Source organism: Pseudomonas sp. EA_65y_Pfl2_P78, from assembly GCF_963970495.1.
GTDB classification, from domain to species: Bacteria; Pseudomonadota; Gammaproteobacteria; order Pseudomonadales; family Pseudomonadaceae; genus Aquipseudomonas; species Aquipseudomonas baetica_A.
The window spans coordinates 56,566-113,571 of sequence record NZ_CAXAON010000004.1; the positions used below are offsets into that span (position 1 = coordinate 56,566).

The window sequence follows — 57,006 nt, forward strand, 5'->3', positions numbered from 1 at the left end:
AGTACGGCGATGACGATTTCACCAAGGAAATCCGCGATCTGGGCGGCAAGCGCCTTTTTCTGCACGCTTACATGCTGACCGTGCCGCTGCCTGACGGTGGCAAGCTGACCTTGCAGGCCCCGGTCGATGAAATGTGGGCCAAGACTGTGGAGCGCCTGAGTGCCGCACCCTGATTACAAACTGCTGATTTTCGATTGGGACGGTACGCTGGCCGATTCCATTGGCCGGATTGTCGAGGCGATGCATTCCGCGTCCGGGCGGTCCGGTTTCGAGTTGCGCGATGACTTTGCCGTCAAGGGCATCATTGGCCTGGGTTTGCCCGAGGCGATTCGCACGTTGTACCCCGAGATCAGCGATACCGAAATGGTTGCGTTCCGCGAGTATTACGCAGATCACTACATCGCTGCAGAAGCCGTGCCTTCGCCGTTGTTCGAGGGTGTCGTCGAGTCGATGGCATCCTTTCGCGAGCAGGGTTATCACCTGGCAATCGCGACCGGCAAGAATCGTCGCGGACTGGATCGGGTGCTCAAGGCTAATGGCTGGGAAGAGTATTTCGACATTACCCGTGCTGCCGATGAAACTGCGAGTAAACCGCACCCTCTGATGCTGGAGCAGATTCTTGCTCATTGCGGTGTGCGTGCGGAGCAGGCGCTGATGGTGGGGGACTCGTCCTTCGATCTATTAATGGCGCGTAACGCGGGGATGGAGTCGGTGGCGGTCAGTTATGGCGCGCAATCGATTGAATCACTGCAGCAGTTCGAGCCGCGTCTGTCGATCGATCGTTTTTCCGAATTGCATGCCTGGCTGGGGCAGCGGGCCTAATACGTTTTTGCTGGGGTGAATGGCATGACCGACGAATGGAAGGCACCGGCCAAGGCAAGTGCCGACGGCGGTGACGAGAAAAGCTGGAAGCTGTTGGAAAAGACCCTGCTCGCCGGTGTGCAGGAGCAACGTCGCTCGCGGCGTTGGGGGATTTTCTTCAAGCTTCTGACGTTTGTTTATCTGTTTGTTGCGTTGATCCTGTTCACGCCGCTGATGGATATGGAAAAGAGCGCCGCTCGCGGCACGAACTACACCGCGCTGATCGATGTTGCCGGCGTGATCGCCGATAAGGAATCGGCCAGTGCTGACAACATTGTCGGCGCCTTGCGCGCAGCGTTCGAAGACAAGAAAGTCAAGGGTGTCATCCTGCGTATCAACAGTCCTGGCGGTAGTCCGGTGCAGTCGGGGTATGTCTATGACGAGATCAAGCGTTTGCGCGGTCTGCACCCGGACACCAAGCTGTATGCGGTGATTTCCGATCTCGGTGCGTCCGGTGCCTATTACATTGCCAGTGCGGCGGATCAGATCTATGCCGATAAGGCGAGTCTGGTGGGTTCCATTGGTGTGACCGCTGCTGGATACGGTTTTGTTGGCACCATGGAGAAACTGGGTGTTGAGCGTCGCACCTACACCTCGGGCGAGCACAAGTCGTTCCTTGATCCGTTCCAGCCGCAGAAACCTGAAGAAACCGCGTTCTGGCAAAGTGTGCTGGATACCACGCACAAGCAGTTCATCAATAGCGTCAAGCAAGGGCGCGGCGATCGCCTGAAGGATAAAGAGCATCCGGAGCTGTTCTCCGGGCTGGTCTGGTCGGGTGAGCAGGCGCTGCCATTGGGCTTGATCGATGGCTTGGGTAGCGCCAGTTCGGTGGCGCGTGACGTGATCGGTGAGAAAGAACTGGTTGACTTCACTGTTCAGGAATCGCCGTTCGATCGCTTCTCGAAGAAGCTTGGTGCAAGCGTTGCTGAGCAGTTGGCGATGTGGATGGGGTTCCACGGTCCTTCGTTGCGCTGAGTTGTTTTAAAGATCAAAAGATCGCAGTCTGCGGCAGTTCCTGGGAGCTATCGAAGGCTGCGATCTTTTGCTTTAAGGGATCTGCATTCCCTCAGCCAGCAGCATGTCGATCAGGCGAATCAGTGGCAAGCCGATCAGGCTGGTGGCGTCCGGGCCTTCGGTGGACTGGAACAGGCTCACGCCCAGGCCTTCGGCCTTGAAGCTGCCAGCGCAGTCGTAGGGTTGCTCGATGCGCAGGTAACGCTCGATGCGCGCCAGATCGAGTTGCCGCATATGTACGGTGAACGGCACGCAGTCGACCTGGCATTGGCCGGTCTGGCTGTTGAGCAGGGCGAGGCCGGTGAGGAAGGTCACGCTGGCACCACTGGCAGCCATCAGTTGCTCGCAGGCTTTCTCGAAGGTGTGCGGCTTGCCGATGATCTGCTCGCCGAACACGGCGACTTGATCGGAGCCGATAATCAGATGAGCGGGGTGGTTGTGGGCCAATGCTCGGGCTTTTTGTTCGGCGAGGCGTTTGACCAGTTCGATCGCCGGCTCGCCGGGGCGGTGGCTTTCGTCGATATCCGGCGAAGTGCAGGTGAACGGCAAGTGCAGGCGGGCAAGTAATTCGCGGCGATAAGTCGAGCTTGAAGCGAGTAATAAAGGCAGCATTCGCGTCTCCTGAGGGAGGTGTGGATTCTAGCGCAGGCGTGCAAGTGACGGACAGGGCACAATTTCCTTTGACATGGGTGGGTGCATCCCTATAATGCTGCGCCTATGTTGAATGACCCGATTCCACCTCACGTTGACCCGCGCAAATTGGCTGACCGTGGCACCACCCTTCAAGGTGAACTGCTGCTGGCCGATTTGAAGAGACTCTGCGACCCGCTTTCCGACAATGTCGGTACGGTGCAGGCGAAATTCGTTTTTGAACGAGATGAACGTAAATCTGTGGTGATCCACAGCTTTATCGACACCGAAGTCAAAATGGTTTGCCAGCGTTGTCTTGAGCTGGTCACCCTGCCGATCCACAGCGAATGCAGTTACGCCGTGGTGAAGGAGGGTGCGAATACCCAGTCGTTACCGAAAGGTTATGACGTGCTGGAACTGGGCGAAGATCCATTGGATCTGCAGTCACTGATCGAGGAGGAGCTTCTGCTCGCCTTGCCCATTGTGCCTGCTCATCATCCGGAAGAATGCCAGCAGCCGGCGGGAGCAGATGAGCCCGAACCGAGCGAGGACGAGGTAACGCGGTCCAACCCGTTCAGTGTATTGGCGCAGTTAAAGCGTGACCCAAACGTTTAGGAGTTAATCAATTATGGCTGTTCAGCAGAACAAAAAATCCCGCTCTGCCCGTGACATGCGCCGTTCGCACGACGCTCTCGAGGCTAGCACCCTGTCTGTAGAAAAAACCACCGGTGAAGTTCACCTGCGTCACCACGTATCGCCAGAAGGCGTATACCGTGGCCGTAAAGTGATCGACAAGGGCGCTGACGAGTAATCACTTGTCCGCTCAAGTCATCGCGATTGACGCAATGGGCGGGGACTTCGGTCCCCGCAGCATTGTTCAGGCCAGCCTTGCTTGCCTTTCTGCTACGCCCTCGCTGTACCTGACCCTCGTCGGTCAACCCTCCCTTCTTGAAGAATTGATCAACGGCCAATCGGCTGCCGATCGCGCGCGCCTGACAATTGTTGCGGCGTCTGAAGTCATCACAATGGACGAGAAACCGACCCAAGCCTTGCGTGGCAAGCCGGATTCGTCGATGCGTGTCGCCTTGGAGTTGGTGCGTGATGGCAAGGCTCAGGCCTGTGTCAGTGCTGGCAATACAGGGGCGTTGATGGCGCTGTCGCGATTTGTCCTCAAAACGTTGCCTGGCATTGATCGGCCAGCCATGGTTGCGGCGATCCCGACACAGAAGGGGTATTGCCAGTTGCTTGATCTGGGCGCCAATGTCGATTGCAGTGCCGAGCATCTTTTGCAGTTCGCTGTGATGGGCTCGGTGGCGGCGCAGACGCTGGGCATCGCCCATCCGCGCGTGGCTCTGTTGAACATCGGCACCGAAGACATCAAGGGTAATCAGCAAGTCAAGCTGGCGGCCACCTTGTTGCAAGCGGCGCGAGGGATTAACTACATCGGGTTTGTCGAGGGCGACGGGTTGTATCGCGGTGAGGCGGACGTGGTGGTATGCGATGGCTTTGTCGGCAATATCCTGCTCAAGTCCAGCGAAGGGCTGGCGACGATGATCGCGGCGCGTATCGAGGCGCTGTTCAGGCGTAACCTCGCCACGCGCGCTGTCGGTGCCTTGGCGTTGCCATTGATGAAGCGCTTGCAGGCTGATCTGGCGCCGGCGCGACATAACGGCGCAAGCTTTCTGGGTTTGCAGGGCATTGTGGTGAAAAGTCACGGGTCGGCCGGGGTTCAAGGCTTTCAGAGTGCTATCGAGCGCGCGTTGATCGAGATTCAGGAGAACCTGCCGGAGCGTCTCCACGGTCGTCTGGAGGATTTGTTGTCTTAGGCGTTTTCGTCGGACAATGCTTAAATGTGACCGCCCGGTTCAAAGGGCCATCCAACTGTCAGTTTCTTGCGTCCCCAAGTGGGGCGTCATTATTCGACGACAAGATCATTAGGGGCTTGTTACATGTCTGCTTCCCTCGCATTCGTCTTTCCAGGACAGGGTTCGCAGTCCCTCGGCATGCTGGCCGAGTTGGGCGCGCAACATCCATTGATCCTCGAAACTTTCAAAGAAGCATCCGATGCTCTGGGCTATGACCTTTGGGCGCTGACCCAGCAAGGGCCGGAAGAGCTGCTCAATCAAACCGATAAAACCCAGCCGGCCATTCTGACTGCATCGATTGCCCTTTGGCGTCTGTGGCTGGCTGAAGGTGGCGTGCGTCCAGCTTTCGTTGCCGGTCATAGCCTGGGTGAATACAGTGCGCTGGTTGCTGCAGGTAGCCTGAAGCTGGCTGACGCGGTGAAGCTCGTTGAGCGCCGTGGTCAGTTGATGCAGGAGGCCGTACCGGCCGGGCAGGGTGGCATGGCTGCCATCCTTGGCCTGGAAGACGCCGACGTGCTCGCAGCCTGTGCTGAAGCGGCGCAAGGCGAAGTGGTCAGCGCCGTCAACTTCAACTCGCCGGGCCAGGTGGTTATTGCGGGTGCCAGGGCGGCTGTCGAGCGTGCCATTGAAGGCTGCAAGGCGCGTGGCGCCAAGCGTGCCATGCCCTTGCCGGTAAGCGTGCCGTCGCACTGCGAGCTGATGCGTCCGGCTGCCGAACGCTTTGCCGCCGCCATCGCCGTCATCGACTGGCAGGCGCCGCAGATCCCTGTGGTACAGAACGTCAGCGCGCAAGTGCCGGTCGATCTGGAAACCCTCAAGCGTGATCTGCTCGAACAACTCTACAAGCCAGTTCGCTGGGTCGAGTCGGTACAGACTCTGGCTGCGAAAGGCGCGACCAATCTGGTCGAATGCGGGCCGGGCAAGGTGCTTGCCGGTCTGAACAAACGTTGCGCCGAAGGCGTTGCGACTTCCAACCTCAATACCCCAGACGCTTTCGCTGCCGCTCGCGCAGCGCAAGCCTGAATCAGGAGAAGCTTGCATGAGTCTGCAAGGTAAAGTTGCACTGGTCACCGGTGCAAGCCGCGGTATCGGCCAGGCCATCGCACTGGAACTGGGTCGTCAGGGCGCTACCGTCATTGGTACCGCGACTTCTTCCAAGGGTGCCGAGGCTATCTCCGCTACTCTGAAAGAACATGGCATTCAGGGTACCGGTCTGGAACTCAACGTCACCAGTGACGAATCGGTCAGCAGTGTACTGGCGAGCATTCAGGAGCAGTTCGGTGCGCCGGCAATCCTGGTCAATAATGCCGGTATCACCCGCGATAACCTGATGATGCGCATGAAAGACGATGAATGGTACGACGTGATCGATACCAATCTGAACAGTCTGTATCGCCTGTCCAAGGGCGTTCTGCGTGGCATGACCAAGGCGCGTTGGGGACGAATTATCAGTATTGGCTCGGTGGTGGGTGCCATGGGCAACGCAGGCCAAGTAAACTATGCAGCCGCCAAGGCCGGTCTGGAAGGTTTCAGCCGTGCAATGGCGCGTGAAGTCGGTTCGCGTTCGATTACGGTCAACTCGGTAACCCCAGGGTTTATCGACACCGATATGACCCGCGAACTGCCTGAAGCACAGCGTGAAGCCTTGCAGACGCAGATTCCGCTGGGTCGTCTGGGGCAAGCTCAAGAGATCGCGTCTGTGGTCGCTTTTCTTGCATCCGACGGTGCGGCATACGTTACTGGGGCTACAATCCCGGTGAACGGTGGGATGTACATGTGAGTAAAATGTGACGGATTGCTTCAAAAGAATGTCATACGAGCTGTCTAAAATCCGTTATAAAGCTGCAATCTATTTATAGACAGAGGGCTGCAGGGTTTGAGGAGTGAAGCTTTCAGTTGAAAAGCTGAAAAGTCTTTCTATACACTTACCCACCGGCCAGCTGCCTGAATTTGTCCATTAGGAGTGAAAACAAGGTATGAGCACCATCGAAGAGCGCGTCAAGAAAATCGTCGCCGAGCAACTGGGCGTTAAAGAAGAAGAAGTGGTTAACACTGCTTCCTTCGTTGAAGACCTGGGTGCCGACTCCCTTGACACCGTTGAGCTGGTGATGGCTCTGGAAGAGGAATTCGAGACCGAAATCCCTGACGAAGAAGCTGAGAAGATCACTACAGTACAAGCTGCAATCGATTACGTTACCAGCCACCAGGCGTAATAGTTTGTAATCGTTGCTTGCTGTCATGGAAAAACCGCACTGCCATCATGGCGTGCGGTTTTTTCTTTAGGCCTGATGCAAAATCGTCATTTGAAAAAGGAGAGTGCTGTGTCGCGTAGACGCGTCGTAGTCACCGGTATGGGTATGTTGTCGCCACTGGGCACGGATGTGCCGAGCAGTTGGCAGGGCATTCTGGCTGGCCGTAGTGGCATTGGTCTGATCGAACACACCGACCTTTCTGCCTATTCCACCCGCTTTGGCGGCTCGGTAAAGGGCTTCAATGTCGAGGAATACCTGTCGGTCAAGGAAGCGCGCAAGCTTGACCTGTTCATTCAGTACGGCCTCGCCGCAGGCTTTCAAGCCGTGCGCAATGCCGGTCTGGAAGTCACTGACGCCAACCGTGAACGCATTGGCGTCGCCATGGGTTCGGGTATCGGCGGCCTGACCAACATTGAAGAAACCAGCCGTACCCTGCATGAGACGGGGCCGCGCCGAATTTCACCGTTCTTTGTGCCAGGCTCGATCATCAATATGATTTCCGGTTTCCTGTCGATCCATCTGGGGGCACAGGGACCTAACTACGCCATCGCCACCGCGTGTACCACCGGTACGCACTGCATTGGTATGGCGGCGCGCAACATCATGTATGACGAAGCCGACGTGATGATCGCCGGCGGTGCCGAAATGGCGGCGTGCGGTCTGGGCATGGGTGGCTTCGGCGCGTCCCGTGCGCTGTCGACCCGCAATGACGAGCCGGCCCGTGCCAGCCGTCCTTGGGACAAGGGCCGTGATGGTTTCGTGCTGTCCGACGGTGCCGGTGCGTTGGTCCTCGAAGAGCTCGAACACGCCAAGGCTCGTGGCGCGACCATCTATGCCGAGCTGATTGGTTTCGGTACCAGCGGCGACGCGTTCCATATGACTTCGCCGCCCGCCGACGGCGCCGGTGCAGCCCGCTGCATCACCAATGCACTGCGTGACGCGAAGATCAATGCCGATCAAGTGCAGTACATCAACGCCCACGGCACTTCGACGCCGGCTGGCGATCTTGCCGAAGCCAACGCAATCAAGACCGTGTTCGGTGATCACGCCTACAAAATGGCGGTCAGTTCTACCAAGTCCATGACCGGTCACCTGTTGGGTGCGGCGGGCGCGGTCGAAGCGATCTTTAGCGTGCTGGCAATCAACGGCCAGGTGGCACCACCGACGATTAACCTTGAAGAGCCCGACGAAGGCTGCGATCTCGATTTTGTGCCGCACACTGCGCGCAACATGGATATCGACGTCGTGCTGTCCAACTCCTTCGGTTTTGGCGGTACCAACGGTACCTTGGCGTTCCGCCGGTTCGCAGGTTGATGGACTGCTGGGTCGACGGTCAACCGGCTGACACGCTGTCGCTGAAAGATCGCGGCCTGGCTTACGGCGATGGTCTGTTCGAGACCGTTGCCGTGCGTGGCGGCCAGCCGGTGCTGTTGGATCGGCATCTGGCGCGACTGGCCGATGGCTGTTCGCGTCTGGCCATTGCGACCGACATCGAACTGATTCGCCAAGAGCTGCTGAGCTATGCGGCGGCGATGGGCGAGGGCGTGCTCAAGCTTATCCTCACGCGGGGCGATGGTTTGCGCGGTTATGCGCCAGATCCTGCGGCGCAGGGTCGACGCATTCTGCAAGGCAACCCTCCTGCCGCTTACCCCGCTGTCCACGCGCAACTTGGCATTCGCCTCTTTCCTTGCAGCACGCGATTGGCCAGCCAGCCCTTGTTGGCGGGTCTGAAACACCTCAATCGCCTGGAACAAGTCATCGCCCGCGCCGAATGGCAGGACAGCGAACACGCTGAAGGCTTGATGCTCGATCAGGCCGGTCGAGTCATCGAAGGGGTGTTCAGCAACCTGTTTCTGGTGCGTGATGGGGTGTTGATCACACCTGATTTGAAGCGTTGCGGCGTGGCTGGTGTGATGCGCGCCGAAATATTGTTTCAGGCCGAGTCTTTGACCATCCCCACACAAATCGCCGATATCAGCCTTGAACAGCTGCAATGGGCCGATGAAGTCTTTCTCTGCAATAGCGTTTATGGCGTTTGGCCGGTACGTGCCTACGCTGCGCTGAGCTGGCCGGTTGGCCCGCTCACCCGTAAACTGCAAACCATTGCCCGCGCCCTACTGGATGCCTGATTCGTGAGACGTAAACTTTTGCTGCTGCTGGAAACCGGATTGGTTCTGGCAGGGTTGCTGTTGGGCGCCAGCGCCTGGAAGATTCACTCCGCACTGGAGCAGCCTCTGAACATCACGCAGGAAGAGCTGCTGGATGTGCCGAAAGGTTCCACACCGACCCGGACTTTCCTCGAGCTCGAAACCGATGGCGTCATCAAGGACGCATTCTGGCTACGGGTTTATTGGCGGTTCAATCTTGCCGGTACGCCAATCCACAGCGGTGAATACCGCATGCAGCCGGGCATGACTGTCGATGGTCTGATCGACTTGTGGAAGCGTGGGGAGGTGGTTCAGTACAGCCTGACGTTGGTTGAAGGATGGAATTTCCATCAAGTGCGCGCGGCGTTGGCCAAAGACGAAAAAATCGAGCACACCCTCAATGGTCTTAGCGACAGCGACGTCATGGCGAAGATCGGCCACAAGGGGTTGTTCCCGGAAGGTCGTTTCTTCCCTGATACCTATCGCTTCGAGCGCGGCATGTCCGATACCGAACTGCTGAAAAAGGCCTTTGATCGTCTCGACGAAGTATTGGCCAAGGAGTGGGAAAATCGCTCCGCCGACGCGCCTTACAGTGAGCCTTATCAAGCGCTGATCATGGCCTCGCTGGTTGAGAAGGAAACCGGCGTGCCGCAGGAACGCGGTCAGATTGCCGGCGTCTTTGTGCGTCGGATGGCGGTGGGCATGCAATTGCAGACCGATCCAACAGTGATTTATGGCTTGGGCGATCGTTACACCGGCAAGCTGACCCGTGCTCATTTGCGAGAGCCGACGCCTTATAACACCTACGTGATTCCTGGCCTGCCGCCGACGCCGATTGCAATGGTTGGGCGTGAAGCGATTCACGCTGCGTTGAACCCGGTGGAGGGCACCAGTCTCTACTTCGTCGCACGTGGCGACGGCAGCCATGTCTTCTCTGACGACCTCGATGCACATAATCGTGCGGTGCGCGAGTTCCAGCTCAAGCGACGCGCCGATTACCGCTCCAGTCCGGCGCCAGCGGTCACGCCTGAGGCGGCTCCGGCATCCGATGAAGCGAAACCTGCAGCATCACCGCAAACTGCGCCTGAGTCGCCGCCGCAGGTTTCGCCTCAGGAGGCTGCACCGGACGCTGCGGCACCACAAGACACGCAATGACTTTGATTAAGGACTGCCTGTGACTGGCTTGTTTATTACCTTGGAAGGCCCGGAAGGCGCCGGCAAGAGCACCAACCGCGAATACCTGGCAGAGCGCCTGCGCGCCGCCGGTATCGAGGTGCTGTTGACCCGTGAGCCCGGCGGTACTGCGCTGGCCGAACGGATTCGCGACGTGCTGCTGGCGCCGGCCGACGAAGTCATGAATCCGGACGCCGAGCTGTTGCTGGTTTTCGCCGCGCGTGCCCAGCATCTGGCTGAAGTGATCCGTCCGGCTCTGGCCCGTGGTGCAGTGGTGTTGTGTGACCGGTTCACTGATTCGACATATGCCTATCAGGGCGCTGGTCGCGGTTTGTCGCTGGAGCGTATCGCGACGCTGGAAACCTTCGTACAGGGTGATCTGCGCCCGGATCTGACGCTGATTTTCGATCTGCCGGTGGAAATCGGCCTGGCCCGTGCCAGTGCGCGGGGGCGTCTGGATCGTTTCGAGCTTGAAGGACGGGCATTTTTCGAAGCGGTGCGCGGCGCGTTTCTCAAGCGTGCTGAAGCCGATCCTTCGCGTTACGTGCGGATCGATGCCGGTCAGCCGTTGGCACAAGTCCAGCAATCGCTGGATACATTGCTGCCGCGTTTGCTGGAGCTGAGCCGTGGCTGAGGCCTATCCGTGGCAAGACAGCCTCTGGCAGCATCTGGCCGGACGTAGCCAGCACGCCCACGCCTATCTGCTACATGGCCCGGCCGGTATCGGTAAGCGGGCCTTGGCGGAGCGGCTAATGGCCAGCCTGTTGTGCCAGCGTCCGACGCCTGAAGCCTGCGGTGAGTGCAAATCCTGCTTGCTGCTCAAGGCTGGCAGCCACCCGGACAATTACATCCTCGAACCGGAAGAGGCCGACAAGGCAATCAAGGTCGATCAGGTGCGTGATCTGGTCAGCTTCGTGGTGCAGACCGCACAACTGGGCGGGCGCAAGGTGGTGTTGGTCGAGCCGGTGGAGTCGATGAACATCAACGCCGCAAACGCCTTGCTCAAAAGTCTTGAAGAGCCTTCCGGCGACACGGTATTGCTGTTGGTCAGTCACCAGCCGAGCCGTTTGTTGCCAACGATCAAGAGTCGCTGCGTGCAGCAGGCCTGTCCGTTGCCGAGTGAGGCGATGAGCCTGCAATGGCTGGCTCAGGCGCTGCCGGAATGTTCCGCAGAGGAGCGTGTCGAGCTGTTGACGTTGGCGGCGGGCTCGCCATTGGCGGCGGTCAGCCTTCAGTCTCAAGGTGTGCGCGATCAGCGCGCGCAAGTGGTCGAAGGTGTGAAGAAGCTGCTCAAGCAGCAGCAATCGCCGACGCAACTGGCCGAAGAATGGAAAAGCATTCCAATGCTGCGTCTGTTCGATTGGTTTTGCGATTGGTCGAGCCTGATCTTGCGTTATCAACTGACGCAGGACGAAGCCGGTCTTGGCCTGACCGATATGCGTAAGGTTGTGCAGTACCTCGCGCAGAAAAGTGCGCAGGGCAAAGTCCTCGATATTCAGGACTGGATTCTCGCCCAGCGGCAGAAAGTCCTGAGCAAGGCCAACCTCAACCCGACACTGTTGCTGGAGGCGTTGTTGGTGCAATGGGCGGGATTGCCTGGCCAAAGATAAGAATGTGTACCTAGACTCTGAGCATCAGCAGTGGAGGTCAACATGAACGAACCTGTCAGCCCCGGGCCGCGCAACGGCATTTTGTCCCTGACCATCAAGGACAAATCCGTGCTTTATGCCGCTTATATGCCGTTCATCAAGAACGGTGGTCTGTTCATCCCGACCAACAAGAGCTACAAGTTGGGCGATGAGGTGTTCATGCTGCTGAACCTGATGGATGAAGCGGAAAAGATTCCGGTCGCCGGCAAGGTCGCCTGGATCACCCCCAAAGGTGCGCAAGGCAACCGCGCCGCCGGTGTCGGCGTTCAGTTCAACGAGGGCGACAACACGGCCCGTAGTCGCATCGAAACCCATCTGGCCGGAGCGCTGAAATCCGACCGTCCCACTCATACGATGTAAGTAGCTGCCTTTTTATGCTCGTAGATTCCCATTGTCACCTTGATCGCCTTGACCTCGCTGCCCATGACGGCTCGCTGGATGCTGCACTGGATGCCGCTCGCGAGCGCGGGGTCGGGCACTTTCTGTGCATCGGCGTGAGTGCCGATAACGCTGCCGACGTCAAAGCCCTTGCTGAGCGTTATGACGACATTGATTGCTCGGTTGGCGTGCATCCGCTGGACGTACAGCCTGGCGCGGCGCCAGCGCTGGACTGGCTGTTGCACGAACTCAATCATCCGAAAGTGGTGGCGATTGGTGAAACCGGTCTGGATTACCACTACGAACCGGAAGCCGCCGAGCTGCAGCAAGAGTCGTTCCGTCTGCACTTGCAGGCCGCGCAGCAGACCGGCAAACCGGTGATCATCCACACCCGCGGTGCCCGCGCCGATACCCTTGCGCTGCTGCGCGAGGCGGCGCTGCCCCAAGCAGGGGTGCTGCATTGCTTTACCGAAGATTGGGACATGGCGAAAGCTGCGTTGGACATGGGTTATTACATTTCCTTGTCCGGCATCGTCACGTTCCGCAATGCTGACGCGTTGCGCGATGTGGCGAGCAAAGTCCCGGCCGATCGCCTGCTGGTCGAAACCGACTCGCCGTACCTGGCGCCTGTCCCTTATCGCGGCAAACCGAACCTGCCCCAGTACGTGCGCGAAGTGGCAGAGTTTCTGGCGATGCTGCGTGGCGAAAACTACGAGCGTTTTGCCGAGCAGACCACCGAAAACTTCAAGCGTCTGTTCCCGCAGGCCCATGTAAAAGCCTGAATCGCAGGCAAAAAAAACCCGGGTTCTGGGGGGTGAATCCGGGTTAAGACCATTAGGAGTAAAACAAAGGCACGCGGTCCTTTGGTACCTTTATCGGCCCGGCACTTGGGGGAGATGCCGCCCGACAGTTCAAGTATTGATCAGTCTGGCGTGCAGTCCAGTTAGCCGGTCGGGGTTTTTAAACAAATTTGGAATACGTTTGCTTCAGTTGAGTTCTCATTACCCCCCAAACGTTCGCAAAATGAACAAGAAACACAGATATGGTCGGATGATCCGTGCATTTTTGTGCAAGTTAGGCATAATACGCGGCTTCGAATTTTGACCCCAACAGACCTTTTCTTATGCACAAAGAACCTCGTAAGGTCCGTGAGTTTCGTCGCCGCGAGCAAGAAATTCTCGATACCGCGCTCAAGCTGTTCCTCGAACAAGGTGAAGACAGTGTCACCGTCGAGATGATTGCTGATGCCGTGGGTATCGGCAAAGGCACGATCTACAAGCATTTCAAGTCCAAGGCCGAGATTTATCTGCGCCTGATGCTCGATTACGAGCGCGATTTGAATGAGCTGCTGCATTCGGCCGACGTCGACAAGGACAAAGAAGCGCTGTCCCGTGCCTACTTCGAATTCCGCATGCGCGACCCGCAGCGCTATCGTCTGTTCGATCGCCTCGAAGAGAAGGTGGTCAAGGGCAATCAGGTGCCGGAGATGGTCGAGGAGCTGCACAAGATCCGTGCCTCGAACTTCGAGCGCCTGACCTTGCTGATCAAGGGGCGTATCAGCGAAGGCAAGCTCGAAGACGTGCCGCCGTACTTCCACTACTGCGCGTCCTGGGCGCTGGTGCATGGCGCAGTCGCGCTGTATCACTCGCCGTTCTGGAGCAATGTGCTGGAAGATCAGGAAGGTTTCTTCCAGTTCCTGATGGACATCGGCGTGCGCATGGGTAACAAGCGCAAGCGCGATCCGGAAATCCCTCCAGGCAGTTGAGCCATTCAGTTGCCTTATTGCGTCATGTTTTCGCTACATGACGCAGTACCGCAGGAATATACTCAGGCATAGGGCTTGCTAAAACTTGATTTGTGAGTCAAGTTTTAGCGGCTCGATTTTCTATTGCCGGAGTGATCATGATCGTTGACCGTCAAGGCAGGCGTTTTCGCAATTTGCGGATCAGTCTGACTTCAGCCTGCAATTACGCTTGTACCTACTGCGTGCCTGACGGCAAGCGGTTGGTGGCTGCGCAGGATGAACTGTCGGCCGAAGCCATGGCGCGCGGCGTGGCGTATCTGATCGAGGCCGCGGGTATCGAGCGGCTGCGCATCACCGGTGGCGAACCGCTGGTCAGCCCCAAACTTGAATCGTTCATGACGGCTGTCGGCAAGATGGGCCTGGACGACATCAGCCTGACGACCAACGGTCAACTCCTCGCGAAAAAACTCCCTTTGTTGGTAGATGCCGGTCTGCGGCGCATCAACGTGTCCCTTGATACCCTCGACGCCAGTGCGTTCCGTAGCATCGCTCGTGGCGGCGATCTCGCTACCGTGCTTGATGGGATGAATCAGGCTGCAGCGGCGGGAATGAAGATCAAGGTCAACATGGTGCCGTTGCGGGGGCAGAACCTCGATCAGGTGATGCCGTTGCTTGATTACTGCCTGGAACGCGGATTTGAGCTGCGTTTTATCGAGCTGATGCGAATGGGCCACCTGGCCAAAGATTCCAATGCCTTCCTGCAACAGTTCGTCAGCCTGCAGCAACTGCTGAGCCTGATTGGCGAGCGCTACGAATACGCGCAAACCGACGCGCCTGTGGATGCCACGGCCGTGCGTTACGCGATTCCCGGGGTGGGCAACTTCGGTGTGATCGCTAACGAAAGCGTACCGTTCTGCCGTACCTGTTCGCGTCTGCGTTTGTCGTCGACTGGCTGGCTGCATGGCTGCCTGTCGTCGAGCAACCGCCACTATGTCGGTGATTTACTCGACAAACCGCGGCACCAGGCATTGCCGGCGTTGCAGCGCTTACTGGTCAAGGCGTTGGGCGACAAGCAGGAAGTCGCGTTTTCTGGCGGCGCGACTGTCATGAAGATTATCGGCGGCTGACATACCGCATTGGCGAGCAAGCCCGCTCCCGCATTTGGAATGCCTTCCACTTGTGGGAGCGGGCTTGCTCGCCAATGCGTTGTATAACTCGATAAAGTTCGTGATCTGGCGCAAAAGCTGCATCCAACGGCCATTCGCCGGTTTTCCGTCACCGGCTTCTGGAGGATGAGGATGCGTAGCCTGGTTTTGCTGCTGGCCGTTTTGGCGCTTGGCGGCTGTATGACTGTCAGCGATATGGCCGAGGGCACTCGCTATCAGATGAGCGACGCGGGGCTGCTGGATCACAGTGACAGTCGCCGTGTGAACAACTTCCGCATTCAGCCGGACTCGTTCATCTACATCGCTCAGGGTGCGTTTGCGCCGCCGGGCGGTTCCTATCCGCGGCCAAACGTGGTGGCTGAAGAAGCCTTCAAGGGCTTTGTCGAATACTTTCCGATGGTACGCCGCGCGCGTGCGCCGGAAGGCCTCGATCAGGCGATGGGCGAAGCCCGCGATGCCGGCGCTCACTACTTGCTGTACACGCGTTTCGCCAAGTCTGATGACCGTATCGGCAACTCTGATGAGTGGCTCGATCAGGAGGCGGTGGATCGCCTCGGCATCGACGGTGGCGTGATTCAGATCATGTTGATCGAGACCAGCACCCAGTATTTGATTGATACTGCACGGATCAAGAGTCGTGGCGGTTTACTGACGTTCCACGACAACAAACCTGAAGACCTGATCGGCCCGCCACTGGCGCAGTATGCGCGCAGCCTGCTGGGGATCGGCGACCAATAAACCAAGGAGTACGCCATGAGTGGCCCGCAAAAAGCCAATGACCTGTTGGGACAGATTCCCAAAACCAAAGGCCTGCCGCCGGTGCATTTGTGGAACCCGGAGTTTTGCGGCGACATCGACATGCGCATCGCCCGGGACGGCACCTGGTACTACCTGGGCACGCCGATCGGGCGAAAGCCAATGGTCAAACTGTTCTCCACGATCATCCGCCGCGATGGCGATGATTACTTCCTGATTACTCCGGTTGAGAAGGTCGGGATCAAGGTCGACGATGCACCGTTCGTGGCGATTGCCGTGGAGGTTGAAGGTGAGGGCGAGGCGCAGGTGCTTCGCTTTATCACCAATGTCGACGAGACCGCCGAGGCGGGGCCGGAACATGCGATCCGCGTCGAGATCGACCCCCTCACGCAAGAACCTGCGCCGTATGTGCATGTACGAACCAACCTTGAGGCGTTGATCCACCGCAATGTGTTTTATCAATTGGTAGAACTGGCGGTCAGCCGCGAAATTGACGGCCAGCGCTGGCTCGGGGTTTGGAGCGGCGGCGAGTTCTTTCGCATTGGTCTTGAGCCTTAACAAAAATCCAAATGTGGGAGCGAGCAAGCCCGCTCCCACACTGGTTTTCGTGTTAGCTGACAAAATCTGATTTGACACCCAATCGTATGATGATTAGCGTAGGCACCCATCGCGAACCGCTTTGAGGTGTCCATGTCCAGCAGCTTTCATGCGTCCACGGTTGACTGGCTGGGCAGTTGGATCGCCGCCGGCCAGGTAAAGCCGGGGCAGTCCATCAAGGTCGAGGCTGATCTCGGCGAGCAACTCGGCGTCAGTCGTACGGTCATCCGCGAAGCCATCAAAACCCTCGTCGCCAAAGGCATGCTCGAAGTCGGGCCAAAGGTCGGCACGCGGGTATTGCCGGTGCGGCGCTGGAACCTGTTCGATCCGCAAGTCGTCGGTTGGCTGTCACGCAACGGGCTGCCGGAAAACTTCGTCGATGACTTGCTCGACCTGCGCCGCACCATTGAGCCCATGGCCGTGCGCTGGGCTTGCGAGCGGGCGACCCTTGATCAGATCCAGGCCGTGCAACTGGCCTATAACGCTCTCGAGCGTGCGGTCGACAGTGGCACGGATTACAACCGCGCCGACCAGTCCTTCCACGAATGCATTCTTGCCGCCAGCCATAACCAGTTCATCGAACAAATGGTGCCGGCCCTCGGCGCATTGCTGGCGGTATCGTTTGAAGTGTCCGCCGCCGACCCCGATGAACTGCGCCGCACCTTGCCGATCCACAAAGACATGGCCGACGCCATCGCCGCTCGCGATTGCGCACGCGGTGTGTGGGCCTGCATGACCCTGATCGATAACGCGGATCTGGCGATCAAGCGCTTTTACCCGCAAGTCATGGCCGACAAAAAAGCCAGCTGAAACCCACACATTCCTCTGTGGGGGCCAGCCCACTCCCACATTGAAAACAAGAATGACCAAAGGAATTGCCATGACGTGGACTGCCGTTACCCAACACCGCGCCCAACTCGGTGAAGGCCCTTTCTGGGATGCCCCGACCCAGGCGCTGTACTGGGTTGATATTGCCGGCAAGCAAGCCCTGCGCCTGATCGGCCAGAATGTGCAGATCTGGCAGATGCCAGAACACATTTCCGCGTTCATCCCGTGCAACAGCGGCGATGCCCTGGTGACCCTCAGCAGTGGCGTCTATCGACTCGATCTCGACTCCCCCGGCCTTGAACCGCGACTGACCCTGTTCTGCATCGCCGACCCGCAACCCGGCAACCGCCCCAACGAAGCGCGCTGTGATGCTCAGGGCTGCTTGTGGCTCGGCACCATGCAGAACAACATCGGCGAACAGGGCGAAGATCTGCCGATTATCCGCCGCTCCGGTGGCCTGTTCCGTATCGATCCGGATAAACGCGTCACGCCGTTGTTGCGCGGATTGGGCATTCCCAACACGTTGCTGTGGAGCGACGACGGCACAACGCTGCTGTTCGGCGACAGCCTCGACAGCACCCTCTATCGCTATTTCATCCACACCGACGGCAACCTCGACACCGCTTACATCTGGTACGGCCCCGATCAACAGGGCGGCCCGGACGGTTCGGCAATGGACGCAGAAGGTTATGTATGGAATGCGCGTTGGGACGGCAGCTGCCTCTTGCGACTGACGCCTGAAGGCAAGGTTGATCGCAAAATCGATCTGCCGGTCAGCCGCCCGACCAGTTGCGTATTCGGTGGTGAAGACCTGAAAACCCTTTACATCACCAGCGCCAAGAGCCCGCGCAACCACCCGCTGGACGGTGCTGTGCTATCGATGCGGGTTGATGTTGCAGGAAAACGCTGTACGCGATTTGCAGGCTAGATCCCAAAATATGGGATGAGAAATTATATATTGAGATTATTTGGCGGTCGGGTTTATAGTCGGCTCCAGCAGTAACACGCACTCACACTTAAAAAGAACAAAACAGGTGAAGTGATGCAGCGAATGTCTATTGCACTCCCATGTGGAGTCCGCGTCTCGCAACGGCCCGATACCGTTGCCCGCGCCTGCCTGTTTTGTTCCAAACGCCTTCCAGACCGGACATCGTCAGATGCCCGGTTTTTTTGCGCTTGCGAACAGGAGTCCTGATCCATGGCTGAACCACTTACCCTGCCGCCGGTGCCCGCGCCGCCGAAGGGCGAGCGTCTGAAAAACAAAGTTGTGCTGCTCACCGGTGCCGCCCAAGGCATTGGCGAAGCCATCGTCGCGACCTTCGCTGCGCAGCAAGCGAAACTGCTGATCAGCGATATTCAGGGTGAGAAGGTCGAGCAGGTTGCAGCCCATTGGCGCCAACAGGGCTACGACGTTCAGGCGATCAGGGCTGATGTGTCGCGCCAGCAGGACCTGCACACCATGGCCAGACGCGCGGTCGAGTTGCACGGCCGCATCGACGTGCTGGTCAATTGCGCCGGGGTCAACGTGTTCCGGGATCCGCTGGAAATGACTGAAGAGGACTGGCGCCGTTGTTTTGCCATCGACCTCGACGGCGCCTGGTATGGCTGCAAAGCGGTACTGCCGCAGATGATCGAGCAGGGCATCGGCAGCATCATCAACATCGCCTCGACCCATTCGAGCCACATCATTCCCGGCTGTTTCCCGTACCCGGTGGCCAAGCACGGCCTGCTCGGGCTGACGCGTGCGCTGGGCATCGAGTACGCGGCGCAGGGTATTCGCGTCAACGCCATTGCGCCGGGCTACATCGAGACTCAATTGAACGTCGATTACTGGAACGGTTTCGCCGATCCGCACGCCGAGCGTCAACGCGCTTTCGATCTGCGCCCGCCCAAACGCATCGGTCAGCCGATTGAAGTGGCAATGACGGCGGTGTTTCTGGCAAGCGATGAAGCACCCTTTATCAATGCCTCGTGCATCACCGTCGATGGTGGTCGCTCGGTGATGTACCACGACTGACTGATTGGGTTTTCGCGCGGATAAGTCCGTCTGAAATCCAATCATCATACGATATGACTATTTTCTACAGGCTTTGCAGGAACCCGCTTCAACCGCTTTAACGCTTTTCAAATATTGCTCAAAAAAAATAACAAGGAGTCAGCTTATGAAACGTCGTTTCGGGATTCGTACCCTGTGCAGTGCCGCCCTGGCGGTCACCGCGTTCAGTCTGAGCAGTTCGCTGCTCGCTGCCGATACCGTGAAGATCGGCTTTTTGGTCAAACAGGCCGAAGAGCCGTGGTTCCAGACCGAATGGGCCTTCGCCGAGAAAGCCGCCAAGGACAAAGGGTTTGAACTGATCAAGATTGCCGTGCCGGATGGCGAAAAAACCCTGTCGGCCATCGACAGCCTCGCGGCCAACGGTGCCAAGGGCTTCGTGATCTGCCCGCCGGACGTGTCCCTGGGCCCGGCGATCATGGCCAAAGCCAAAAGGAATGACCTCAAAGTAATTGCCGTGGACGACCGCTTCGTCGACGCCAACGGCAAGTTCATGGAAGACGTGCCGTACCTGGGCATGGCCGCGTTCGAAGTCGGCCAGAAGCAAGGCGCCGCCATGGCCGCCGAAGCCAAGAAACGTAACTGGGACTGGAAAGATACGTACGCGGTGGTCAACACCTACAACGAACTCGACACCGGCAAGAAGCGCACCGACGGCTCGGTCAAATCCCTCGAAGAGGCGGGCATGCCCAAAGACCATATTCTGTTCGCAGCCCTGAAGACCCTCGACGTACCGGGCAGCATGGACGCCACCAACTCGGCGCTGGTGAAACTGCCGAGCGCGGCGAAGAACCTGATCATCGGCGGCATGAACGACAACACCGTGCTCGGCGGCGTACGCGCCACCGAAGCCGCCGGTTTTGCTGCGGCTAACGTGATCGGCATCGGCATCAACGGCACCGACGCGATCGGCGAGCTGAAAAAGCCCAACAGTGGCTTCTACGGTTCGATGCTGCCGAGCCCGCACATCGAAGGCTACAAGACCGCCGAGATGATGTACGAGTGGGTCACCACCGGCAAAGAGCCGCCGAAGTACACCGCCATGGACGACGTCACCCTGATCACCCGCGAGAACTTCAAGCAAGAGCTGGAAAAAATCGGTTTGTGGAACTGACGCAGCAACGGCCCGGGTAGCCGGGCCGTTTGATCGGTGTGATGAGGTGGCTTTATGCACGCGCAAGTACAGACACAAGAACACAGCATGGGCGCCAGCCTGCGCTTCAACGGGATCGGCAAAACCTTTCCCGGCGTCAAAGCGCTGGATGGCATCAGTTTCGTCGCGCATCCGGGGCAGGTTCATGCCTTGATGGGCGAGAACGGCGCCGGCAAATCGACCTTGCTGAAAATCCTCGGTGGCGCTTACATCCCGAGCAGCGGTGAGTTGCAGATCGGCGACCGGACGATGGCTTTCAAATCGACTGCCGACAGTATCGGCAACGGTGTCGCGGTGATTCACCAGGAGCTGCATCTGGTGCCGGAAATGACCGTCGCCGAGAACCTGTTTCTCGGGCATCTGCCGGCCAGTTTCGGTTTGATCAATCGCGGTGCGCTGCGCCAGCAAGCCTTGAGTTGCCTCAAAGGTCTGGCTGACGAAATCGATCCGCAGACCAAGGTCGGTCGCTTGTCACTCGGTCAGCGGCAACTGGTGGAAATCGCCAAGGCGTTGTCGCGCGGCGCCCATGTGATCGCGTTCGACGAACCCACCAGCAGCCTCTCGGCCCGTGAGATCGACCGCTTGATGGCGATCATCGGCCGTCTGCGCGACGAAGGCAAAGTCGTGCTTTACGTTTCCCATCGCATGGAGGAGGTGTTCCGCCTCTGCGATGCGGTAACGGTGTTCAAGGACGGCCGCTACGTGCGCACTTTTGACGACATGAGCCAGTTGACCCACGATCAACTGGTGACCTGCATGGTCGGGCGCGACATTCAGGACATCTACGATTACCGCAATCGTCCACGCGGTGCCGTGGCGCTGAAGGTCGACGGTTTGCTCGGCCCGGGCCTGCGTGAACCGATCAGTTTCGAGGCGCACAAGGGCGAGATTCTTGGCTTGTTCGGGCTGGTCGGGGCAGGGCGCACCGAGTTATTTCGTTTGCTCAGTGGACTTGAGCGCCACACCGCCGGACGCCTCGAACTGCGCGGCCATGAACTGAAACTGCGCTCACCGCGCGACGCGATTGCCGCCGGGATCCTGTTGTGTCCAGAGGACCGCAAAAAGGAGGGCATCATCCCGCTGGCCAGCGTTGCCGAGAACATCAACATCAGCGCGCGCGGCGCCCATTCGGGTCTCGGTTGCCTGTTGCGCGGGATGTGGGAGAAGGGCAACGCCGACAAGCAGATCAAGGCGTTGAAAGTCAAAACGCCCCACGCCGGCCAGCAGATCAAATTCCTCTCCGGCGGCAATCAGCAGAAGGCCATTCTCGGCCGCTGGTTGTCGATGCCGATGAAGGTTTTGCTGCTCGATGAACCGACTCGCGGCATCGACATCGGTGCCAAAGCGGAGATCTACCAGATCATCCATAACCTTGCCGCCGACGGTATTTCGGTGATCGTGGTGTCCAGCGACCTGATGGAAGTGATGGGGATTTCCGACCGCATTCTGGTGCTCTGCGAAGGCGCCCTGCGCGGCGAAGTCAGCCGCGAACAGGCCAATGAATCCAACCTGCTGCAACTGGCTTTGCCGCGCCACCGCGCTGACGGCGTGGCGAACTGAGAGGTGACTATGATGACAACCCAAAACGAAACCCTGCCCACCGAGCGCAAACCTTTGGACATGCGGCGCTTCCTCGATGACTGGGTCATGTTGCTGGCAGCGGTGGCCATCTTCGTCGCCTGCGCCTTGCTGATCGACAACTTCCTTTCGCCGCTGAACATGCGAGGGCTGGGCCTGGCAATTTCCACGACCGGCATCGCCGCCTGCACCATGCTCTATTGCCTGGCGTCGGGGCATTTCGACTTGTCGGTGGGGTCGGTGATTGCTTGCGCCGGGGTGGTGGCGGCGGTGGTCATGCGGGACACCGACAGCGTGTTCCTCGGGGTCAGTGCGGCGCTGTTGATGGGCCTGATTGTCGGCCTGATCAACGGGATCGTGATTGCCAAGTTGCGGGTCAACGCGTTGATCACCACGCTGGCGACCATGCAGATCGTGCGGGGGCTGGCGTACATTTTTGCCAACGGCAAAGCGGTGGGCGTGTCGCAGGAATCGTTCTTTGTTTTCGGTAACGGCCAGTTGTTCGGCGTGCCTGTGCCGATCGTGATCACCGTCGTTTGTTTTGTGTTTTTCGGCTGGCTGCTCAATTACACCACCTACGGTCGCAACACCATGGCCATCGGTGGCAACCAGGAAGCGGCGTTGCTGGCCGGGGTGAACGTTGATCGCACCAAGATAATCATCTTTGCCGTGCACGGTTTGATCGGTGCGTTGGCCGGGGTGATTCTGGCGTCGCGCATGACCTCCGGGCAGCCGATGATTGGTCAGGGTTTCGAGCTGACCGTGATCTCGGCGTGTGTGCTGGGCGGGGTATCGCTGAGCGGCGGGATCGGCATGATTCGGCATGTGATTGCCGGGGTGTTGATTCTGGCGATCATCGAGAATGCGATGAACCTGAAGAACATCGATACGTTCTACCAGTACGTGATCCGTGGATCGATTCTGCTCTTGGCTGTCGTAATCGACCGCCTCAAGCAACGCTGACCCCCCTCATCCTTGTGGGCGAGAGCCTGCTCGCGAAAGCGCTGAATCAGTCGCCGGAAATATTGACTGACCCGACGTCTTCGCGAGCAGGCTCGCACACAATGGACCGCAGCTTTCCCGCCTTCTGTCCAATCTCCAAAATTCCCCTTGCTTGGTCATGCCCGTTTCGGGTATCAATTTGTACATGATTAGACAGGTACGATTTGACAAGAAACAACGGGTGGTCGACGAACTCGTCCGGCGCATCGAAAGCGGCCTCATGGAGGACGGCGTTCTGTTGCCCGGCGAACATCAGTTGGCTCAAGAATTCAAAGTCAGCCGTGGCACATTGCGCGAAGCGCTCGCCGAACTGAAGCGGCGCAAGTACATCGCCACGCAAAGCGGTGTCGGCTCCATCGTCACATTTGACGGTGTGGCGCTTGACCAGCGCAGCGGCTGGGCGCAGGCACTGGCCGACAGCGGGGCGCTGATCAACACCCAAGTGTTGCGTCTGGAAGCCGTGACCCGGCCCGACTTGCTGGCGCGTTTCGGTACCGACCAGTTCATCACCCTCGACCGCCGTCGTCGCTCCAACGATGGCACGCTGGTGTCCCTCGAACGCTCATTGATGCCGGCCACCGGCGGCCTGGAAAGCCTGCCGCGCGTCGGTCTGATCGACAACTCCCTGACCATCACTCTGGCCGCCTATGGCTATATCGGCGAGCGCGGTGATCAGTGGATCGGTGCCGAACCGTTGAATGCCGAAGATGCCGAGTTGCTTGGCCGCCCGGTGGGCACGGTATTTCTCAAGGCCCTGCGCACCACCTACGACCGGCAGAACCGTTTCATGGAGCAGGTCGAAAGCCTGCTCGATCCGGTGCATTTCCGTCTTCACCTGCAGTTTGGAGAGTCGAAATGACCACGCTCAACCGTGCCCTCGGTGCTTTTTATGGCCTGGCCCTCGGTGATGCGCTGGGCATGCCGACGCAATCGCTGAACCGCGAAACGATCAAGGCCCGCTTCGGCCAGATCACTGATCTGCAGGATGCCGGCCCGCTGCAACCGATTGCCGCGAACATGCCCAAGGGGTCAATCACCGACGACACCGAACAGGCGATTCTGGTCGGCCAGTTGCTGGTCGAAGGCAACGGTCGCATCGAGCCTGCGCTACTGGCGCAACGACTGATCGAGTGGGAAGCCGAGATGCAGGCCAAAGGCTCTCAGGACCTGCTCGGCCCATCGACCAAGCGCGCCATCGAAATGATCCTCGCCGGCCATTCGCCGGAAGAAGCTGGGCGTTACGGCACGACCAATGGCGCGGCGATGCGCATTACCCCGGTGGGGATCGCGGCGAATGTCGCCGACCCTGAGCGCTTTATCGCGGCGGTGGTGCAGGCCTGTCAGGTTACCCACAACACCACGCTGGGCATCTCCAGTGCGGCGGCGGTGGCCGCGGTGGTGTCAGCCGGGATCAATGGCATGGATCTGGGCGAGGCGTTGAACCTCGGCCAGCAGATCGCTCAGCAAGCGCAATCTCACGGTCACTGGGTGGCCGGTGGGCGCATGGCTTCGCGTATCAGTTGGGCGCGCACCATCAGCGTCGACAGCGACAAGGCGCTGCTGGCCGATCTGCTCTACGACGTGATCGGCACTTCGGTGGCCTCGCAAGAGTCGGTGGTGGTGTCGTTTGCGCTGGCGCAGCAAGTGGCCGTCGGCGAGATGAGCGCGTTTGATGCGCTGTGCATGGCGGCCAGTCTGGGCGGCGACACTGACACCATCGCAGCGATGCTCGGGGCGATGCTCGGGGCCTGCCTGGGTCTTGAGAGTTGGCCTGCGCCGATGATTGCAACGGTCAAAGCCGTCAACGATCTGGAGCTTGAGCCTTTGGTGCAAGGGCTGTTGGCCCTGCGCTGATTGAACTGACGCCATCGCGGGCTTGCTCGCGAATGGATCACCGCATTCTTGAATTTTCAACCCGCAATGGATCGCACGGACAGGCCCAGGACGGCCGGGGATGTCTAGTTGTTTCGCGTCATTGCCACAACCACAAAAAAGGCAAACAGGAGCACTTTCATGAGTTCATCAAACGTCGGGCAAAGCGCCGGGCAACTGGAAACACGCGGCATCGAACCGGTCCCGGAAGCCGAGTGCAACGGCCACCCGCTGCAATTGTTCTGGGTCTGGTTCGCGGCCAACATTTCCATTCTCGGCTTGCCGCTGGGCGCGACGCTGGTGGCATTTCGCGGGTTGGCGATCTGGCAGGCGATCATCGTCGCGATCATCGGTGCCGCCGGTTCGTTTGCGGTGGTCGGGATCATCTCCATTGCCGGTCGTCGTGGCCGCGCGCCGAGCCTGACCTTGTCGCGGGCGATCTTCGGTGTGCGCGGCAACATCGGCCCGACCCTGGTCTCGCTGATGTCGCGTCTGGGTTGGGAAACCGTCAACACCACCACCGCCGCATTCGTGCTGCTGTCGCTGTGTTCGATCCTGTTCGGCTCGCCGGTCGAGGCAAAAAGTGCCCCGCTGCTGACGTTGATCTTCATCGCGATTTTCGTGCTGCTGACTCTGTCGGTTTCCGGTCTTGGCCACGCCACCTTGCTGGTCATCCAGAAGTGGGCGACCTACGTGTTCGGCGCGCTGAATATTCTGGTCGGCGGTTTCCTTTGCGCCACCATCGACTGGAGCGCGGTGTTCAACGCCACGCCAGCGCCGATGAGCGCCATGATGATCGGTATCGGTACCATGGCCGCCGGCACCGGGATCGGCTGGGCCAATGCCGGCGCCGACATGTCGCGCTATCAGCATCGCAGCGTCAACGCCGTGCGTCTTGTGGCGTCGGCGGCGTTCGGTGCGGGGATTCCGCTGGTGTTGCTGATCACCCTCGGCGGGCTGTTGTCGGTGGGCAATAACGACCTGGCATCGGCGACTGACCCGATCGTGGCGATCCGCGACATGCTGCCGACCTGGATGGCGGTGCCGTACCTGATCACCGCATTCGGTGGCCTGCTGCTGTCGAACAACCTGTCGGTGTACTCCGCCGGATTGACCACGCTGACCCTGGGCCTGAAGGTCAAACGCGTCTACGCAGTGGTGGTCGACATCGTCGCAATCTTCGCCGGTTCGATTTACTTCATGCTGATCGCTGACAGTTTCTACGGCCCGTTCATCACCTTCATTTCCCTGCTGGCGGTGCCGATCACCGCGTGGGTCGGGATCTTTGTGGTCGACCTGATCCATCGTCATTACTACAGCCCCCAAGACCTGCTCGACGTCAGCCCGAGCAGCGCCTACTGGTATCAAGGTGGGATCGAGTGGCGCGCATTCGGGGCGTGGGCGATGGCCATCGTGCTGGGTTTCAGTTTCACCACCATTGGCACCACCGCCGAAAACGTCTGGTTCAAGGGCTTCCTGTCCGATTCGTGGCTGGGCCACAACGGTCTCGGCTGGATCGTGACGTTCGTGGTGGCCGGTGGCATTTACTTCCTGCTCGGCGGGGCGAAAGATCGCCGCGCCGCGCTAGTCGAGAATGCTCATGCCTAAGATGTTGCACACCGGCCAGGTCATCATCGACCTGGTCATGGCCGTGGAAAAACTGCCGCAAGTCGGCGGTGACGTGCTGGCCCAGTCTGCCGGTTTCGAGGCCGGCGGCGGCTTCAATGTGATGGCGGCGGCTGTGCGTAATGGTCTGCCGGTTGTCTATCTCGGTCGTCACGGCACCGGGCGTTTCGGCGATCTGGCGCGTGATGCGATGAACGCTGAAGGCATTCACATCGGCATCAGCGCACCGGCGCAACGCGACACCGGTTTGTGTGTGGCGCTGACTGATGCTTCGGCCGAGCGCAGTTTCATTTCCTACATCGGTGCTGAGGGTGAGGTGACCGAGGCCGATTTGAACAGCGTGGCGGCCGAGGCGGGCGATTACGTCTATCTCAGCGGCTACAGCCTGCTGCACGAAGGCAAGGCCCAAGCCTTGCTCGACTGGACGCTGGCATTGCCGGCGTCGATCAGTGTGGTGTTCGATCCGGGGCCGCTCGTCGAATCGCCGGACTCGCCGCTGATGCAGGCGTTGTTGCCGCGCATCGACGTGTGGACCAGCAACAGCCTCGAAGCGCGGCGCTTTACCGGGGCTGAAGAGATTTCTGTTGCGCTTGATCGCCTCGCAGAATTCCTGCCCAGCGAGGTGCTGATGGTGGTGCGCGACGGGCCGCAAGGGTGCTGGTTTCAGCAGGCTGGCGAGCGTCGTCATGTCCCTGGGTTTGCCGTGAATGCGGTGGACAGCAATGGTGCCGGGGATGCCCATGCCGGGGTCTTTGTGGCCGGGTTGGCGCAGGGGCTTTCGGCATTTGACGCCGCACGGCGGGCGAATGCGGCCGCCGCATTGGCGGTGACTCGTTGGGGGCCGGCAACCGCGCCGCAGAGTGCTGAGGTGGATGCGTTGATCAGCGCAGGCTGATTCGGCCGTCCGCCGCACGTGCGGCGAACGGCCCGGCGACTACTGCAGATCCAGCTTGCGCGCCGCTTCAACCCCGGCGGCACTGAGCTTGATCGGCAGGTGCAGCGAATGTTCGCCAGCCTCGTTGCACGTCACATGACCATGGTGAATCAGCCCGCGATCCTGCAAAGCGGCGAGGGCACTGGCCACGACTTTCTCCCCGCGATAATTGTCCAGCACCTCTTTGCCCAAGCCACTTGGGTGGGCGTGCAGCAGGCGAGTGAGGACTTCTTTTTCCAGGTTTTTATCGACGTTCATGGTTACCTCTTCATGGATGTGAATAGGACGCTCGCGTCGGCGAACTACTGGCTGGAACCCTCGGAGCCCGAACCACCGGTGGTGGTTTTCGAACTCGCGCCGGCACCTGAGTTCACAGGTGGCACCGGGTTGCCGGACGTTCCGCCCTGACGTCCAGGATCGTTACCCTGGGTGCGCGGGTCGGTGCCGGTGGCTGGCGGAGCAACGTTGACGCCCGAACCATCGGTATTCATGCCGGGGGTACTCTGGATGGCGGGGGCTTTGGGGTGTTCGACCGGATCGGTCGGGCCGGTTCCTGTAGCGGTGGCGGCGAATGCCGCGGGGCAGAGCAGGGCGGTGAATACGAGGGCGGTCAACCTTGACGGGATCATAGGGCTTCTCCAGTGATTGAAATCCTTACCTGTCGTTGGTCTGCCCTCGAATCGGATTGGTGCCTGATGAGCGACGAACGGTCGAGCGCGATTGCACTCAGGCGACGCCGATTTCTTCCTTCAATTGCTCCATGAAACCCTTAAGGCGTTGATGACGGATCAGCGCCAGACGCTGACCGGCTGCGGTCTGGAAACCGTCGGCGAGGTGCAGCAGTTTGGTCTGGAAATGATCGAGGCAGAAGCGTGTGTCGTCGTAGTTGCGTTGTTTCGCTTCGGGATCTAGCGGGTCGTAAAGCGCCGAGCCCATGCGCCCGGCGACATAGAACGTGCGAGCGACGCCGAGCATGCCCAGCGAATCGAGACGGTCGGCGTCCTGGACGATTTTTGCTTCGAGGGTAAGCGCGGCGATGTTGGCGGAAAAACTGTGCGCCTCAATGGCGTGGGCAACCGCGGCGATTTTTGCTGACGGCCAGTTCAGTTCTGCCAGCACCGTTGACGCTTTTTCCGCCGCCAGACGCGAGGCCTGCGAGCGCTGCGGCGAGTTCTTTTCGATGGCCACGCAATCGTGCAACAGCGCCGCGGCCAGCATTATTTCAAGATCCCCGCCTTCCTCGGCCTGCAACGTACGCACGTTGTGCCAGACCCGCTGCAGGTGCGCGAGGTCGTGAGCACCGTCGTCTGAAGGCTCAAGGGCGTGGGGCAGTAGATCCGTTGCCAACGTCGCCAGTGGTACAAAAGCGTTAGGGTTCATTAGCATCCTTTGAGGTGAGCGCTATTGTTGTGGGCGCGGCGCTAAATCATCAGCTGCCCGGCCCTGCCAAGGTCAAGCGTTGAATTGCCATGTGACGAGCGCTCCGTCGCGCCTTAGTATGGCGCTTTCCAATTTCCAACAAGGCCCGTCCATGTCGATCGAAATCCGCCCGGCGACCCCCAGCGATGCACCGCAGATCCTCGCCTTCATCACCGAACTGGCAGATTTCGAAAAGGCCCGCCACGAAGTCATCGCCAGCGTCGTCGACATCGAACGCAGCCTGTTCGGCGAAGGCGCCACCGCCCATGGGCTGATTTGCCTGCGCGACAGCCTGCCCATCGGTTTCGCCGTGTTCTTTTTCAGCTATTCGACCTGGCTGGGCAGCAACTGCCTGTACCTCGAAGACCTCTATATCACCCCGGAACAACGCGGTGGCGGCGCCGGCAAAACCCTGTTGCGCCATCTGGCAAAAATCGCCTGCGACAACGACTGCGGCCGCTTCGAATGGAGCGTGCTCGACTGGAACACCCCGGCCATCGACTTCTACAAATCCCTCGGCGCCCAACCACAGGAAGAATGGGTGAGGTATCGCATGGATGGCAAGGTGCTGCGCGAGTTCGCCGAAGGCTGAACACCGATGGGGACGTGACAGACGAATGGCCAATCGAAAGCAAGCGGGTGTGCTATCACCTAATGCTTATAGTGATGCCCTGATCACCAATGGACAATCAACTGGCTGGGCTCCCGATTCGTCGAGGGACTCGATCAGGTGCCGGGCAGCCTTGCGACCGATCTCGTAGTACGGCAGTTGCACTGTGGTCAGCGGCGGGATGAACAGCTCAGCAATACCGATCATGTTGTCGTAGCCGAGAACGGCGACATCGTCGGGAATTTTCAGGCCACGGCCCAACAGTAACTGATAGGCACAAAAGGCAATGCGGTCGTTGCCACAGATCAGAATGTCGAACTGGGGACGACCCTCAATGATGTGCCGGTCGAGGATGGCGGCGGCTTCACCATAGGCATCATGATCGCAAAGGTCGTATTGCAGGACTGCGTCAGGCGCAAGGCCAAATGCCTGGCAGGCACGCTGCAAGCCTTTTTGTCGCAGGTCCCAGGCCAGACTCTGTTTTGGCAGATTGATACACAGAGGGCGCCGATAGCCTTGGCTCAATGCGTGATGTACAGCGCGATACTGCCCCGTTTCGTCGTCGGGCACATAACTCACCAGGCGACTGTCATCCGCCAGGCAATTGGCAAGTACCAGTGGTTTGCTCTTCAAACGCTCGGGAATGCACACCTGGCGAAAGCCCATGGCGCTGAAGATCAGCCCGTCGGGACGGTGCGACAACATCAGGTCGATGTTTTGGTCGGTGGGTGGGTTGCTCAACAGGTTGAGGATGAACACATTCCAGCCCGCCTGCTGCGCGGTCTGTTCAATGGACAGCAGCAACTCGACGGCAAACGGTGTGGTCGCGGTGTCCAGCGCGAACACACCGATGGTTCGCGACTGGAGGTTGTCGCCGCGCATTTTGCGCGCCGACAAGCTCGGTACGAATTGCAGTTCATCGATGGCGCGACGCACCCGCAGAAGGGTTTCGGGGCTCAGTTTTTCCGGGTTGTTGAGCGCTCGAGAAACCGTCATCAGGGACACGCCGGCCAGCAGTGCAACGTCTTTCACTGAAGTCATGTCAGGCGAAACCGATCAGATTGACGCAGAATCATGACACATCGCCCGCGCTTCTCGCGACTCGAGTGACGCTGCTCATAGCCATCCCGAGGCGAGAGGCCATGCCCTGGTAATCGAGACGCGCCCGCCACTGCCGCTTGCAAGAAGCTTCACGCCAAGACTGTCGGGCTTTGGGTAGAGGCGACTGCTGAGGCTGAAGCGCCCGTTTTCGTCGAACACCTCAATCGATGAGCGATCGAGGAACACCCGTAGTTCCAGTCGCGCTTGTGTCGGGTCTATCGACACGCTGCGTTGACCTGTGACTTGCGTACCCGAGCGGCTACGGTCAAGCACCAGACGCTGCAGTGACGCATCGTAGTAGAGCCGCGTTTCTTCCTGGCCATCGACGCTGCAGCGCAAGGCGATGCCCAGGTGGCCGTCGGTGCAGCCGAGCAAGTCCAGATGCACATGGATTTCGAGCATATCGCCATTCACTTCTGGCACCCACCGGGCTCCCGACTCCTCCCACCAAAGCGTGCCCGGTAATGGCGCTGTGCGCAGAGCGGTGAGCTCCCGTGCCGGAAACACGCAAAGGCGATCGGCGCACAGTTCAAGTTCGCGTGGCAAACCGAGCATGCCGCACCAGTGATGGGCCTGGCTCGGCATCGGGCTTTCCCACATGTCGAGCCATGCCCACACGAGGCGCCGGCCATCGGCGGCCAATAGCGTTTGCGCGGCATAGAAATCGTGGCCGTTATCCAGCTCGATAAAAGGCCCGCCAGTGAAGTGCCAGTCGCTGTCGAGTCGGCCCACTCGGTAACCGGTCTGGTACTTGTTGAGTCGGTCGTAACCTTGGGATGACATGCCTTGGGGGGAGTACAGCAGCACATCGCGTCCGTTCAGTCGAAACAGATCCGGGCACTCCCACATATAGCCATCGCCCTCGCTGCCGCTGGATACATAGTCAAGGAACTCCCAAACGTGCAGATCCGTGGAACGGTACAGCGGGAGCAGCGGCCTATCGCCCAGGCGTGCGCCGGCAATCAGGTACCAATAGTCATCCTCCTTCCATACCTTGGGGTCACGAAAGTGCATGATCGTGTCTTGCGGCGCGGTCTCGATGACGGCGCCATGCTTGACGAACCGGATGCCATCGGTGCTGGTTGCCAGGCACTGCACTTGACGGATCAAGCGCTCGTCACCCACTTCCCCCAGCCAGGTGTGTCCGGTGTAGATCAGTGCCAGGGTATCTGCGCACACCACAGCGCTACCGGAAAAACATCCGTCACGGTCGAAGTCATCGCCCGGTGCCAGCGCTATGGGTAGGTGCTGCCAATGAACGAGATCGGCACTCTTGGCATGACCCCAATACATCGGGCCCCATTTCGCTTCGAAGGGGTTATGTTGATAGAAAACGTGATATTCGCCCCGAAAGTACACGACCCCGTTAGGGTCGTTCATCCAGCCTGCCGGGGGGGCAATATGATAACCGGGTCGATAATCCTGGATGACGCGGGACAGGCCATCACTCAGCGCACGCTGCGCAAGGTCAAGGGTGCAAGGCATTGGATCGCTCAGGGTCTTCAAAGACAAGGTCATAGGGCGCGTGCTCGTACCGGGCGCAGAGGGACGCCGTCGGGCAGGGTTTCAGTGGCTTGAGGATGGCGCTTCAAGGCTGCGCCGTCGGCGTCGAACAGGTGCAGGTTGTCGATGTCCAGTTGCAATTCGACCCGATCGCCCACCTGCCAACCGGCGCTGACCTCACAACGACAGGTCAGCGGCTCGTCCTGACCGGTATCCAGGTGCACATAGGTTTCGCTGCCCAGGTATTCGACCCCGGTCACGACGACGCCGGCGGTTCCATCCGCCGCCTTGAGCGAGACGTGCTCCGGACGAATTCCGAGGCTCAACTGCGTGCCCGCCGCCAGGTTCGAGCTGTCGAAGGGCAGGGCGGTCATACCCAAAACGGCGGTGTCGATCAGGCTGGTTTCGCCCGGCGCATGCAGGCGCGCCGCAAGGAAGTTCATTTTTGGCGAACCGAGAAAACCGGCAACAAAGCGACTGGCCGGGCGCTCATAGAGTTCGCGCGGTGAACCGACCTGTTCTACGCGACCGCCATTGAGCACCACAATTTTGTCAGCCAGGGTCATCGCTTCCACTTGATCGTGGGTGACGTAGATCATGGTCGAGGCCAGTCGATCATGCAGCCGGGCGATTTCGTTGCGCATCTGCACCCGCAAGGATGCATCCAGATTCGAAAGCGGCTCATCGAACAACAAAATGTCCGGTTCGCGCGCCATGGCTCTGCCCATGGCCACACGCTGACGCTGCCCACCGGACAGTTCTTTTGGCTTGCGTTGCAGCAGTTTGTCCAATTGCAGGATTTGCGCTGTTTTCAGCACGCGCTCGCGCAGGCTGCTCTTTTCAGTCTTGGCCAGTTTGAGACCAAAGCTGATGTTGTCGTAGACGCTCATGTGCGGGTACAGCGCATAAGACTGAAATACCATGCCGACGCCTCGCTCGCGCGGTTCCAGGTCGTTGACCCGTCGCCCGTCGATCAGCAGGTCGCCGCCGCAGATCGAATCCAGTCCGGCGATCAATCGCAGCAGGGTCGACTTTCCGCAGCCCGAAGGGCCGACGAACACCACGAATTCACCCGCCGCGATCTCCAGGCTGACGTCGCGCAGAATCCGTACGCCGCCCAGTTGTTTGTTCACGTTGTCCAGTTTCAATTTGATCACGATGCTGTTCCTTGTCTTTGTTGGGCATCAACCCTTTAACGCGCCGGCAGTGAGACCGGAAACGATTCGGCGCTGGAAGATCAGCACCAGAATCACCAGTGGGACGGTGACCACCACGGAGGCGGCCATCAACAATCCCCAAGGCAACTCATGGGGGCTGCCGCCGGAAATCAAAGCGATGGCGACTGGCACGGTGCGTTGGGTGTCGGTGAGGGTGAAGGTCAGGGCAAACAGGAACTCGTTCCACGCGGCGATGAAGGCCAACAAACCCGTGGTGACCAGTGCGGGCCATAGCAACGGCAACAGCACTCGGGTCAGCGTGACCCAGGGCGAGGCGCCATCCATGATTGCCGCTTCTTCCAGTTCATGGGGCAGTTGGCCCATGAACGTGGTGAGCACCCAGACGGTGAAGGGCAGGGTGAAAATCGTGTAGCTCAGGATCAACGCCAAAGACGTGTTGTACAGACCCAGGGCGCGGATCACTTCGAACAGCCCCGACAGTACGGCGACTTGGGGAAACATCGACACGCCCAGAACCATCATCAATACCGTGCCACGTCCACGGAATTTCACCCTTCCCAAGGCATAGGCGGCGGTCAGGCTGAGGAACAGCGCCAGTGTCACTACGCACAACGCAACCACCAGCGAATTACCAATCGCCCGCAGGAATGAGGCTTGGTGGAGTACCGTCGTGTAATTGGAGAAGTCGGGAGTTTCGATCCAGTAGCTCACCTCGAACAAGGCGCTGGACGGCTTCAGCGACGTCACGATGGCGTAGTAGAAAGGGAAGACCGCATACAGCAGCAACACCCCGATCAGGCACCAGAACCCGAGACGCAGCAGGGTTTTTTTCAGCAGGCGCGGGCTCATGAGCGGACCTCCAGTTGACGGCGTCCGAGGTACAGGTAAGCCATGGCGATTACCGCTACGACCAGAAACAGCAAGGTCGAAGCGGCGCTGCCGTAACCGACGTCCTGAAACTCCACCAGGTGTTGGCGGGCATAGACCGACATGCTCATGGTGCTTGATGAGTTCGAGGTCAGCACATAGATGACGTCGAATACCCGCAAGGAGTCGAGGATGCGGAAGATGGCCGCCACCAGCAGAGCAGGCATCAACAGTGGCAGCGTGACACGCCAGAACACTTTCAGCGGATGAATGCCATCGACCCTGGCGGCTTCGTAACAATCGCTCGGCAACATCTGCAAGGCCGCGAGCATCAGCAGCGTGACAAAAGGCACGGTCTTCCAGACGTCGACGATGATCACCGCCCACATCGACAGATCTGCATCGGCTGTCCAGGCCAGAGGCGCATCGATCAGGCCGAGGCTCAGCATCAGGTGATTGATGATGCCGAACTGGTCGTTAAGCATCCATGACCAGATCTTCGCCGAGACAATGGTTGGAATCGCCCAGGGAATCAGAATCAACGCACGCACCAGCGAACGGCCGGTGAACTTGATGTTCAACAGCAACGCCACCAGCAGCCCCAGGACGACTTCCAGTCCCACCGACACCACAGTGAAATGCAACGTATTGCGCACCGCATTCCACCATTGCGGATCGACCAGGATGCCCGACCAGCCGGCACTGCTGTGAAACAGATAATTGCTCAAGCCGACAAAGGTTGCATCGCCCGTCTCGGCCAGGCTTGCGTCGGTCAGGCTGAACCAGAATGTGCGCAGCAGCGGCCAGGCCGCCACCAGGGCCAGGCACAGCAACATCGGGCTCAGGAATAGCCACGCGGCGCGAACGCGACGGCGTTGTACCGGCGTTTCCCGAGTGAGCAGGTGCTCTTCGTCGCCGGGGGCGAGTGTAGTGGAGGCTGACATGGTGATTTCCTTCCTTGTGGCTTACCAGTTCCGGCGTTTGATACGCGTGAGTTCGCTTTCCAGTTCGGCCAGCGCTTGATCGACAGGCAACTCGCCCGCCAGCACGCCATGCACTCGATCGAAGAACGCATTGGAGACCCGTGGATAGCGATCGGCAGTGATGGAGGCGGGGCGCATCACCCCATCGTTGAGAATGCTGTGCAACTGAGCGTAATAAGGCATGGCCGCGAGCAATTCGGGGTCTTGATACAGCGACTCGATAACCGGGTTATAGGCGCCAATCAGGGCACGGTGTTTTTGCTCTTGGGCACTGGTCAGATAGTTCACCAGCTCTGCGGCAAGTTTTGGGTTGGCACTGTAGCGCGATACCGCCAGGCCCCAGCCACCGAGGGTGGAGGCATGTGTGCCGGCTTCGCCGCCGCGGGGCAGGGGAGCGACCCCAACCTTGTCTTTTACGGCGCTGTCCTGGCTTTGTACCAAGGCCCAGACATACGGCCAGTTACGCATGAACAGCGCATTTCCCGATTGGAATACGCCACGTCCTTCCTCCTCGGTGTAGTTGAGTACGCCACGCGGGGAGATGTCTCCTACCCAGCTTTTCGCCAGGGTCAAAGCCGTTTTCGAGGCCTGACTGTTGACCACGATGTCGCCTCGTGGATTGACCAGTCCGCCTTGCGGTTGGCTGCTGATCCATTCCAGCGCATTGCACGTCAGGCCCTCGTAGGCGCGCCCCTGAAAAATGTAACCCCACGCATTGGGGTTCCCGGCAGCGCGTTCGGCCTGTTGAATACTTCTGGCGGTCGCGGTCATTTCTTGCCAGGTCTGGGGAACTGGCTGGTGGTACTTTTCGAGCAAGTCTTTGCGGTAATACAGCAGGCCCGAGTCAGTGAACCACGGCATCGTCACCAACCGTCCATTCACCGTGGCGTTATCCACCTGTGCCTGGAAGTAGCCCTGGGTCGCGTTGGCAGGAAGCACCTCGCGCAGATCCAGCAGATGTTTGGCCAGCATCCCCGGCCACACCATATCGATTTGAATGATGTCGATGTCGGCGGACTGCGCGCTGAGGATCTGCTGGTAGAACGACAACCGCTCGGTCGCCGAGTTGGGCGTGGAAACCACCTCTACATTGTTGCCGGTCTGTTTCGACCACGCCTCGACAGCCTCCTTGCAGAGTTGTAACTCCGCACCCACCGCACCGCACGAGATCGTCAAATGGGCTGCGTTCGAGAGGGATGGAAACCCGGCACAGAGGGCGAACAGTGTGGCTGGCAGGAGAGATTTCAGATGTTTCATTGAGCACCCTTTATTTTTGTTTTTAGAAAAGTTAACGTTAACATCGCCAAATGTAGCAGCGTATTTGCGATGGGGCATCCTTTTTTTCGTCGATTGCGACAATTCACAACTGACGAAAAATGGCCGGTCGCGGGAACAAAACAATAAAAACAAAACAGGGAAATCCACATGCAGAAAGCATCAGGCTGGCTACTCGCAGGCGTGCTCGGCACATCGGCGGCCACCTCTCAGGCCGCGACTCTGGAAGAGCGCATGGCCGCGTTTGAAGCCCGTGCCAGCGCAGCGGAACAGCGTGCAGCCGCAGCCGAACAGCAAACCCAGGCGCTCGCCAGGGAACTGCAGCAAATCAAACTCGCCACTCCCGCTTTGCAGCCCGCTGCGTCCACTGCCGCCGCCCATTCGACGCCTGCTTTGGATACCCGGCTGGCAAAACTCGAAGCCCGTCAGGACAGCATGGAAAAAACGGGCAGTACTGGACACCTTACAGACGGGTTCAGCTTCAAAGGCTATGCCCGCTCCGGATTGCTGATTGACGAGGGGCTTGGTGGAGGCCGTGGCGGGCCTTATACAACGCCGGCCGGCTCAGTTGGTGGTGCTGTCGGGCGACTCGGCAACGAAGACGACACCTACATGCGTATAGACCTGTCGAAAGAAACCTATGCGCAGAACGGCACCCGCGCCAAATTCACGGTGTCCATCGCCGATGGTGTGGAGAGCTCCAATGACTGGACGGCCGACGAGAGCAACCTGAACGTGCGTCAGGTCTTTACCGAGCTCGATCATCTTGCCGCCTTCAAGGGCAACTCAGTGTTCGAGAACGCCACCTTGTGGGCAGGCAAACGATTCGACAGGGATAACTTCGATATCCATTGGCTGGACTCCGACGTGGTCTATCTGGCCGGCACCGGAGGTGGTATCTACGATGTGCAGATGAACAAGAACTGGCGCTCCAACTACTCTTTGATCGGGCGTAGCTATGGGGATTTCAGTGAGGGCGGTGTCAATGCCGATGTGCAAAGCTACATCCTGACCTCCAACCAGTTCTTCGATAATGGTCAGTGGCAGTGGATGTTCAATGGCATTGGCTCAAAGAAAAACGACTTCGGCAATCGCAGCAATCAAGCAGGCCTGACGCCTGCGGATTCCGGCTTGCACAGCATGTTGGCCAATCATCAGAAAAACTTCTTCGGCCGGGAAGGCTTCTTCAAAACGGCGCTGCTCTATGGACAAGGTTTGGGGGCAGAGGTCAAGAACATCGGTTCGGATGGCGAACTGATCGACGACGCCCGCGCTCTGCGCCTGGCGCTTTATGGTGAGACACCCATTGCCCCCGGCTGGCGTATCGGCCCCAGCTTGCTGGCCGAACAGAGCAAGGACAGATACGTCAAGGGTGACGACTACCGCTGGATGACCCTGAACGTGCGTTTGGCCAATGCAATCAACAGCAATTTCGAGATGGCCTACGAAATGAGCTGGCAAACCATGGACCTCGACCCCAAGGGCTACAGGCAACGCAATGCGGTCGACGGTAACTTCTGGAAATTCACGGTCGCTCCGACCTTCAAGCCTGACGTTGGAGACCTTCTCACACGTCCCGAATTACGAGTATTCGCCAGTTTCATGAACTGGTCTTCGGATCTGGACAGATACAGTTCCACAGACAACTTCGGCAAGACGGACTTCAACGCCGGAGGTGTTTGGCAATACGGGATACAAATGGAAACCTGGTTTTAATGTTTGAACACGCTGGCCAGCACGCCTTCAGCGCGCCGGCCGGCTGTTGTTGCAAACAGTGATGTCGGCTGCAGACATCTGCTTTGAGATTGGCCATGAAAATTTGGCCAACTTCAACAGGCACTGTGACAACGAAATGAAGTGACACCGAATATCGTCGTGGAACAGCAGTGGCGTTATTCAATCCTCAGGCTTGTCATAGCGACGCCGTGCCGGGCGTCGATGCATTTAACCGCTTAGAACCAATAATGCAGGCCGAGCATTAATGACTGGGCGCTGTAGTCAGTGCGCACATCGCCTTGGGGCAGGCCCTGAATGTCGCCGAAGTGCGCATCGCGCGTCTTGAGGTATCGATAATCCAGGGACGTGGACCATTGATCGGTGAGCTCGAAACTGACCCCGGCTCCGAGTTGATAGGCCGACACGTTGTCGCGGTGAGTATTGCCGAAGTGGACGCCGCCGGCTTCCAGGCCACTGATTGATACGGTGCTGTAGCCCAGGCCGCCACCCATGTAGGGCGTGAACCGACGGAAGGGCGCCGGGAGGTTCAGGAAGTCATACCAGAGGTTGGCCATCAGGCTGGTGACTTCCTCTTTGCCTTTGCCCGGGATGCTCCCGCCGCCTTCGTAGACCCGGTTATTGAATTGGGTCAGTGTGTTTTTGCGGTAACTGAGTTCCACCTCGGGTCTGAGCCCGACGGGGAAGCGCCAGCCCAATGCCAGTCCCGTGGCGTAGCCGGAGTTTAAGGGGTGATTGAACTGCATCTCGACAAAATCGAGGTTGTTCTGATTAAGGTTTTGCGGCGCAACCCAGTTCAGGCCGCCCATGACACTGATGTAGGGGCCGAGTGTGTCGGCGGAACTGGATGCCGGGCTGACGAAACCCATGCCTATGACGCCCATCACGAGATACTGAGTGTTTTTTAGTAAGTTCATGCTCGGTCCGAAGTGTGCCGTTATCGATAAGTAGACGAATCTTGCTCAGGCGAGAGCGTTCAACACGCCCGTTCCCGGTATTTTTTTAGTGCTGGCAATGCGCGTCAGGTTTTTCGAACACGAGGTTGTTCATCGCTTTAGCTCGTTGTTCCGCCAGGGTGCGCAGGTTGGTCAGTGCGGTGGTCATGGCTGCCGTCAGCATCTTTCGTAATAGCCCGCGGTATAAAAAACTGAAGGGGCCGGAGATCTTCGCGCTGTGGGTGACCTGGGTTTCATGCGGGGAAAGCCTGTGCATCCGGTGATCGAACTCGAGGTCGATCCAAAGCAGTCTTGCCGTGTTCCGATAGCTTTCATGCAGCCGCACCGCTTCCAGTTTCAGTGGCATGCTCAGGCCATTTTTGAGGACGCACTTGCCCCGCGTTCCAGGCTGGAACGGGCCATCGAGTTCACAATGTCTGACGTCGGTATCCCATAACGGCGCTTCTGAGAAGTTGCTCCAGATCTCCCAGATTTCAGAAGGAGGCGATTTGACTCGGACTTGCACATTTACATCGTTCACGGCGACACCTTTGTTGTGTGGGGCTGTCACGCAGCCGGCGCGGATTGACTCAGCACTTGAGCGGTAATATTCGCTTGACCGATTTTTTCGCCCCGGTTGAACAGGTCGATGTAGATCCGGTTCGTTTTGAAGGGCTGATCCTGCGCGTCAAAACCGGTTTGCGGTGCCAATGACAGGGGACTGTTTCTGGGGATTGGCCGATCGAGAGTGAAACTCAAGGCAAGCAGGTTCATCGGGGTATTGAGTGGGATTCGTAGATGGCTGTGAGCAATCTGCATGTAGCACTGACGGGCAACTTCGAGGAAATAGACCATCGAATAGTGCTCTGGATCGCCCTCCTGGAAGATGTGCTCTTCCGGCAGTTTGAGCGTGTCTACGCTCAAACCCTGGGCGATACCGCTTATGTCACTGACGATGATGTTTTCTTCTCTGGCCTTGTGCAGCAACGCCTTGTCGCGGCAGCGAACAGCCGTGAATTCGCCGGCGGGCGATGTTTCGAACGCCGAGTTGTAAGCCATGCCAAGGATGCATGTGCACATCAACTTGCCGGCCTGCATGACCTTGGCATTGAAGACCTGAGGGTCTTTGCCTTGCTCCAGATGAAGCTCAATCGCACCCTGCTTCTGTACGTATTGCTGGAACTTGATACTCAGGTTTTTGACATAGGCTACTCGGCCGCTCAGTGGGGGCATGGCGAGTTCAATCAGTTGCAACACGCCCTCGAGCAATAAAATGCCGGGGATGTGATCAAGTGGATGGTCGAAGAAGTAAGGGTGCGCTTCATTCACCACGAGTTGGGCGTGCAGTGACTGAGGGCCACGCTGGACGTTGGCGATCACGATATTCTCCGGGCGACGTTGCCAGTGCGCGGGGCGCTGGGCTTCAGCGCCACGGTGCAGTGCGAGAAGTCCCTCCACAGCGCGAGTTCTGACACGTAGCCCCGAGAGCAGGGTGCTGGTCAGCAACTCGCTCAGTTCCAGTACGTCGACACCGTCGTGTCGCGGCTCCCTCACCAGGCTGACAGGGTGTGCAGGCGAGATGACCTTCTGCAACGCCTGGGGCGCCGAGTGAGCGAAACGCAACGTGAAGGGATGCTTGACGGCCGCGGCGGGTTCGGCGGCGGTCGTGCGCCACTCCCGAAGTTTTTCAGTAAATAACCACATCACAGCCTTGCCGGCTTCGCGCACCTCGATCACCGTGTGAACAGAGGCACTCAACAGCACCGCCAACAGGGTTTCGATGCCACTGGCTTCGGCCAAAAAACCGGTCATTTCTTGCAGTGAACTGCTGGCATGAGTTGCATCAGGCTGCAGTTCGCAGACTTCAATGTTCTGGTACTGACTCAGCGCTTTGCCCTGCAGTTGGCAAGCCTCTTGCAGCGTGTTCGCGGCATGGGCCAAGACTGCTGCGCGGATCACCAGTAAAGGCTTGTCGCTGGAGCTTGGTAGATAGGGGCGCAGAGCGATCACCCCCACCCCTTCGCCTTGCCGTGTCGCTGAGTGCCGGGCGCGTTCGATCTCTATTTCGCCACTGATAAAACGCCCTGCACCGAGCAAGAGCGTCGTCACGCCGCCCTTGAGCCACTGCTGCGATGCCAGCAAGGTTTGCCAGAACAAGCCAGGGGTGCCGACCAGTGTTTGATGGAAACCTTTGAAGTCAAAAATTTTCGCCGGGTAGCCGGACAACATGTTCGGCAACATGGTGGCCACATCCGTCACCTCCACACCGGGCGGCATGCCTTGAGCCTTGGAATAGAACGTGTGGGCGCCGCTATACGCATTGCTGAAACGCTCCCCACCCATGTTGCAGCACATGACCATCGCAGTGCCGGGTGAGCCGGCCACGCCTGGCAGGCGTTGCAGTAAATGATTGATGCGATCGGTGACCAACAGCTTGAACGGATCGACATGGGCCAGATGTTTGGGCCCCATGCCGAAACCGTCTATATCAATGACGCGATCCTGCGACAGGAATTTCCCCAGTAACGGCTGGCCCGCAGTGGCGGCGCAATCAACGAAGCGCCCATAAGGGAAACTGACTGACGGTGCTGCTGGCTGATCGAGTTGTTGCTTGAGCGCCTGCAATGAGAAGTGACTGCCGATCGCCGCTTCAGCCTCGACAATGGCAAGGTCCAGCATCAGCACGCCGGGGGCGACCCGGGGGACGGCAGCGCGGTTGTCGGGAATGTACTCATCCACCACCAGATGCGCATTGGCGCCGCCGAAACCAAAGCTGGATATGCCAACCCGAATCGCCGACGGACGATCTGCCAGGGGCTGTACCTGCGCTGTGGCCAACTGCAGGCAGGTCTCATCGACTTTTGCGCTGGGGCGGTAGTCGGGCTGAGGGGGAATACCTTTGTGACGCAATATCATCAATGCCTTGGCGAGCGAAGCGCCTCCGGCGGCGGCCAATGGGTGACCAATGACGGATTTGATCGAACCGATCATTATCTTTTTGCCAGCTGTGCGATGAGGGGCGAAGAAACTGTTCAACGAGTCCAGCTCTGTCGCATCCCCTAGCGGTGTACCGGTGCCATGGGTCTCGATGTAGTCGACGTCGTTGGGGTCAAGACCGATATAGGCACGCTGGTAAGCCGTGCATTGAGCCTGTTTGCCTGGCGCAAACACCGAACCTTCGGCGCCGTCGGCCGACAGTCCCAATGCCCGCAAAACCCCCAAGGGACGGCGCTTCGCAATCAGGGCCTGCGAGACAGGCTCGACCAGAAAGGCGACCGCACATTCGCCCGGCACAATGCCGTCAGCGTCCTGGCCGAACGCCTGCATTTGGGCTCGGGAGGAAAAAGCGGTCAACTGCGAGAACCCCAGAAACAGCGCCGGCGGCAGCACGGTGTTCAGTGCCATGACAATCGCGTTGTCTGCCTGTGCGCTGTTGACCAGTGCTTGGGCCATATCGATTGCATAGGGGAACGAACTGCAGGCGGTGTCTACTGATAACGCGGGGCCACCCAAGGCAAACGCCGCCGCCAGTTCAGCGACTTGCTCACCCGGCGTATAACCGCGTGGTGTATTGGCTGTTGCGCAGACGCCGGTGACGAAGTAACTCTCATCGCTCCAGGACGTCGCGACCACCAACGCGGTGCGCTCCTTGATCAATACCGAGCCTTGTGCGGCAAGCTGGGTGAGGAGTGTCTGGAGTACTTTCTTGCCGATGGCGACCTGCCGTCCTTCATGGCGTGAAGGGGTCGATGCGTCATCGGTCAGGCAAAAAGCACTGTCCAGGTAAGTACGATCCTTTTCCCCTTTCTTGGCCGAATAGATTGTCGCCTTATCCAGCTCCCAGCGTGTCAGCATCGAATCGATGGGCGCTACCTGTCCCTGCGCGAGCAAGTGCCAAAGCGCATCCGTTGAGGGGGCCCCGGGAAACTCTCCAGCCATTGCACTGAAGCAAAAATCACCCTCTGTCGTTACCGCGCCACTCATACCCGTTCTCCTGGTTGTCAAAATGCCGGGTGATCTTTGCGATCACCGGGTTCCATTCCATTTTTTTACAGCGGCTCAGCCCAGTTTTTTCAGCAGCGACACGGCGTCTTGCGGCGTACGACGCGACATCAGCGCCTCACCGGCGAATTCGCTGACAGGGCACTGTTGCGCCATTGATTGGCAGAGGGTTTCGCGGGCAAAACCGATGAGCCCCAACTGCGCGAAAGGCGTCTCGATGTCGATCGGCTGTGGCGCGTCGGGGATCAGGGGGGACAGGGCGTTTAAAAGCAGATTGCTTAGCGGCTCCTGGGGGGCTGGTGTGCTGGATGGTTGCGTTTGGCTGGGTATGCCTGAGGTGGATTCGGGGATGGCCAGGGCGGCTTTAATCAATACGATTGTTTCCTGTGGACACTTGGCGTTGACCAACTCCGTGCTGTTGGCCTTGAGTGACGGCCACAAAGCGACGATCGCTTCCTGGAAGTCCAGTTGCACCAGGGAGTCCAGGCCCAGGCTTTCATAGCTTTGCTTCTGGTCGATCTGGTCAGCGGTAAAACCGGTGATATTCGCCAGTTGCTCAAGTACCCATGTTTCGATATTCACGACAGGCGCCTGCGGATTGGCTTCAAGTCGTGCCAGCAGGACGGTAGGCGAGGGCGCATCAAAGAGTAATGAGGTAAGTTCTTTCTTTTCCGGAAAGTGTTGAGCCAGGGATTCGAAAATATCGACCAGCCCCAGGGAGTCGATGCCCAAACTCTCGAAACTTTGATCGAAGTCGATTTGTTCCTTCTTGAATCCAGTAACCGAACTTATTTCGGCGCGCAACCATTGCGCGTAGCTGAGCGCAGGCGTTTGGTCGGCAACGGTTGCCGATGCCAGCACTACCGGGTTGGCGTGTACGGGCTCCAGGGCGGGCAGGCTTCTATTGACGGGGGTTTCAACCCCATTGGCATAAACACCTTCCAGGACTTGTTGATGAGCGTTGAAGTAATGCGCAGTGACCGTTTCGGCCTGCTCTAGCAAACGCATCAATATGGACTCTTTTTCGATATTGGAATCGCAAAGTGAATCAATGATTTTTTCTGAAAGAGAGAAATAGCTATGCGCTATTTTTCCATTGGACACGATGAATTCCTGCACAACATCGTTGAGTTGGGCGCGCATGGGGTTCTCCTAACCAAAGTCGGTATATGTTTTCTATCAACAAGAAATCAAAAGTCATGGCCCAAGGCTGGGCCCTGTGTCACTCAATGAAGCAAACAGGCAGTAGCCATATAGAGACTTAAAGTTGGAGTTCCACTGCGTCGATCTCGGAAGATGTTGTTTTTCTGGCCCCTTTGAGCAGCCCGGATCTTACGTTCAGATAAGTGAAGAGCGTGATTGCATCAGCCCCCTGGAAAGCGATATAGCCGTCAGGACGAATCAGCATCAATGTGCCCTCTTTGGCGTGGTAGCGCTTGTGCAGCCGCCAATCGGGGTCCAACAACGTTGAGTGCCAGAAAGGCAGCTCGGAGCTACTCAATGCATCAATGATGCAATAAGCCTTGATGCCCGGGTAATCCTTCTCTACCGACTCGGCCAGCGAGCAATAGCCCGGTAGCAAGGGAGAAAACTGATCGGCTGCGCTGAAAATCAGCAGTGTGAAGGTTCCCTGGAACAAGTCGATCAAGCGTTTTTGCGGCAAACCCTGCCGTTGCCACAACTCTACATCGGGAGCCAGTTGACCTGCGCGAGGTGCAGTCGTCTGGAATTCGGGTTTCTTCCCTTTTTTGTCCCAATTCATGCGCTGCTTTTTCGTCAGTGATTCTTGAATGTAATCACTTTTGCCGTAGTGGTACTGATGACCGGAAATCATCGTGGGCAACGTGCGCTGAACCTTGCGCCTGTTGCTCAGCAGTGGCAGAACATTGTCGCGCAGCCAAACGAGGGCGCGATGCCTGAGGGTTATCAATGCGGTCAGTCGGTGTGCCGTGTTCTCGACTTCCAGGGCAACCGGATAACGTTCTTCGTTGTAGCTTTCCAGCAGTGATTGATCCGCCAGGCCCTGATCGACATAGGCCATTTTCCACGCCAGGTTGTAGGCCTCGGAAACACCCAGGTTCATCCATTGCCCGCCGATCGGGCTGCCGATATGAGCCGAATCGCCCACCAGGAACACAGAGCCTTGTTGCAGCGACTGCACGCGACGATGTTGAAAGGAGGCGATGGTAGTCGATGAAATATTGGACAGCGTCATCTTTTGCCCGCGCCCTTCGCACAACCGCTGAAAGTTCTCCAGGCTCAAGGACGGACGCTCGCCTTCTGGCGGCAGGTCGTAGGGCATCTCGATGAACAGTCGATAACGCGATTGCGCGCTGATCGGTGCGACCGCCACATAGCCGTCCTGCGCACCGAGGAAGAAAGCCCCTTCGTCCTTGCTGCCAGACCACTCGATATCGGCATCGGCCAGCATGAAGAAACGGTCGTAGGACGATCCTTCGAAGGGCATCTCAAGACGTTTTCTGATGTTGCTGCGAGCACCGTCGCACGCGGCCACCCACCGACTGCTGAAGGATTCGTCGTCACCGTCCGCATGATGAAGCGTCATTCGCACGGAACCCGGCAGGTTTTCTATATCGACCAGTTCGGTATTCCACTCGACCTCCACCCCCAACTTGCCAAGGCGCTCAAGCAGAATCTTTTCTGTTTGCGGCTGTGGCAGGCTGAGAAGCAGGGGATAGGTTGTATCCAGGTAGGAGAAGTTGTAGTTCAGTACCCGTTTGGCGTTCGACTGCACCGAAAACTGGTTGATCGTGAACCCGTCGCTGATGGCCTGATCGGCAACACCCAGATCGCGAAAAATTTCCAGGGTTCTGGAGTGAATGGCCATTGCCTTGGTGGCGGTGGAGGGGCCGGCATTCTTTTCAATAATGCGAAAAGAGACGCCCCACTTCTTCAGCATGATTGCCAGGGACAGCCCTATAGGGCCAGCACCGACGATCATGACGGTCGGGTTTCTACCGAGGCCCAGGTGCTTGGGTGCCAACGTGCTCAGAGTGTTCATCTGTTAGTACCAGTTTCTATAGAAGGGAGAGTTGGCAATGCCGAGCAGGGCATCGTCACCTGATGAATCTCCGTAGGCATAAATGTAAAAATCATCAAGGTTGCTCAAACAGCCTTTGAGCCGTGTGACTTTTTCTCTCTCAACACAGTTGGTACCTGATATCCCGCCAGTGAGTTTGTTCTTCGCCGTCGCCAGGCGGGTGCCACATACATAGTCAAAACCTGCTGCCTGCCCCCAGGGAATCAGATAGTTCTCCGGCGAGTTACTGACCAGTGCCGTGACATGGCCCATGGACTGATGCCATTGCAGCCGGCGCAAGGCTTCGGGCCTGAGCCAGAGCGGTAGCTGTTCGCTAATGAAATACTTGGCATGTTCGCGCTCTTGCTCAACTGACAGGCCGCCCAGGTAGCAGGCAATGAACGCCAGGCGCGCCTGCATCAACGGTGTGATGCCAAGGATCACACTGAGCATTTTGGGCAGCAGGGGAACGATCCTTAGCCAGAACGACTGGGTTCCCACGATAAAACGCATGTAGCGCCAGAACGTATGTCTGTCGGTCAGTGTGCCGTCAAAGTCGAAAACGGCCAGTACCGGTTGTGTGCTATTTGCTGGCATGGATCTCTTCCTTGAGAGAGACAATCTCGATGGTTCTAGGCAGTTTGAAGCTTGAGAGGTAGCGCGAGAGCAGGGTGGAGAGAGCGTTCTGGGTCAGGTCACCGCTCCCTTCGACGCACAGGTGCAATACGTTGACCTCCTTGTTGTCAGGGACGATGTAAGCTTTCGCGCGCACCACGCAAGGATGCTTCAGGGCAATGGATTCGATTTCGGTCAAGTCGACCATTTGCGCTTTGATCTTCGAAATCCGCAGGCGCTGGCAATAGAAGAACACGTGTCCTTCATCGTCCCGCCAGACCAGATCTCCCGTGTGCAGCCAGCCTTCACGAAAGAACCGGGCATTGGCTTGCGCGGCATCGTTGTATCCGTCAATCACCATCGGGCCGCGTATCAACAGTTCGCCGATACGCCCCGTTGCGACGTCTTGACCCTGAGCATCGACGACCCGCAGTTCTACGTTGCGAATCGGCTGGCCCATGGCGCCACGATGGACCTTGTCGATCGAGCTCTGGACTATCACCGGCATGCTCTCGGTCAATCCATAGCCTTGCAGCACCGGATTGCACCCCAGCAGCCTTCCCAGTTTGTCGGCTTCGTCTGCCGGTAGATGGCTGCCACCTGAATAAATCATCAGTTGTGGGTGCATCGGCAACAGCGCGCCTTTGCGTTTGGCCAGTCGCGTATTGAAGTAACGAATGACGTCAGGCACCAGGCAGGCAAAAGTGACCTGATGACGGGACAAGACTTCCGCCAGATCCCTATTGAGCAGGGTGTTGGTCATGAGCAGGGTGGCGCCCACGCTCAATGGAAAGACCATCATCACGGACAGTCCGAAGATGGCATACAGCGGCAGCGTCACCAGATGAACGGATCCGACCCCTTGAAGATGAAAATGCTCATGCAGTCCATCGCTCGATTGCGTCAGATCAAGGTAGCGGTGAGGAACGGCCAGAGGTTTGCCGGTGCCCCTATACGTGAACTGTACCGAGACGATCGGATTGCCTTCAGGCAATAACAAAGGTTCGGTCTGTCGAGGAAGCTGTGATTCGGCCGTTGCGTTGTCGGGCAGGGAAGGGGATGGCTCGCTTGCGGTGTTCAACACCAAGGAGTGATGAACGCCGTAGGCAGGCTGAAATGTCTCGCTATGTTGCTTGAATAGCGTTTCGGTCGTCACGACCAGCGTCGGGCGGGCAATACTGATGACGCTGCTCATTTCGAATGGCGTCAGTTTGTAGTTGAGGATAATCGGAGTCGCTCCGCGCCCGATGATCGCCAGGTAGTAAGCGATGAACTCCACCCCATTGGGTAGAACAACCGCCACTTTGTCACCTGGTAATACACCTAGATTTTTCAGTGCGCCGTTGCACTCTTCAGCCTTTATTCGCAACCCACGGTAAGTGACAGTCTCTTCTTCCGCGTCCAGGTTCCTGATCGCAACGTGGTCCGGGAACGATTCTGAAAAACCGACGAAACGATGCAGAAAACCTTCTTTATATGAAAGGCTTTTCATTTACCAACCCCTCTCAATCCTTGAAGTAATGGTTAGACAAAAAAAGTAATACAGAGGCAGGCTACAGATAAAGTGTTTCAACTATGCATTTGTGTAGTTGTTCTTTCGATACCAGTCCAGAGTGTCGGTCAGTGTTTCTGCTACGGGGCGAAACTTGCATTCCAGCTCTTTCAGGCTTTTGTTATGGCTGAAATGAGTGCGCCCTTGCTCTTGCTCCATGAGTTTTACGGTGGAAGTGCTGATGAGCACCGGTTTTTTTGTCACTCGGTAATAACCTTCATACATCAAGGCAATTATTCGCAGCATGAACAACGGGATTTTTCGCTCCGGGGCTTTTACGCCACTGACACTGGAGAGAACCTGGAAGATGCTTTTCATGTTCATATGATTGCCGGCTGCCAGATAACGTTCTCCGGATCGGCCGCGTGTGATGGCTGCGAGCTGATGTTCCGCCACATCCCGGGCGTCTACTACGGAAAAACTGCCTGGCAGCACACCAGGCAATTTCATTCCGACAAAGTCGAGCAGGAACTGTCCTGATGAGGTCGGGCCGATATCCCCGGGGCCGAACATCCAGCCCGGTAATACCATCGCGATAAACATGTCCGGGTGTTTTAACAAGAACGCCTGGATTTTTTGCTCGGACAGTATTTTGCTCAAGTAGTAATCATCAGCTTCCGATTCACTGCGGGACATCGTCTCATCGATTACCTCATCTTTGTTGCCCTTCAATACGGCAATGGATGAAGTATGGACTGCACGACGAATGCCGGCGGCGTAGGCGGCTTGCAATAATTGCTCGGTCCCGGTGACGTTGGTGTCATACAGTTTCTGCCAGTGTTTTCCACCTTTATAACTGTCGCGGAAGTAGGCAGCGGTATGAAATAAGGCATCACAGCCTTGCAGGGCATGGCTGAAGGCGTCGACATTGAGCATATCGCCTTCGACAAATTCGACAGGCAGACTGCCGAACTGCTTCCTGGCTTTCTCTACGGAACGAACCAGTGCTTTTACTTTGATGTTTCGCTTTAAAAGCGCATGAACCAAATTATTACCGAGCAGGCCAGTAGCGCCTGTAACAAAGGCATATTCCATTAAAATCCAGCTCCTGTGGGGTAACCTGCTGCTGCATTGAGATTGATGTCACGGGGCTCAATGCTCTGATCAGGTGTTGGCTGAACCAACGGCGCAAGTAAAAACCATTCGGTATCTGAAAATCAAGCGGTATTTCGTTTTGGTTGTAGGGGGGAGGTCGTTGAGTTGGATTAAAATCCATTAAAATCAGCAGTTTGTAGATTTTATGGTAGTGGTCGTCTCACCTGGTTTGGGAGAATTGAGGCCATTGAAGGGAATTTTTCGTCGCTCGCCGCTTTCCTTTGGGGGAGCCCCAAGACAGCCTTGCTGATTCGATCGGGTGGGCCACGCGTCCGGTTGGATACCGAAGTGCCTGAGCGTGCTGCAGTTGCCACCTCTTTATGAGTTGCAAGCGCTTGCACTGTCGGGGTTGCATGTCGACGCAGTGCATTTCGCCGCCTCCGTTTCCATGCATGGCATTTACATGGCACATTTTAAAAGCTTAAATGTAAATTGATTAAGGTAGTCTGGTATAAGGTATAGTCGTTAAATTAGTATTCGCAGTGAATGGCAAGTTCATTACATTTAGTTACAAATAGATTTTTTTTGTTTGGCCAGAGGAGCCGAGGGTGTGATTAAGAAGAGAATGGGGCGTGAAGAAAGCCAGCAAGTAACACGGGATAAATTGTTCGATACCGCCACTGATCTTATGGTTAGAAAAGGCTTTCATGCCGCGAGTGTCAATGCTATATCTGAGGAGGCGGGTTTTTCAAAGGGAGCTTTTTTTTCAAACTTTACCAGCAAGTCAGACTTGCTTCTGCAATTAACCCAGAGGTTCAAGCGGGTTGAAATCGATCGGCTGGGCGTCACGCTGGCTGCCGGGTATTCATCAGAAGAACTGGTGCATGGATTGAATTCTTATATCGATACGCTTAAAAATAACGCCAGTTGTGCCATTTTGGATGCGGAGTTACAACTGATTGCTTTGCGCGATGAGGAGTTTTCAGCGCATTACTACGCTCTGCATCAGGAGAATAGTGAGGCCTTGGGCAAGTTGATTGCGATTATATTCAATCATTCAGGAAAGAAGCCTCCGTTGGAGTGCGCCAATCTTGCAAAGACATTCACCGCTCTGTCGGAGGGGTTGATATTGCAAGGGCATAAAGATCCCGCTTCAGAAATAAAGTTGGTATTGAATTCGCTTATCCAGACTGCAGAGCCCTTGTAGGATGTTTGTCAGCCTAATACGTAGGCATTGTTTACATGTCCGAGGCTCAGAACTCGGGCGGGTGTGAGCGATTTTTTTCTGTGTTTGAATAACGTTTATTTGCTGTTCTTGCAAACTGACAAGCCCCGCGGGTGGAGTTGGTGCGTTGCCGTTTCATACTTTAGGTATGTGCTGGAGCGCTCCGCGAAAAAGCCATGAAAGTTTCCAGCGCCTGGTCTCAGGAGTCTGAATGAATATGGTGAGGGGTGGATCGCCTCCCAACGGGGTAGCCTTTAAAGCGGGCCTCATGCTTTATAGAGTGAAGGACTCATCGAGTGAAACGCAGATGAACTGCAAGGACTTGGACGCTGAATTAGAGGAGCGAAATTTAATCGTATGCAGAGTCAGAATGAACGCCTGCTCGTACACATTTCTTCCTTGAACATGTCCGGTGCGCGATGGCCGAGTGGAAGCGGATCGGCATGTTAAAGGCTGCGAAAAGCAATACTTGCCGTACACTCGTATCCCATAATATGGGATTGATATTTATATATTGAGATTTTCCTGCGCCAAGGTTTATAGTCCGTCGCACTCACTGCCAAAAACAAAACAGGTGAAGCGATGCAGGCGCAATTGATCGCGCTCGACTGGGGGACGACCTCATTACGTGCTTACAAACTTGCGGCGGGCGGTGTGGTGCTGGAGCAGCGCTCGCTGTCGTCCGGGATCATGCAACTGCCGAAAACCCCGCGAGTCATCAACGGTCGCGAATGCACCGATGGTTTTGAACTGGCCTTCGACGAGGCGTGTGGCGACTGGCTCGATGCGCAGCCGGATCTGCCGGTGATCGCTTGCGGCATGGTCGGCAGTGCTCAGGGCTGGCGCGAAGCGGCCTACGGCGAGACGCCGGCGAACGTCGCCAATCTCGGAAACTCCCTACAAACAGTTGTCAGTCTTCGCGGTACGCGAGTGCATATCGTGCCGGGCGTGATTCAGCGTTCGCGTCTGCCGAACGTAATGCGCGGCGAAGAAACGCAAGTCCTCGGCGTTCTGCAGAATCTTCCGGTCGAGGCGGGCGATGAGCTGTTGATCGGCCTGCCGGGCAGTCACTCGAAATGGGTGGAGGTGGTCGATGGCTGCATCACGCATTTCGACACCTTCATGACCGGCGAAGTATTCGCCGTGCTCAGTGACCACAGCATCCTCGGCCGTACCCAACAGCAAGGTGCGGCGTTCGATGGTCAGGCGTTTGACCGGGGCATACAGGTGGCTCTGTCGGCGGACGGTGAACTCGGCGTGCTCTCGACGTTGTTTAGCGCCCGTACCTTGGGGCTGACCGGTGAACTGAGCCCGACGGCCCAAGCGGATTATCTGTCCGGCCTGATGATCGGTCATGAGTTGGCGGCGCTCGCCTCAGTGCAACGGCGTCGCCGCAACAACCCGAATCTTCCTTCGATCATCCTCATCGGCAACGCGCCACTCTGCGCGCGCTATAGCCGCGCGCTCGATGCCTGCGGTTTCGCCAAGGTCACGCTGGCCGAACAGGCCACCGAGCGTGGTTTGTGGCAACTGGCGCTGGCCGCCGGACTGATTGATCCCTCATCCCGTTAACCCTGACTGGAGGCCTGACATGCTCAAGCAAGCATTGGCGCAAAACGGTCTGATCGCGATCCTGCGGGGCCTGTATCCGCAGGAAGCCGCCGCTGTCGGAGAAGTCCTGTATACAGCCGGATTTCGCGTCATAGAAGTACCGCTTAATTCCCCATCGCCGTACGAAAGTATCCGCATCCTGCGCAAGACCTTGCCCGCCGATTGCCTGATCGGTGCCGGTACGGTGTTGTCGGCGGAGCAGGTCGACTTGGTGAAAGAGGCGGGCGGCCAGGTGATCGTCATGCCGCACAGCGATGCCAAGGTACTGCGCGCCGCGAAAGCGGCGGGGCTGTACCTGTCGCCGGGTGTGGCCACACCGACCGAAGCGTTTGCGGCGCTGGCGGAGGGCGCAGACATTCTCAAGCTGTTTCCCGCCGAGCAGATGGGCCCGGCGGTCGTCAAAGCCTGGCTGGCGGTGTTGCCGACGGGCACGGTGCTGGCGCCGGTCGGCGGCATTACCCCGGACAACATGCAGGTATTTATCGACGCCGGAGTGAAAGGTTTCGGCCTCGGTTCCGGGCTATTCAAACCGGGCATGACGCCGGAGCAAGTGGCGGTCAATGCCAAGGCCTATGTCACTGCCTGGAAAGTCCTTCGCTAAGAACGCTGGCGCATCCAACAAGAGAGACAACAAGATGAAAATCACCAAACTCACCACCTTCATCGTCCCGCCGCGCTGGTGTTTCCTCAAAGTCGAAACCGACGAAGGCGTGACCGGTTGGGGCGAGCCTGTGGTTGAAGGTCGCGCGCACACCGTGGCGGCCGCCGTAGAAGAATTGTCCGACTACCTGATCGGCAAAGACCCACGCAACATCGAAGACATCTGGACGGTGCTGTATCGCGGCGGCTTTTACCGTGGCGGCGCGATCCACATGAGTGCACTGGCCGGCATCGATCAGGCCCTGTGGGATATCAAGGGCAAGGCCCTCGGTGTGTCGGTCAGCGATCTGCTCGGCGGTCAGGTGCGCGACAAGATCCGTGTGTATTCGTGGATCGGTGGCGACCGTCCGGCCGATACAGCACGCGCCGCGAAAGAGGCCGTCAGTCGTGGTTTTACCGCGGTAAAAATGAACGGCACCGAAGAGCTGCAATTTCTCGACTCCTTCGAAAAAGTCGACCTCGCGTTGGCCAACGTCGCCGCCGTGCGTGATGCGGTCGGGCCGAACGTGGGCATCGGTGTCGACTTCCATGGCCGGGTGCACAAGCCCATGGCCAAGGTGCTGATGAAGGAACTCGATCCGTACAAACTGATGTTTATCGAGGAGCCTGTGCTCAGCGAAAACTATGAAGCGTTGAAAGAGCTGGCGCCGCTGACCAGCACGCCGATTGCCCTCGGTGAGCGACTGTTCTCGCGGTGGGATTTTAAACGGGTGTTGAGCGAAGGTTACGTCGACATCATCCAGCCGGATGCTTCCCACGCGGGCGGCATCACCGAAACCCGCAAGATCGCCAACATGGCCGAAGCCTACGACGTGGCATTGGCGCTGCATTGCCCGTTGGGGCCGATTGCGCTGGCGGCTTGTTTGCAACTGGACGCGGCTTGTTACAACGCGTTTATCCAGGAGCAGAGCCTGGGCATCCATTACAACGAGAGCAACGATTTGCTCGACTACGTGAAAGATCCGCAGGTATTCGATTACGACAAAGGCTTCGTGAAGATCCCGAATGGGCCCGGCCTGGGGATCGAGATCAACGAGGAATACGTGATCGAACGTGCGGCCGTCGGCCACCGCTGGCGCAACCCGATCTGGCGCCATGCCGATGGCAGTTTTGCCGAGTGGTGAGTCACCGACATCACTGATGTCCCCCTGTGGGAGAGGGCTTGTCAGTCGATGTTGCATCAGATGACACATCGCATTCGCGAGCAAGCCCGCTCCCACCATTTAGATCTCCATGGATGGGGTATCTGCATTCAACGACCTCAATAAACATAACAAGAGGCATCCCCATGCAACCGCAACCCCTCACCGGGCAGGCGTCTTTAGTCACGCCTAGCCGTAAGCGTTTTTTCATCATGGTGTTGCTGTTCATCACCGTGGTGATCAACTACCTCGACCGCAGCAACCTGTCGATTGCCGCGCCGGCGCTGACCACTGAGCTGGGCATCGACCCGATTCACGTCGGCCTGATTTTCTCCGCGTTCGGCTGGACCTACGCCGCCATGCAGATCCCCGGCGGCTGGCTGGTGGATCGAGTGCCGCCACGCATCCTGTACAGCGTCGCGCTGCTGCTGTGGTCGGTGGCCACGGTGATGCTTGGCTTCGCCGCCAGTTTCATCGCGCTGTTCGTCCTGCGCATGGCCGTCGGCGCGCTGGAGGCACCGGCCTATCCGATCAATAGCCGCGTGGTCACCACCTGGTTTCCTGAGCGCGAACGCGCCACGGCGATCGGTTTCTATACCTCCGGGCAATTCGTCGGACTGGCCTTTCTCACCCCGGTGCTGGCCTGGCTGCAACACGAATTCGGTTGGCACATGGTGTTCGTTGCGACCGGTGCAGTGGGCATCATCTGGGCGGCGATCTGGTACGCGGTGTATCGCGAGCCGCGAGATTTCAAAGGCGTCAATGAGGCGGAAATCGATCTGATTCGTGAGGGCGGCGGGTTGGTGGATATCCAGGCCGAGTCTGCCAGGGTCAAAGCCAAATTCAGTTGGACAGATCTGGGCATCGTTCTCAGCCAGCGCAAGTTGTGGGGCATTTACCTCGGTCAGTTCTGCCTTAACTCGACGCTGTGGTTCTTCCTGACGTGGTTCCCGACTTATCTGGTGAAATACCGCGGCATGGACTTCATCAAGTCCGGCCTGTTGGCGTCGCTGCCGTTTCTCGCGGCGTTCATTGGCGTGCTGTGTTCGGGGTTCTTTTCCGATTTGCTGATTCGTCGCGGTTACACCGTAGGGTTTGCGCGCAAGTTGCCGATCATCGGCGGGTTGCTGATCTCCACGTCGATCATCGGTGCCAACTTTGTTGAGTCGACGCCGCTGGTGATCGCCTTCCTGGCCCTGGCGTTTTTCGGCAACGGCCTGGCATCGATCACCTGGTCGCTGGTGTCGACCCTCGCGCCGGCGCGGCTGCTCGGCCTGACCGGTGGGGTGTTCAATTTCATCGGCAACCTGTCGGCGATTGCCACGCCGATCGTGATCGGGTTCCTCGCCAGTGGCGATTCATTTGCCCCGGCGATCACCTATATCGCGGTTCTCGCGTTGATCGGCGCTTTGTCCTACGTGCTGCTGGTGGGCAAGGTCGAACGTATCAAGTTGTAGTGGTCAGCATCGGGCGACCATAATGCCGCCCGTTCCCTCGCTCAACGGTAAAGGCTGGATATGCAGGAAGACGCCCCGGAAAAAACCAAGGACGCCGCGCCCACCGGCACGCAAACGCTGCTGCGCGGCTTGGGCGTGGTGCAGGCCGTGGCCAGTGGCGCCCGCGATCTCAAGGAGATCGCACGGCTGATCGGCACGACGCGCAGCACCACTCATCGACTGGCCAGTTGTCTGGTCGACGAGCGTTATCTGCGCGTGGTGCCGCAGGTCGGGTATTTGCTCGGGCCGAAGCTGATTGAGTTGGGGTTTCAGGCGCGCGAAGAGTTGCCGCTGGTGAGTCTGGCCGGGCCGTATCTGGACGAGTTGTCAGCGCTGACCGGAGACACCGTTCACCTGGGGATTCGCGAAGGCGACGAAGTGCTGTATCTGCTGAAGAATCCGGGACGCAATGGCCCCGAAATGCGTTCGCGGGTCGGCCATCGAATGCCGTTGGCGCGCACCGGGATCGGCAAGGCCTTGATGCTCGATGATTCGCCGCAGGATTGGCAGCGCCTGTACGACATCAGCCTGCCGGCGGGTGGGAAAAGTCAGTTCTGGCCGCAGCATCCCCAGCAATCTTGGGAACAGCTTGAGCAGCGAATGGCTGAATACATCGCTGGTGGCTACGCGTTCGATCTGGAAGACAATGAACCGTCGATCCGTTGCGTGGCGGCGCCGATCCGCGATGCAAGCAAACGTATCGTCGCGGCGATCAGCATTGCCAGCACCGTGCCGTACATGCCACTGGAAAAAATGGCCGAGCTGATTCCCCTGATCAAAGGGGTCACAGCCCGGCTGTCGGCAGAGCTCGGGCTTAAGATTTAAACCTTGAGCGTTGCCATGTCGATCACGAAACGGTATTTCACGTCACCAGCGATCATCCGGGCGTAGGCTTCGTTGATCTGGCGGATATCGAGCATTTCGATGTCGCAGGTGATGTTGTGCTCGGCGCAGAAATCCAGCACTTCCTGGGTTTCGGCGACGCCGCCGATCAAGGAACCGGCCAGTACGCGACGACCCAATACCAGTTTGGCGGCGTGCACCGGTGGATCAACCGGCTCGATCAGACCGACCAGAATGTGTACGCCATCAAAACGCAGGGTGTCGAGGTACGGGTTCAGGTCGTGTTGCACGGGAATGGTGTCGAGCAGGAAGTCGAAGTAACCGGCGGCGGCTTTCATCTGCTCGGCGTCGGTGGAGACGATCACATGATCGGCGCCCTGACGACGGCCCTCTTCAGCCTTGCTCGCCGAACGGGTGAACAAGGTCACTTCAGCGCCCATGGCTTTGGCGAACTTGATGCCCATGTGGCCCAGGCCGCCCATGCCGAGGATCCCGACCTTGTCGCCAGCCTTGACGCCGTAGTGCTTGAGCGGCGAGTACGTGGTGATGCCGGCGCAGAGGATCGGTGCGGCGCTGGCCAATGCCAGTTTTTCCGGAATGCGGACCACGAAGTGTTCGCTGACGACGATGCTGTCCGAATAACCGCCCATGGTGTTGCTGCCGTCGACCCGATCCGGGGTGGCGTAAGTCATGGTCGGGCCTTCGAGGCAATATTGCTCAAGGTTCGATTGGCAGGCTTCGCAGGTGCGGCAGGAATCGACCATGCAGCCAACGCCGACCAGATCGCCTACTTTATGCTGGGTGACATTCGTACCAATGGCGGTGACTTTTCCGACGATCTCGTGGCCAGGCATCAACGGGTAAACAGCAATGCCCCATTCGTTGCGTGCCTGGTGAATGTC

Annotated in this window: 57 protein-coding genes (2 of these 57 cut by a window edge); 38 read left to right on the forward strand and 19 right to left on the reverse strand. The window is 58.2% G+C overall.

Annotated features, from left to right (window positions below; all coding sequences use genetic code 11):
• The 3 genes in view from rluC to sppA are tightly spaced (at most 24 nt apart) and all read left to right on the forward strand, a layout consistent with a single transcriptional unit that may run on beyond the window.
• Positions 1-173: the final stretch of a 23S rRNA pseudouridine(955/2504/2580) synthase RluC gene (gene rluC, locus AACY02_RS05350; RefSeq protein WP_339431063.1), read on the forward strand. 787 nt of this gene lie to the left of the window's left edge; 173 of the gene's 960 nt are visible here — the last part of the coding sequence; the start codon falls outside the window, past its left edge; it ends in the stop codon at positions 171-173.
• On the forward strand, positions 160-822 hold the full coding sequence (locus AACY02_RS05355; protein ID WP_339431064.1) for an HAD-IA family hydrolase: 663 nt from the start codon (positions 160-162) through the stop codon (positions 820-822). The genes rluC and AACY02_RS05355 overlap by 14 nt, the downstream gene beginning before the upstream one ends.
• Positions 823-846: 24 nt before the next feature.
• Positions 847-1,836 (forward strand): signal peptide peptidase SppA, encoded by a 990-nt coding sequence (gene sppA, locus AACY02_RS05360; RefSeq protein WP_339431065.1) that lies wholly within the window; start codon positions 847-849, stop codon positions 1,834-1,836.
• Between the two features lie 72 nt (positions 1,837-1,908).
• Here sppA and AACY02_RS05365 read toward each other — a convergent pair whose 3' ends face one another.
• Positions 1,909-2,487, reverse strand: coding sequence for a Maf family protein (locus AACY02_RS05365; protein ID WP_339431066.1), 579 nt, complete (start codon positions 2,485-2,487; stop codon positions 1,909-1,911).
• 105 nt (positions 2,488-2,592) lie between these two features.
• Between AACY02_RS05365 and AACY02_RS05370 the strand changes: the two genes are divergently transcribed.
• The 27 genes from AACY02_RS05370 (at position 2,593) to AACY02_RS05500 (ending at position 27,239) form a co-directional block, all read left to right on the forward strand.
• Positions 2,593-3,120 carry a YceD family protein gene (locus AACY02_RS05370; protein ID WP_014339505.1) on the forward strand — a complete coding sequence of 176 codons (528 nt, stop codon included), beginning with the start codon at positions 2,593-2,595 and terminating at the stop codon, positions 3,118-3,120.
• A gap of 13 nt (positions 3,121-3,133) precedes the next feature.
• Positions 3,134-3,316, forward strand: coding sequence for a 50S ribosomal protein L32 (rpmF, locus tag AACY02_RS05375; RefSeq protein WP_003179396.1), 183 nt, complete (start codon positions 3,134-3,136; stop codon positions 3,314-3,316).
• A 4-nt stretch (positions 3,317-3,320) separates the two neighbouring features.
• The gene (gene plsX, locus AACY02_RS05380) at positions 3,321-4,331 is read left to right on the forward strand and encodes a phosphate acyltransferase PlsX (protein WP_339431067.1); all 1,011 of its coding nucleotides are present in this window, start codon (positions 3,321-3,323) and stop codon (positions 4,329-4,331) included.
• A gap of 123 nt (positions 4,332-4,454) precedes the next feature.
• Positions 4,455-5,393 carry an ACP S-malonyltransferase gene (fabD, locus tag AACY02_RS05385; protein WP_339431068.1) on the forward strand — a complete coding sequence of 313 codons (939 nt, stop codon included), beginning with the start codon at positions 4,455-4,457 and terminating at the stop codon, positions 5,391-5,393.
• A 16-nt stretch (positions 5,394-5,409) separates the two neighbouring features.
• Positions 5,410-6,150, forward strand: coding sequence for a 3-oxoacyl-ACP reductase FabG (gene fabG / locus AACY02_RS05390; protein ID WP_339431069.1), 741 nt, complete (start codon positions 5,410-5,412; stop codon positions 6,148-6,150).
• Positions 6,151-6,346: 196 nt separating this feature from the next.
• On the forward strand, positions 6,347-6,583 hold the full coding sequence (gene acpP / locus AACY02_RS05395; protein ID WP_003175607.1) for an acyl carrier protein: 237 nt from the start codon (positions 6,347-6,349) through the stop codon (positions 6,581-6,583).
• 108 nt (positions 6,584-6,691) lie between these two features.
• The gene (fabF, locus tag AACY02_RS05400; RefSeq protein ID WP_339431070.1) at positions 6,692-7,936 is read left to right on the forward strand and encodes a beta-ketoacyl-ACP synthase II; all 1,245 of its coding nucleotides are present in this window, start codon (positions 6,692-6,694) and stop codon (positions 7,934-7,936) included.
• Positions 7,936-8,751 carry an aminodeoxychorismate lyase gene (pabC, locus tag AACY02_RS05405; protein ID WP_339431071.1) on the forward strand — a complete coding sequence of 272 codons (816 nt, stop codon included), beginning with the start codon at positions 7,936-7,938 and terminating at the stop codon, positions 8,749-8,751. Before fabF ends, pabC begins: the two co-directional genes overlap by 1 nt.
• A gap of 3 nt (positions 8,752-8,754) precedes the next feature.
• Positions 8,755-9,924, forward strand: coding sequence for an endolytic transglycosylase MltG (gene mltG / locus AACY02_RS05410; RefSeq protein WP_339431072.1), 1,170 nt, complete (start codon positions 8,755-8,757; stop codon positions 9,922-9,924).
• Between the two features lie 19 nt (positions 9,925-9,943).
• A complete protein-coding gene (gene tmk, locus AACY02_RS05415; RefSeq protein WP_339431073.1) occupies positions 9,944-10,576 on the forward strand; it encodes a dTMP kinase in 633 nt (210 codons plus the stop codon).
• Positions 10,569-11,552, forward strand: a complete 984-nt coding sequence (locus AACY02_RS05420; protein ID WP_339431074.1) for a DNA polymerase III subunit delta' — start codon at positions 10,569-10,571, stop codon at positions 11,550-11,552. Before tmk ends, AACY02_RS05420 begins: the two co-directional genes overlap by 8 nt.
• 42 nt (positions 11,553-11,594) lie before the next feature.
• A complete protein-coding gene (locus AACY02_RS05425; RefSeq protein ID WP_150651119.1) occupies positions 11,595-11,951 on the forward strand; it encodes a PilZ domain-containing protein in 357 nt (118 codons plus the stop codon).
• Between the two features lie 14 nt (positions 11,952-11,965).
• Positions 11,966-12,751: a TatD family hydrolase gene (locus tag AACY02_RS05430; RefSeq protein WP_339431075.1), complete on the forward strand. Its 786-nt coding sequence runs from the start codon at positions 11,966-11,968 to the stop codon at positions 12,749-12,751.
• A gap of 341 nt (positions 12,752-13,092) precedes the next feature.
• The gene (locus tag AACY02_RS05435; RefSeq protein ID WP_221729339.1) at positions 13,093-13,734 is read left to right on the forward strand and encodes a TetR/AcrR family transcriptional regulator; all 642 of its coding nucleotides are present in this window, start codon (positions 13,093-13,095) and stop codon (positions 13,732-13,734) included.
• Positions 13,735-13,871: 137 nt separating this feature from the next.
• Positions 13,872-14,840: a GTP 3',8-cyclase MoaA gene (locus AACY02_RS05440; RefSeq protein ID WP_339431076.1), complete on the forward strand. Its 969-nt coding sequence runs from the start codon at positions 13,872-13,874 to the stop codon at positions 14,838-14,840.
• A 171-nt stretch (positions 14,841-15,011) separates the two neighbouring features.
• Entirely contained in the window at positions 15,012-15,617 is a 606-nt protein-coding gene (locus AACY02_RS05445; RefSeq protein ID WP_339431077.1) for a DUF4823 domain-containing protein, read from the forward strand.
• Between the two features lie 15 nt (positions 15,618-15,632).
• A complete protein-coding gene (locus AACY02_RS05450; protein WP_339431078.1) occupies positions 15,633-16,193 on the forward strand; it encodes a DUF1285 domain-containing protein in 561 nt (186 codons plus the stop codon).
• A gap of 132 nt (positions 16,194-16,325) precedes the next feature.
• The gene (locus AACY02_RS05455) at positions 16,326-17,042 is read left to right on the forward strand and encodes a FadR/GntR family transcriptional regulator (RefSeq protein ID WP_339431079.1); all 717 of its coding nucleotides are present in this window, start codon (positions 16,326-16,328) and stop codon (positions 17,040-17,042) included.
• Positions 17,043-17,112: 70 nt separating this feature from the next.
• A complete protein-coding gene (locus AACY02_RS05460) occupies positions 17,113-17,988 on the forward strand; it encodes an SMP-30/gluconolactonase/LRE family protein (RefSeq protein WP_339431080.1) in 876 nt (291 codons plus the stop codon).
• Positions 17,989-18,258: 270 nt separating this feature from the next.
• Positions 18,259-19,077: an SDR family oxidoreductase gene (locus AACY02_RS05465; RefSeq protein WP_339431081.1), complete on the forward strand. Its 819-nt coding sequence runs from the start codon at positions 18,259-18,261 to the stop codon at positions 19,075-19,077.
• A gap of 145 nt (positions 19,078-19,222) precedes the next feature.
• Entirely contained in the window at positions 19,223-20,227 is a 1,005-nt protein-coding gene (locus AACY02_RS05470; RefSeq protein WP_339431082.1) for a substrate-binding domain-containing protein, read from the forward strand.
• Positions 20,228-20,281: 54 nt separating this feature from the next.
• A complete protein-coding gene (gene araG / locus AACY02_RS05475; protein WP_339431083.1) occupies positions 20,282-21,826 on the forward strand; it encodes an L-arabinose ABC transporter ATP-binding protein AraG in 1,545 nt (514 codons plus the stop codon).
• Between the two features lie 12 nt (positions 21,827-21,838).
• Entirely contained in the window at positions 21,839-22,807 is a 969-nt protein-coding gene (gene araH / locus AACY02_RS05480; protein WP_339431084.1) for an L-arabinose ABC transporter permease AraH, read from the forward strand.
• Positions 22,808-22,991: 184 nt separating this feature from the next.
• A complete protein-coding gene (locus AACY02_RS05485) occupies positions 22,992-23,705 on the forward strand; it encodes a GntR family transcriptional regulator (protein WP_339431085.1) in 714 nt (237 codons plus the stop codon).
• A complete protein-coding gene (locus tag AACY02_RS05490; protein ID WP_339431086.1) occupies positions 23,702-24,700 on the forward strand; it encodes an ADP-ribosylglycohydrolase family protein in 999 nt (332 codons plus the stop codon). Before AACY02_RS05485 ends, AACY02_RS05490 begins: the two co-directional genes overlap by 4 nt.
• A gap of 159 nt (positions 24,701-24,859) precedes the next feature.
• Positions 24,860-26,326 carry a purine-cytosine permease family protein gene (locus AACY02_RS05495; protein WP_339431087.1) on the forward strand — a complete coding sequence of 489 codons (1,467 nt, stop codon included), beginning with the start codon at positions 24,860-24,862 and terminating at the stop codon, positions 26,324-26,326.
• Positions 26,319-27,239, forward strand: a complete 921-nt coding sequence (locus tag AACY02_RS05500; RefSeq protein WP_339431088.1) for a PfkB family carbohydrate kinase — start codon at positions 26,319-26,321, stop codon at positions 27,237-27,239. Before AACY02_RS05495 ends, AACY02_RS05500 begins: the two co-directional genes overlap by 8 nt.
• A 39-nt stretch (positions 27,240-27,278) precedes the next feature.
• Here the strand turns inward: AACY02_RS05500 and AACY02_RS05505 are convergent, their stop codons facing one another.
• From AACY02_RS05505 to AACY02_RS05515, 3 genes are all read right to left on the reverse strand, one after another.
• Positions 27,279-27,536 carry a hypothetical protein gene (locus AACY02_RS05505; protein WP_221729325.1) on the reverse strand — a complete coding sequence of 86 codons (258 nt, stop codon included), beginning with the start codon at positions 27,534-27,536 and terminating at the stop codon, positions 27,279-27,281.
• A gap of 44 nt (positions 27,537-27,580) precedes the next feature.
• Positions 27,581-27,907, reverse strand: coding sequence for a hypothetical protein (locus AACY02_RS05510; protein WP_339431089.1), 327 nt, complete (start codon positions 27,905-27,907; stop codon positions 27,581-27,583).
• A 97-nt stretch (positions 27,908-28,004) separates the two neighbouring features.
• Positions 28,005-28,658, reverse strand: coding sequence for an HD domain-containing protein (locus tag AACY02_RS05515; RefSeq protein WP_339431090.1), 654 nt, complete (start codon positions 28,656-28,658; stop codon positions 28,005-28,007).
• Positions 28,659-28,809: 151 nt separating this feature from the next.
• Here AACY02_RS05515 and AACY02_RS05520 point away from each other — a divergent pair, with 151 nt between their 5' ends.
• The gene (locus tag AACY02_RS05520) at positions 28,810-29,289 is read left to right on the forward strand and encodes a GNAT family N-acetyltransferase (RefSeq protein ID WP_339431091.1); all 480 of its coding nucleotides are present in this window, start codon (positions 28,810-28,812) and stop codon (positions 29,287-29,289) included.
• 66 nt (positions 29,290-29,355) lie between these two features.
• Here the strand turns inward: AACY02_RS05520 and AACY02_RS05525 are convergent, their stop codons facing one another.
• From AACY02_RS05525 to AACY02_RS05550, 6 genes are all read right to left on the reverse strand, one after another.
• Entirely contained in the window at positions 29,356-30,348 is a 993-nt protein-coding gene (locus tag AACY02_RS05525) for a LacI family DNA-binding transcriptional regulator (RefSeq protein WP_339431092.1), read from the reverse strand.
• A 75-nt stretch (positions 30,349-30,423) separates the two neighbouring features.
• A complete protein-coding gene (locus tag AACY02_RS05530; protein ID WP_445261471.1) occupies positions 30,424-31,893 on the reverse strand; it encodes a glycoside hydrolase family 32 protein in 1,470 nt (489 codons plus the stop codon).
• A 29-nt stretch (positions 31,894-31,922) separates the two neighbouring features.
• Positions 31,923-33,068 (reverse strand): ABC transporter ATP-binding protein, encoded by a 1,146-nt coding sequence (locus AACY02_RS05535; protein ID WP_339431094.1) that lies wholly within the window; start codon positions 33,066-33,068, stop codon positions 31,923-31,925.
• A gap of 27 nt (positions 33,069-33,095) precedes the next feature.
• The gene (locus AACY02_RS05540; protein WP_339431095.1) at positions 33,096-33,938 is read right to left on the reverse strand and encodes a carbohydrate ABC transporter permease; all 843 of its coding nucleotides are present in this window, start codon (positions 33,936-33,938) and stop codon (positions 33,096-33,098) included.
• Entirely contained in the window at positions 33,935-34,900 is a 966-nt protein-coding gene (locus AACY02_RS05545) for a carbohydrate ABC transporter permease (protein ID WP_339431096.1), read from the reverse strand. The genes AACY02_RS05540 and AACY02_RS05545 overlap by 4 nt, the downstream gene beginning before the upstream one ends.
• Positions 34,901-34,921: 21 nt before the next feature.
• Positions 34,922-36,196, reverse strand: a complete 1,275-nt coding sequence (locus AACY02_RS05550) for an ABC transporter substrate-binding protein (RefSeq protein WP_339431097.1) — start codon at positions 36,194-36,196, stop codon at positions 34,922-34,924.
• A 168-nt stretch (positions 36,197-36,364) separates the two neighbouring features.
• Here AACY02_RS05550 and AACY02_RS05555 point away from each other — a divergent pair, with 168 nt between their 5' ends.
• Positions 36,365-37,930, forward strand: a complete 1,566-nt coding sequence (locus AACY02_RS05555) for a carbohydrate porin (protein ID WP_339431098.1) — start codon at positions 36,365-36,367, stop codon at positions 37,928-37,930.
• Between the two features lie 236 nt (positions 37,931-38,166).
• Here the strand turns inward: AACY02_RS05555 and AACY02_RS05565 are convergent, their stop codons facing one another.
• The 8 genes from AACY02_RS05565 to AACY02_RS05600 all read right to left on the reverse strand — a co-directional run bounded on the left by AACY02_RS05565 (position 38,167) and on the right by AACY02_RS05600 (position 49,127).
• Complete coding sequence (locus AACY02_RS05565) at positions 38,167-38,865, reverse strand: outer membrane protein (protein ID WP_339431099.1); 699 nt, start codon at positions 38,863-38,865, stop codon at positions 38,167-38,169.
• Positions 38,866-38,950: 85 nt separating this feature from the next.
• Positions 38,951-39,424 carry an SRPBCC family protein gene (locus AACY02_RS05570; protein ID WP_339431100.1) on the reverse strand — a complete coding sequence of 158 codons (474 nt, stop codon included), beginning with the start codon at positions 39,422-39,424 and terminating at the stop codon, positions 38,951-38,953.
• A 26-nt stretch (positions 39,425-39,450) separates the two neighbouring features.
• Positions 39,451-42,867: a beta-ketoacyl synthase N-terminal-like domain-containing protein gene (locus AACY02_RS05575; protein ID WP_339431101.1), complete on the reverse strand. Its 3,417-nt coding sequence runs from the start codon at positions 42,865-42,867 to the stop codon at positions 39,451-39,453.
• 75 nt (positions 42,868-42,942) lie between these two features.
• Positions 42,943-44,028, reverse strand: coding sequence for an acyl carrier protein (locus tag AACY02_RS05580; protein WP_339431102.1), 1,086 nt, complete (start codon positions 44,026-44,028; stop codon positions 42,943-42,945).
• Between the two features lie 118 nt (positions 44,029-44,146).
• The gene (locus AACY02_RS05585) at positions 44,147-45,847 is read right to left on the reverse strand and encodes an FAD-dependent monooxygenase (RefSeq protein WP_339431103.1); all 1,701 of its coding nucleotides are present in this window, start codon (positions 45,845-45,847) and stop codon (positions 44,147-44,149) included.
• A 63-nt stretch (positions 45,848-45,910) separates the two neighbouring features.
• Positions 45,911-46,522, reverse strand: a complete 612-nt coding sequence (locus AACY02_RS05590) for an HAD-IB family hydrolase (RefSeq protein ID WP_339431104.1) — start codon at positions 46,520-46,522, stop codon at positions 45,911-45,913.
• A complete protein-coding gene (locus tag AACY02_RS05595) occupies positions 46,509-48,032 on the reverse strand; it encodes a class I adenylate-forming enzyme family protein (protein WP_339431105.1) in 1,524 nt (507 codons plus the stop codon). The genes AACY02_RS05590 and AACY02_RS05595 overlap by 14 nt, the downstream gene beginning before the upstream one ends.
• 81 nt (positions 48,033-48,113) lie before the next feature.
• On the reverse strand, positions 48,114-49,127 hold the full coding sequence (locus AACY02_RS05600; RefSeq protein WP_339431106.1) for an SDR family oxidoreductase: 1,014 nt from the start codon (positions 49,125-49,127) through the stop codon (positions 48,114-48,116).
• 610 nt (positions 49,128-49,737) lie between these two features.
• Between AACY02_RS05600 and AACY02_RS05605 the strand changes: the two genes are divergently transcribed.
• The 6 genes from AACY02_RS05605 to AACY02_RS05630 all read left to right on the forward strand — a co-directional run bounded on the left by AACY02_RS05605 (position 49,738) and on the right by AACY02_RS05630 (position 56,086).
• Entirely contained in the window at positions 49,738-50,334 is a 597-nt protein-coding gene (locus AACY02_RS05605; RefSeq protein WP_339431107.1) for a TetR/AcrR family transcriptional regulator, read from the forward strand.
• Positions 50,335-50,934: 600 nt separating this feature from the next.
• Positions 50,935-51,924, forward strand: a complete 990-nt coding sequence (locus tag AACY02_RS05610; RefSeq protein WP_339431108.1) for a 2-dehydro-3-deoxygalactonokinase — start codon at positions 50,935-50,937, stop codon at positions 51,922-51,924.
• A 19-nt stretch (positions 51,925-51,943) separates the two neighbouring features.
• Positions 51,944-52,564, forward strand: coding sequence for a 2-dehydro-3-deoxy-6-phosphogalactonate aldolase (locus AACY02_RS05615; protein ID WP_339431109.1), 621 nt, complete (start codon positions 51,944-51,946; stop codon positions 52,562-52,564).
• A 34-nt stretch (positions 52,565-52,598) separates the two neighbouring features.
• Entirely contained in the window at positions 52,599-53,747 is a 1,149-nt protein-coding gene (gene dgoD, locus AACY02_RS05620) for a galactonate dehydratase (protein WP_339431110.1), read from the forward strand.
• Between the two features lie 164 nt (positions 53,748-53,911).
• Positions 53,912-55,222, forward strand: a complete 1,311-nt coding sequence (locus AACY02_RS05625; RefSeq protein WP_339431111.1) for an MFS transporter — start codon at positions 53,912-53,914, stop codon at positions 55,220-55,222.
• Between the two features lie 60 nt (positions 55,223-55,282).
• On the forward strand, positions 55,283-56,086 hold the full coding sequence (locus AACY02_RS05630; RefSeq protein WP_339431112.1) for an IclR family transcriptional regulator: 804 nt from the start codon (positions 55,283-55,285) through the stop codon (positions 56,084-56,086).
• Here the strand turns inward: AACY02_RS05630 and AACY02_RS05635 are convergent.
• Positions 56,083-57,006 carry the 3' portion of an NAD(P)-dependent alcohol dehydrogenase gene (locus AACY02_RS05635; RefSeq protein WP_339431113.1) on the reverse strand. The gene runs 129 nt beyond the window's last position, so the window shows 924 of its 1,053 coding nt (coding positions 130-1,053); its start codon lies off the right edge, out of view — the gene reads right to left on this strand; its stop codon occupies positions 56,083-56,085. The two genes, AACY02_RS05630 and AACY02_RS05635, sit on opposite strands and share 4 nt — an antisense overlap.

Bases quoted from the DNA above. Each gene is read 5' to 3' on its own strand.
- sppA (WP_339431065.1), top strand. From the start codon at position 847: ATGACCGACGAATGGAAGGCACCGGCCAAGGCAAGTGCCGACGGCGGT.
- AACY02_RS05365 (WP_339431066.1), bottom strand. From the start codon at position 2,487: ATGCTGCCTTTATTACTCGCTTCAAGCTCGACTTATCGCCGCGAATTA.
- AACY02_RS05370 (WP_014339505.1), top strand. From the start codon at position 2,593: ATGTTGAATGACCCGATTCCACCTCACGTTGACCCGCGCAAATTGGCT.
- rpmF (WP_003179396.1), top strand. From the start codon at position 3,134: ATGGCTGTTCAGCAGAACAAAAAATCCCGCTCTGCCCGTGACATGCGC.
- fabD (WP_339431068.1), top strand. From the start codon at position 4,455: ATGTCTGCTTCCCTCGCATTCGTCTTTCCAGGACAGGGTTCGCAGTCC.
- fabG (WP_339431069.1), top strand. From the start codon at position 5,410: ATGAGTCTGCAAGGTAAAGTTGCACTGGTCACCGGTGCAAGCCGCGGT.
- acpP (WP_003175607.1), top strand. From the start codon at position 6,347: ATGAGCACCATCGAAGAGCGCGTCAAGAAAATCGTCGCCGAGCAACTG.
- pabC (WP_339431071.1), top strand. From the start codon at position 7,936: ATGGACTGCTGGGTCGACGGTCAACCGGCTGACACGCTGTCGCTGAAA.
- AACY02_RS05425 (WP_150651119.1), top strand. From the start codon at position 11,595: ATGAACGAACCTGTCAGCCCCGGGCCGCGCAACGGCATTTTGTCCCTG.
- AACY02_RS05430 (WP_339431075.1), top strand. From the start codon at position 11,966: ATGCTCGTAGATTCCCATTGTCACCTTGATCGCCTTGACCTCGCTGCC.
- AACY02_RS05435 (WP_221729339.1), top strand. From the start codon at position 13,093: ATGCACAAAGAACCTCGTAAGGTCCGTGAGTTTCGTCGCCGCGAGCAA.
- AACY02_RS05440 (WP_339431076.1), top strand. From the start codon at position 13,872: ATGATCGTTGACCGTCAAGGCAGGCGTTTTCGCAATTTGCGGATCAGT.
- AACY02_RS05445 (WP_339431077.1), top strand. From the start codon at position 15,012: ATGCGTAGCCTGGTTTTGCTGCTGGCCGTTTTGGCGCTTGGCGGCTGT.
- AACY02_RS05450 (WP_339431078.1), top strand. From the start codon at position 15,633: ATGAGTGGCCCGCAAAAAGCCAATGACCTGTTGGGACAGATTCCCAAA.
- AACY02_RS05455 (WP_339431079.1), top strand. From the start codon at position 16,326: ATGTCCAGCAGCTTTCATGCGTCCACGGTTGACTGGCTGGGCAGTTGG.
- AACY02_RS05460 (WP_339431080.1), top strand. From the start codon at position 17,113: ATGACGTGGACTGCCGTTACCCAACACCGCGCCCAACTCGGTGAAGGC.
- AACY02_RS05465 (WP_339431081.1), top strand. From the start codon at position 18,259: ATGGCTGAACCACTTACCCTGCCGCCGGTGCCCGCGCCGCCGAAGGGC.
- AACY02_RS05470 (WP_339431082.1), top strand. From the start codon at position 19,223: ATGAAACGTCGTTTCGGGATTCGTACCCTGTGCAGTGCCGCCCTGGCG.
- araG (WP_339431083.1), top strand. From the start codon at position 20,282: ATGCACGCGCAAGTACAGACACAAGAACACAGCATGGGCGCCAGCCTG.
- araH (WP_339431084.1), top strand. From the start codon at position 21,839: ATGACAACCCAAAACGAAACCCTGCCCACCGAGCGCAAACCTTTGGAC.
- AACY02_RS05485 (WP_339431085.1), top strand. From the start codon at position 22,992: ATGATTAGACAGGTACGATTTGACAAGAAACAACGGGTGGTCGACGAA.
- AACY02_RS05490 (WP_339431086.1), top strand. From the start codon at position 23,702: ATGACCACGCTCAACCGTGCCCTCGGTGCTTTTTATGGCCTGGCCCTC.
- AACY02_RS05495 (WP_339431087.1), top strand. From the start codon at position 24,860: ATGAGTTCATCAAACGTCGGGCAAAGCGCCGGGCAACTGGAAACACGC.
- AACY02_RS05500 (WP_339431088.1), top strand. From the start codon at position 26,319: ATGCCTAAGATGTTGCACACCGGCCAGGTCATCATCGACCTGGTCATG.
- AACY02_RS05505 (WP_221729325.1), bottom strand. From the start codon at position 27,536: ATGAACGTCGATAAAAACCTGGAAAAAGAAGTCCTCACTCGCCTGCTG.
- AACY02_RS05510 (WP_339431089.1), bottom strand. From the start codon at position 27,907: ATGATCCCGTCAAGGTTGACCGCCCTCGTATTCACCGCCCTGCTCTGC.
- AACY02_RS05515 (WP_339431090.1), bottom strand. From the start codon at position 28,658: ATGAACCCTAACGCTTTTGTACCACTGGCGACGTTGGCAACGGATCTA.
- AACY02_RS05520 (WP_339431091.1), top strand. From the start codon at position 28,810: ATGTCGATCGAAATCCGCCCGGCGACCCCCAGCGATGCACCGCAGATC.
- AACY02_RS05525 (WP_339431092.1), bottom strand. From the start codon at position 30,348: ATGACTTCAGTGAAAGACGTTGCACTGCTGGCCGGCGTGTCCCTGATG.
- AACY02_RS05530 (WP_445261471.1), bottom strand. From the start codon at position 31,893: ATGCCTTGCACCCTTGACCTTGCGCAGCGTGCGCTGAGTGATGGCCTG.
- AACY02_RS05540 (WP_339431095.1), bottom strand. From the start codon at position 33,938: ATGAGCCCGCGCCTGCTGAAAAAAACCCTGCTGCGTCTCGGGTTCTGG.
- AACY02_RS05545 (WP_339431096.1), bottom strand. From the start codon at position 34,900: ATGTCAGCCTCCACTACACTCGCCCCCGGCGACGAAGAGCACCTGCTC.
- AACY02_RS05550 (WP_339431097.1), bottom strand. From the start codon at position 36,196: ATGAAACATCTGAAATCTCTCCTGCCAGCCACACTGTTCGCCCTCTGT.
- AACY02_RS05555 (WP_339431098.1), top strand. From the start codon at position 36,365: ATGCAGAAAGCATCAGGCTGGCTACTCGCAGGCGTGCTCGGCACATCG.
- AACY02_RS05565 (WP_339431099.1), bottom strand. From the start codon at position 38,865: ATGAACTTACTAAAAAACACTCAGTATCTCGTGATGGGCGTCATAGGC.
- AACY02_RS05575 (WP_339431101.1), bottom strand. From the start codon at position 42,867: ATGAGTGGCGCGGTAACGACAGAGGGTGATTTTTGCTTCAGTGCAATG.
- AACY02_RS05580 (WP_339431102.1), bottom strand. From the start codon at position 44,028: ATGCGCGCCCAACTCAACGATGTTGTGCAGGAATTCATCGTGTCCAAT.
- AACY02_RS05585 (WP_339431103.1), bottom strand. From the start codon at position 45,847: ATGATCGTCGGTGCTGGCCCTATAGGGCTGTCCCTGGCAATCATGCTG.
- AACY02_RS05590 (WP_339431104.1), bottom strand. From the start codon at position 46,522: ATGCCAGCAAATAGCACACAACCGGTACTGGCCGTTTTCGACTTTGAC.
- AACY02_RS05595 (WP_339431105.1), bottom strand. From the start codon at position 48,032: ATGAAAAGCCTTTCATATAAAGAAGGTTTTCTGCATCGTTTCGTCGGT.
- AACY02_RS05600 (WP_339431106.1), bottom strand. From the start codon at position 49,127: ATGGAATATGCCTTTGTTACAGGCGCTACTGGCCTGCTCGGTAATAAT.
- AACY02_RS05610 (WP_339431108.1), top strand. From the start codon at position 50,935: ATGCAGGCGCAATTGATCGCGCTCGACTGGGGGACGACCTCATTACGT.
- AACY02_RS05615 (WP_339431109.1), top strand. From the start codon at position 51,944: ATGCTCAAGCAAGCATTGGCGCAAAACGGTCTGATCGCGATCCTGCGG.
- dgoD (WP_339431110.1), top strand. From the start codon at position 52,599: ATGAAAATCACCAAACTCACCACCTTCATCGTCCCGCCGCGCTGGTGT.
- AACY02_RS05625 (WP_339431111.1), top strand. From the start codon at position 53,912: ATGCAACCGCAACCCCTCACCGGGCAGGCGTCTTTAGTCACGCCTAGC.
- AACY02_RS05630 (WP_339431112.1), top strand. From the start codon at position 55,283: ATGCAGGAAGACGCCCCGGAAAAAACCAAGGACGCCGCGCCCACCGGC.